Source organism: Paraburkholderia sp. EG304 (assembly GCF_046543485.1).
GTDB classification, from domain to species: Bacteria; Pseudomonadota; Gammaproteobacteria; order Burkholderiales; family Burkholderiaceae; genus Paraburkholderia; species Paraburkholderia youngii.
The window spans coordinates 57,202-114,872 of record NZ_JBKGUA010000018.1 but is presented as its reverse complement, the minus strand read 5'-3'; the positions used below and the strand labels follow the sequence as shown (position 1 = coordinate 114,872).

At 62.0% G+C, this 57,671-nt stretch carries 50 protein-coding genes and 1 pseudogene (1 of these 51 running past the window's edge); 37 read left to right on the top strand and 14 right to left on the bottom strand.

Going from position 1 to position 57,671, the window contains the following annotated elements; all coding sequences use genetic code 11:
- The 13 genes and pseudogenes from ACLFKU_RS21995 to ACLFKU_RS21935 all read left to right on the top strand — a co-directional run.
- A protein-coding gene (locus tag ACLFKU_RS21995; RefSeq protein WP_410850467.1) for a TonB-dependent receptor plug domain-containing protein crosses the window boundary here: on the top strand, nt 1–2,104 show its 3' portion. Its footprint begins 650 nt before the window's first position; only the last 2,104 of its 2,754 coding nucleotides appear in the window; the start codon falls outside the window, past its left edge; its stop codon occupies nt 2,102–2,104.
- A gap of 161 nt (nt 2,105–2,265) precedes the next feature.
- A complete protein-coding gene (locus ACLFKU_RS21990) occupies nt 2,266–2,985 on the top strand; it encodes an energy transducer TonB (RefSeq protein ID WP_410850466.1) in 720 nt (239 codons plus the stop codon).
- Nucleotides 2,986–3,094: 109 nt separating this feature from the next.
- On the top strand, nt 3,095–4,003 hold the full coding sequence (locus ACLFKU_RS21985) for a MotA/TolQ/ExbB proton channel family protein (protein WP_368582118.1): 909 nt from the start codon (nt 3,095–3,097) through the stop codon (nt 4,001–4,003).
- Between the two features lie 31 nt (nt 4,004–4,034).
- Nucleotides 4,035–4,460 (top strand): ExbD/TolR family protein, encoded by a 426-nt coding sequence (locus ACLFKU_RS21980; protein WP_410850465.1) that lies wholly within the window; start codon nt 4,035–4,037, stop codon nt 4,458–4,460.
- A 9-nt stretch (nt 4,461–4,469) separates the two neighbouring features.
- Nucleotides 4,470–4,901 carry an ExbD/TolR family protein gene (locus tag ACLFKU_RS21975; RefSeq protein WP_368582116.1) on the top strand — a complete coding sequence of 144 codons (432 nt, stop codon included), beginning with the start codon at nt 4,470–4,472 and terminating at the stop codon, nt 4,899–4,901.
- A gap of 10 nt (nt 4,902–4,911) precedes the next feature.
- Nucleotides 4,912–6,108 (top strand): tetratricopeptide repeat protein, encoded by a 1,197-nt coding sequence (locus tag ACLFKU_RS21970; RefSeq protein WP_410850464.1) that lies wholly within the window; start codon nt 4,912–4,914, stop codon nt 6,106–6,108.
- A 142-nt stretch (nt 6,109–6,250) separates the two neighbouring features.
- Entirely contained in the window at nt 6,251–8,089 is a 1,839-nt protein-coding gene (locus ACLFKU_RS21965; RefSeq protein WP_410850502.1) for an extracellular solute-binding protein, read from the top strand.
- 8 nt (nt 8,090–8,097) lie between these two features.
- Nucleotides 8,098–9,150, top strand: coding sequence for a microcin C ABC transporter permease YejB (locus ACLFKU_RS21960; RefSeq protein WP_368582111.1), 1,053 nt, complete (start codon nt 8,098–8,100; stop codon nt 9,148–9,150).
- Nucleotides 9,104–10,213 carry an ABC transporter permease gene (locus ACLFKU_RS21955; RefSeq protein WP_410850463.1) on the top strand — a complete coding sequence of 370 codons (1,110 nt, stop codon included), beginning with the start codon at nt 9,104–9,106 and terminating at the stop codon, nt 10,211–10,213. Before ACLFKU_RS21960 ends, ACLFKU_RS21955 begins: the two co-directional genes overlap by 47 nt.
- Entirely contained in the window at nt 10,210–11,850 is a 1,641-nt protein-coding gene (locus ACLFKU_RS21950; protein WP_410850462.1) for an ABC transporter ATP-binding protein, read from the top strand. Before ACLFKU_RS21955 ends, ACLFKU_RS21950 begins: the two co-directional genes overlap by 4 nt.
- Nucleotides 11,847–13,283, top strand: a complete 1,437-nt coding sequence (locus ACLFKU_RS21945; protein ID WP_410850461.1) for a TldD/PmbA family protein — start codon at nt 11,847–11,849, stop codon at nt 13,281–13,283. The genes ACLFKU_RS21950 and ACLFKU_RS21945 overlap by 4 nt, the downstream gene beginning before the upstream one ends.
- Nucleotides 13,283–14,389, top strand: a pseudogene (locus tag ACLFKU_RS21940) (metallopeptidase TldD-related protein); the annotation flags it as partial. The gene ACLFKU_RS21945 and the pseudogene ACLFKU_RS21940, both read left to right, overlap by 1 nt.
- Nucleotides 14,377–14,652 (top strand): efflux RND transporter permease subunit, encoded by a 276-nt coding sequence (locus ACLFKU_RS21935; protein WP_410850460.1) that lies wholly within the window; start codon nt 14,377–14,379, stop codon nt 14,650–14,652. The pseudogene ACLFKU_RS21940 and the gene ACLFKU_RS21935, both read left to right, overlap by 13 nt.
- A gap of 175 nt (nt 14,653–14,827) precedes the next feature.
- On the opposite strand, the gene ACLFKU_RS21930 is transcribed toward ACLFKU_RS21935, so the two are convergent.
- The gene (locus ACLFKU_RS21930; protein ID WP_410850459.1) at nt 14,828–15,520 is read right to left on the bottom strand and encodes an alpha/beta family hydrolase; all 693 of its coding nucleotides are present in this window, start codon (nt 15,518–15,520) and stop codon (nt 14,828–14,830) included.
- 181 nt (nt 15,521–15,701) lie between these two features.
- Between ACLFKU_RS21930 and ACLFKU_RS21925 the strand changes: the two genes are divergently transcribed.
- A complete protein-coding gene (locus ACLFKU_RS21925; protein WP_368582099.1) occupies nt 15,702–16,427 on the top strand; it encodes a hypothetical protein in 726 nt (241 codons plus the stop codon).
- Nucleotides 16,428–16,565: 138 nt separating this feature from the next.
- Nucleotides 16,566–16,958: a hypothetical protein gene (locus tag ACLFKU_RS21920; RefSeq protein WP_368582097.1), complete on the top strand. Its 393-nt coding sequence runs from the start codon at nt 16,566–16,568 to the stop codon at nt 16,956–16,958.
- 204 nt (nt 16,959–17,162) lie between these two features.
- On the opposite strand, the gene ACLFKU_RS21915 is transcribed toward ACLFKU_RS21920, so the two are convergent.
- On the bottom strand, nt 17,163–18,182 hold the full coding sequence (locus ACLFKU_RS21915) for a zinc-dependent alcohol dehydrogenase family protein (protein WP_410850458.1): 1,020 nt from the start codon (nt 18,180–18,182) through the stop codon (nt 17,163–17,165).
- 123 nt (nt 18,183–18,305) lie between these two features.
- On the opposite strand from ACLFKU_RS21915, the gene ACLFKU_RS21910 reads away from it, so the two are divergent.
- The 4 genes from ACLFKU_RS21910 (at nt 18,306) to ACLFKU_RS21895 (ending at nt 24,095) form a co-directional block, all read left to right on the top strand.
- Nucleotides 18,306–19,214 carry a LysR substrate-binding domain-containing protein gene (locus ACLFKU_RS21910; RefSeq protein ID WP_410850457.1) on the top strand — a complete coding sequence of 303 codons (909 nt, stop codon included), beginning with the start codon at nt 18,306–18,308 and terminating at the stop codon, nt 19,212–19,214.
- A gap of 1,206 nt (nt 19,215–20,420) precedes the next feature.
- Nucleotides 20,421–21,704, top strand: coding sequence for an LssY C-terminal domain-containing protein (locus ACLFKU_RS21905; RefSeq protein ID WP_410850456.1), 1,284 nt, complete (start codon nt 20,421–20,423; stop codon nt 21,702–21,704).
- Nucleotides 21,701–22,954, top strand: a complete 1,254-nt coding sequence (locus tag ACLFKU_RS21900; protein ID WP_410850501.1) for an LssY C-terminal domain-containing protein — start codon at nt 21,701–21,703, stop codon at nt 22,952–22,954. Before ACLFKU_RS21905 ends, ACLFKU_RS21900 begins: the two co-directional genes overlap by 4 nt.
- Nucleotides 22,955–23,030: 76 nt before the next feature.
- Nucleotides 23,031–24,095 carry a hypothetical protein gene (locus ACLFKU_RS21895; protein WP_410850455.1) on the top strand — a complete coding sequence of 355 codons (1,065 nt, stop codon included), beginning with the start codon at nt 23,031–23,033 and terminating at the stop codon, nt 24,093–24,095.
- A 641-nt stretch (nt 24,096–24,736) separates the two neighbouring features.
- On the opposite strand, the gene ACLFKU_RS21890 is transcribed toward ACLFKU_RS21895, so the two are convergent.
- Entirely contained in the window at nt 24,737–25,831 is a 1,095-nt protein-coding gene (locus tag ACLFKU_RS21890; RefSeq protein WP_410850454.1) for a LacI family DNA-binding transcriptional regulator, read from the bottom strand.
- A gap of 207 nt (nt 25,832–26,038) precedes the next feature.
- Here ACLFKU_RS21890 and ACLFKU_RS21885 point away from each other — a divergent pair, with 207 nt between their 5' ends.
- From ACLFKU_RS21885 to ACLFKU_RS21830, 12 genes are all read left to right on the top strand, one after another.
- A complete protein-coding gene (locus ACLFKU_RS21885; protein WP_410850453.1) occupies nt 26,039–27,631 on the top strand; it encodes an acyl CoA:acetate/3-ketoacid CoA transferase in 1,593 nt (530 codons plus the stop codon).
- Nucleotides 27,624–28,406 carry an enoyl-CoA hydratase/isomerase family protein gene (locus ACLFKU_RS21880; RefSeq protein ID WP_410850452.1) on the top strand — a complete coding sequence of 261 codons (783 nt, stop codon included), beginning with the start codon at nt 27,624–27,626 and terminating at the stop codon, nt 28,404–28,406. The genes ACLFKU_RS21885 and ACLFKU_RS21880 overlap by 8 nt, the downstream gene beginning before the upstream one ends.
- Nucleotide 28,407: 1 nt before the next feature.
- A complete protein-coding gene (locus ACLFKU_RS21875; RefSeq protein WP_410850451.1) occupies nt 28,408–29,949 on the top strand; it encodes an aldehyde dehydrogenase family protein in 1,542 nt (513 codons plus the stop codon).
- Nucleotides 29,950–30,036: 87 nt separating this feature from the next.
- Nucleotides 30,037–31,293: an ABC transporter substrate-binding protein gene (locus tag ACLFKU_RS21870; RefSeq protein ID WP_410850450.1), complete on the top strand. Its 1,257-nt coding sequence runs from the start codon at nt 30,037–30,039 to the stop codon at nt 31,291–31,293.
- Between the two features lie 78 nt (nt 31,294–31,371).
- Nucleotides 31,372–32,346 carry a carbohydrate ABC transporter permease gene (locus ACLFKU_RS21865; protein WP_410850449.1) on the top strand — a complete coding sequence of 325 codons (975 nt, stop codon included), beginning with the start codon at nt 31,372–31,374 and terminating at the stop codon, nt 32,344–32,346.
- 29 nt (nt 32,347–32,375) lie between these two features.
- Nucleotides 32,376–33,269, top strand: a complete 894-nt coding sequence (locus ACLFKU_RS21860; RefSeq protein ID WP_410850448.1) for a carbohydrate ABC transporter permease — start codon at nt 32,376–32,378, stop codon at nt 33,267–33,269.
- 3 nt (nt 33,270–33,272) lie between these two features.
- The gene (locus tag ACLFKU_RS21855) at nt 33,273–34,379 is read left to right on the top strand and encodes an ABC transporter ATP-binding protein (RefSeq protein WP_410850447.1); all 1,107 of its coding nucleotides are present in this window, start codon (nt 33,273–33,275) and stop codon (nt 34,377–34,379) included.
- Nucleotides 34,380–34,409: 30 nt separating this feature from the next.
- Nucleotides 34,410–35,189 (top strand): 3-ketoacyl-ACP reductase, encoded by a 780-nt coding sequence (locus ACLFKU_RS21850; RefSeq protein WP_410850446.1) that lies wholly within the window; start codon nt 34,410–34,412, stop codon nt 35,187–35,189.
- Nucleotides 35,190–35,199: 10 nt separating this feature from the next.
- Nucleotides 35,200–36,924: a GMC family oxidoreductase gene (locus tag ACLFKU_RS21845; RefSeq protein ID WP_410850445.1), complete on the top strand. Its 1,725-nt coding sequence runs from the start codon at nt 35,200–35,202 to the stop codon at nt 36,922–36,924.
- Nucleotides 36,827–37,999, top strand: coding sequence for a dihydrodipicolinate synthase family protein (locus ACLFKU_RS21840; protein ID WP_410850444.1), 1,173 nt, complete (start codon nt 36,827–36,829; stop codon nt 37,997–37,999). Before ACLFKU_RS21845 ends, ACLFKU_RS21840 begins: the two co-directional genes overlap by 98 nt.
- A 29-nt stretch (nt 38,000–38,028) precedes the next feature.
- Nucleotides 38,029–38,589 carry a heme-binding protein gene (locus ACLFKU_RS21835; RefSeq protein ID WP_410850443.1) on the top strand — a complete coding sequence of 187 codons (561 nt, stop codon included), beginning with the start codon at nt 38,029–38,031 and terminating at the stop codon, nt 38,587–38,589.
- 45 nt (nt 38,590–38,634) lie between these two features.
- Nucleotides 38,635–39,966, top strand: coding sequence for an MFS transporter (locus tag ACLFKU_RS21830; protein ID WP_410850442.1), 1,332 nt, complete (start codon nt 38,635–38,637; stop codon nt 39,964–39,966).
- Nucleotides 39,967–39,997: 31 nt separating this feature from the next.
- On the opposite strand, the gene ACLFKU_RS21825 is transcribed toward ACLFKU_RS21830, so the two are convergent.
- Entirely contained in the window at nt 39,998–40,930 is a 933-nt protein-coding gene (locus tag ACLFKU_RS21825) for a helix-turn-helix domain-containing protein (RefSeq protein WP_410850500.1), read from the bottom strand.
- 94 nt (nt 40,931–41,024) lie between these two features.
- On the opposite strand from ACLFKU_RS21825, the gene ACLFKU_RS21820 reads away from it, so the two are divergent.
- From ACLFKU_RS21820 to ACLFKU_RS21810, 3 genes are all read left to right on the top strand, one after another.
- On the top strand, nt 41,025–42,272 hold the full coding sequence (locus ACLFKU_RS21820) for a DUF1479 domain-containing protein (RefSeq protein ID WP_410850441.1): 1,248 nt from the start codon (nt 41,025–41,027) through the stop codon (nt 42,270–42,272).
- Nucleotides 42,273–42,344: 72 nt separating this feature from the next.
- A complete protein-coding gene (locus ACLFKU_RS21815; protein ID WP_410850440.1) occupies nt 42,345–43,883 on the top strand; it encodes an FAD-dependent oxidoreductase in 1,539 nt (512 codons plus the stop codon).
- Nucleotides 43,884–43,896: 13 nt separating this feature from the next.
- Nucleotides 43,897–44,916 (top strand): Gfo/Idh/MocA family protein, encoded by a 1,020-nt coding sequence (locus ACLFKU_RS21810; protein ID WP_410850439.1) that lies wholly within the window; start codon nt 43,897–43,899, stop codon nt 44,914–44,916.
- Nucleotides 44,917–45,493: 577 nt separating this feature from the next.
- Here the strand turns inward: ACLFKU_RS21810 and ACLFKU_RS21805 are convergent.
- Nucleotides 45,494–46,426 carry a LysR family transcriptional regulator gene (locus ACLFKU_RS21805; RefSeq protein WP_410850438.1) on the bottom strand — a complete coding sequence of 311 codons (933 nt, stop codon included), beginning with the start codon at nt 46,424–46,426 and terminating at the stop codon, nt 45,494–45,496.
- Nucleotides 46,427–46,536: 110 nt separating this feature from the next.
- On the opposite strand from ACLFKU_RS21805, the gene ACLFKU_RS21800 reads away from it, so the two are divergent.
- Nucleotides 46,537–47,697 carry an alpha/beta fold hydrolase gene (locus ACLFKU_RS21800; RefSeq protein WP_410850437.1) on the top strand — a complete coding sequence of 387 codons (1,161 nt, stop codon included), beginning with the start codon at nt 46,537–46,539 and terminating at the stop codon, nt 47,695–47,697.
- Nucleotides 47,698–47,890: 193 nt separating this feature from the next.
- On the opposite strand, the gene ACLFKU_RS21795 is transcribed toward ACLFKU_RS21800, so the two are convergent.
- On the bottom strand, nt 47,891–48,796 hold the full coding sequence (locus ACLFKU_RS21795) for an AraC family transcriptional regulator (protein WP_368582079.1): 906 nt from the start codon (nt 48,794–48,796) through the stop codon (nt 47,891–47,893).
- 141 nt (nt 48,797–48,937) lie between these two features.
- On the opposite strand from ACLFKU_RS21795, the gene ACLFKU_RS21790 reads away from it, so the two are divergent.
- Nucleotides 48,938–49,717 (top strand): SDR family NAD(P)-dependent oxidoreductase, encoded by a 780-nt coding sequence (locus ACLFKU_RS21790; protein ID WP_410850436.1) that lies wholly within the window; start codon nt 48,938–48,940, stop codon nt 49,715–49,717.
- A gap of 220 nt (nt 49,718–49,937) precedes the next feature.
- Nucleotides 49,938–50,192 (top strand): hypothetical protein, encoded by a 255-nt coding sequence (locus ACLFKU_RS21785; protein WP_410850435.1) that lies wholly within the window; start codon nt 49,938–49,940, stop codon nt 50,190–50,192.
- 95 nt (nt 50,193–50,287) lie between these two features.
- On the opposite strand, the gene dhaK is transcribed toward ACLFKU_RS21785, so the two are convergent.
- From dhaK to ACLFKU_RS21745, 8 genes are all read right to left on the bottom strand, one after another.
- Nucleotides 50,288–51,277 (bottom strand): dihydroxyacetone kinase subunit DhaK, encoded by a 990-nt coding sequence (dhaK, locus tag ACLFKU_RS21780; RefSeq protein WP_410850434.1) that lies wholly within the window; start codon nt 51,275–51,277, stop codon nt 50,288–50,290.
- A gap of 14 nt (nt 51,278–51,291) precedes the next feature.
- The gene (dhaL, locus tag ACLFKU_RS21775; RefSeq protein WP_410850433.1) at nt 51,292–51,927 is read right to left on the bottom strand and encodes a dihydroxyacetone kinase subunit DhaL; all 636 of its coding nucleotides are present in this window, start codon (nt 51,925–51,927) and stop codon (nt 51,292–51,294) included.
- A complete protein-coding gene (locus ACLFKU_RS21770; protein ID WP_410850432.1) occupies nt 51,924–52,943 on the bottom strand; it encodes an ABC transporter ATP-binding protein in 1,020 nt (339 codons plus the stop codon). Before ACLFKU_RS21770 ends, dhaL begins: the two co-directional genes overlap by 4 nt.
- Nucleotides 52,936–54,051 (bottom strand): ABC transporter ATP-binding protein, encoded by a 1,116-nt coding sequence (locus ACLFKU_RS21765; protein WP_410850431.1) that lies wholly within the window; start codon nt 54,049–54,051, stop codon nt 52,936–52,938. Before ACLFKU_RS21765 ends, ACLFKU_RS21770 begins: the two co-directional genes overlap by 8 nt.
- Before the next feature lie 3 nt (nt 54,052–54,054).
- Nucleotides 54,055–54,249 (bottom strand): hypothetical protein, encoded by a 195-nt coding sequence (locus ACLFKU_RS21760; protein WP_013094038.1) that lies wholly within the window; start codon nt 54,247–54,249, stop codon nt 54,055–54,057.
- Nucleotides 54,246–55,199 (bottom strand): carbohydrate ABC transporter permease, encoded by a 954-nt coding sequence (locus ACLFKU_RS21755; protein WP_152854125.1) that lies wholly within the window; start codon nt 55,197–55,199, stop codon nt 54,246–54,248. The genes ACLFKU_RS21760 and ACLFKU_RS21755 overlap by 4 nt, the downstream gene beginning before the upstream one ends.
- Entirely contained in the window at nt 55,196–56,152 is a 957-nt protein-coding gene (locus ACLFKU_RS21750) for a carbohydrate ABC transporter permease (protein ID WP_410850430.1), read from the bottom strand. The genes ACLFKU_RS21755 and ACLFKU_RS21750 overlap by 4 nt, the downstream gene beginning before the upstream one ends.
- Nucleotides 56,153–56,224: 72 nt before the next feature.
- On the bottom strand, nt 56,225–57,556 hold the full coding sequence (locus tag ACLFKU_RS21745; RefSeq protein WP_152767291.1) for an ABC transporter substrate-binding protein: 1,332 nt from the start codon (nt 57,554–57,556) through the stop codon (nt 56,225–56,227).
- Nucleotides 57,557–57,671 lie beyond the last annotated feature (115 nt).

Below are 57,671 nucleotides of genomic sequence, written 5' to 3'. Positions count from 1 at the left end.
CTTCGAGGGCTTGCAGCTCGACGCCATGCTCGGCAAGGCGCAGCATCCCGGCAATGCCGAGGGCAGCTTCAGCGTTTTAGGCGGTGTCGGCAACCTGACTTCCGACCGCTGGAACATCACGGCGGCCGCCAGCTACTATCGTGACAGCGGTTCGACGCTCGCCGACCGCGACATGACGAAAAACCAGGACTTCACGCAGTTTCCGGGCGGCAACGCGGCGCCGTTGGGTCCGAACCAGCAGTCGTACTGGCAACTCGCGGACGGCACCCATCAGGCGCTCAGCCCCTGTCCGCCGGGCAGCAACGCGACGGCGACGGGTGGCCAGTCGTGTACTTACAACGTTGCGAACACCACGTCGCTCATTCCGGCGACGACGCGGCTGAACGCGAAGGTGCGCGCCACATTCAAGATCGACGACACCACGCAAGCCTATGCAGGTTTCTGGGCGAGCCGCAATGAAACCGTGCAGTTAAACGGTCCGGCGTCGCTCAGCAGCACGACGAACGTGTTCGACCCGTCGACGGGCACGGTCTCGCCTGTTCCGCGCACCGTCTCGGCTTCGAACCCGTTCAACCCGTACGGCGTTCCGACGCTGATCAACCTGACGTTCCCGAACAACACACGAGTCACCGATACAACCTCGACGTTCCTGATGGCGAACACGGGCATCAAAGGTTCGTTCGACACGGCGAAGTTCGGCAACTGGGATTGGTCGGCAGAGTACGGCCATTCGCAAAGTACCGTGGCAAGCACCTTCGGGAACACGCTCAATGTGGCGGGCCTCGAGAACATGCTCGCGAACGGTACCTATAACTTCTCGAACCCGGGCTCGACGCCGAATGGTCTGAACGGCGTGTTCCAGGACGACAACCAGCTGTCGATCACGAAGCTCGACCAGGTGCTGGCGAAGGCCTCGACGACCAACCTCTTCACGCTGCCGGCCGGCGGCGTGGGTCTGGGTGTCGGCAGTGAGTTCCGTCACGAGTCGACCGTCATCAACTCGCAGACCTATGCGACGCAAGGCATTACGGCACCCGCCAACGTCCAGACCGTGGACGGCGAGCGCAATGTCGCGGCCGCCTTCTATCAGATCGACATTCCGATCATCCGCAACCTGACGTTTACGCAGTCGGGCCGTTACGACCACTACAGCGATTTCGGCGGCGCCTTCTCGCCGAGCTTCGCGCTCCGCTTCCAGCCGGTTCGCATGCTGACGGCGTACGCATCGTACGGCCGGGGATTCCGCGCGCCGACGGCGGTCGAGAACTCGCAATCGGTTTATCTGGGCCACCAGAACCTCGTGGACCCGAACGATCCGAGCGGCACACCCACGAAGCATTTCACGACGGAGCAGACGACCGGCAATCCGAACCTGCAGCCTGAGCACACGAAGAACTACAACATCGGCTTTACGCTCTCGCCGGACGCGACGACGGACTTCGGTGCGGCCTTCTACAAGGTGCACATCGACAGCGTCATCGGCACGCCGGATCCGAACGCGATTCTGCAGGCGAACGATCCGAATTTCGTCGTGCGTAACTCCGACGGCACCATTCGCTACATCAAAATGCCGTTCCAGAACCTGGGCTCGCTCGATACGGACGGCTTCGACCTCGATTTCCGCAAGAGCGTGGGCACGAAGTACGGCACGTTCACGCTGTCGGGAGACTGGGCCTACGTCTGGCACTTCAAGCTGAAGGGCGGCGGCGAGACTCAAGACTTCGCGGGCAACAACCTGGCGCTGCTGCAGCCGTTCGGCGCGAGCAATCCGCGCTGGAAGGGCAATACGAGCCTGAGCTGGGATTACCGCCAACTGACCACCACGCTCACGTGGCAGTACACGGGCCCCTACACGAACGCGGTTGCGGCCGAGTTCGGCGATGGCGGCACGCTGTCGGTTGCCTCGTACAGCCAGTTCAACCTGGTGGCCACCTATCGCGGCTTCAAGCACTGGACCATTTATGGCGGTATCCAGAACCTGTTCGACAGGAAGCCGCCGTTCGACGTCGAATGGCAGTCGACTCCTGACATCACGGGTTACGACCAATCGCTGTACACGAACCTTGGCCGCTTCTTCCAGGTGGGTGCGACTTATCGTTTCTGATCGCGACAGGCCGGCGCCCGACCGTGCGAGGCACAGTCATGCGCCGGCCCGCGTGTAATGGCAGTGGCAAGTAATCCCTTGTGAACAGCCTCATCCGCGGTTCGAGTCGCGACAGCGCCTCGAACATGGAACAGGCGAATCACGCTGCGAGGATCGAAGGTATGAAAGTAGAAGCACGTATGACTCCGACATCATCCGTGAACGCGGGAGGGGTCGCGAGGCCCGGGCGCCCGCGCGCATTCGGGCGCAAGCAGCAAAATCCGGCTCGCCGCTTCGGCGGCATTGCTGTCGTCATCGTCCTGCACATCGTGCTGGTCTATGCGCTGCTCAACGGCCTCGCGACGAAGGTCGTACAAGTCATTCAGCATCCCATCGAAACGAAGATCATCGAGCCGGTCAAGCCGCCGCCTCCGCCGCCGCTGCCCGAGGTGAAGCTGCCGCCGCCGAAGTTTGCGCCGCCACCGCCGCCCTTTGTGCCGCCGCCCGAAGTGCCGGTTCAAGCGCCGCCGCAGCCAACGATTGCGCACACCGCCACGCCGGTGCAGTCGGCGCCCGTGACGGCACCACCCGCACCGCCTGCGCCGCCCGTCAAGGCTGCTGCGCCGGTGCGCACCGAAGTCGGTGTCGTCTGCCCGAATTCCGATCAGATCCGCAGCTCGATCGCCTATCCGAAGGAAGCGCAGGAGAACGGCGATACCGGCGATGTGGTGATCGAATTCACCGTCGATCCCGAAGGACATCTTGGCAACGTTCATGTGGCCAAGTCGTCGGATCACGACAGTCTGGACGAGGCGGCATACAAGGCCGTCAAGCGGTTCAACTGCATCGCGCAAGGCCAGGCCGTACGCGTGCAGGTGCCTTTTTCGTTCAACCTGAATTGATTCGAGACATAGCAATCCGCGCCCGCTGCGCCCGCGGTGCAGGCAACGACAGCCTGCACCGACGGTTTAACCCAATTTCTTAGGTTCAACGATTGAACTGGAGCTCAACATGAATAAGCGTTCCGTCGCCACCCTGGCAACCAGCCTCCTGATCGCCGCCGCCGCGGTGAATATTCTCGTGGCACCTGAACTCGCGCATGCTCAAGCAAGTGTGGCCGCCTCCGCCGCGCCCGCCGTAGCAGCACCGCAGATGAACGCGTCCGCCACCGCAGCCGACGAGCCGGCGCCGCCGCCCGCCCCGGCGGCGACGCAGTCCGTCGAGAACCCCTACGGTCTCGGCGCGCTGTGGAAGAACGGCGACTTCGTCGCGCGCTTCGTGCTGCTCCTGCTGGTCATCATGTCGATGGGCAGCTGGTACATCATGGTCACGAAGTTCTTCGAGCAGTTTCGCGCCAATCGCCGCGCGAAGCATGCCGACGAGCAATTGTGGAGCGCGCCGTCGCTCACCGAAGGTACCCAGCAGCTCGATGAGTCATCGCCGTTCCGCTTCATCGCAGAGACGGCGATCGAGGCAGGCCAGCATCACGATGAGGCACTGCTCGAAGCCGTCGACCGCAATACATGGATCGACGTCTCGGTGGAGCGTGCGATCACGAACGTGTCGAACCGTATGCAAGACGGTCTCGCGTTCCTCGCGACAGTCGGCTCGACGGCCCCTTTCATCGGCCTGTTCGGCACCGTCTGGGGTATCTATCACGCGCTGACCGCGATCGGCATCGCGGGTCAGGCCTCAATCGACAAGGTGGCCGGCCCCGTCGGTGAAGCGCTGATCATGACGGCTATCGGTCTTGGCGTCGCGGTGCCGGCCGTGCTCGGCTACAACTTCCTCGTTCGCCGCAACAAGTCGGTGATGGAGCGCGTCCGTGCCTTCGGCGCTCAACTCCATGCCGTGCTGCTCGCCGGCAGCAAGCGTTCGGCCCGTCCTGTCGCGGTGCGTTCCGCCGCGACCGCCCCGTAACCGGCAGTCTGAAGCCTGAGCGAGGTCCATCATGGCCATGAGCGTGGGGCAAAACGAAGATAGCGACGACGTTATCGCCGCCATCAATACGACGCCGCTCGTCGACGTGATGCTGGTGTTGCTGATCATCTTCCTGATCACGATCCCGGTCGTCACGCATACGGTGCCGGTGCAACTGCCGAAAGAGACGATCCAGCCGCTACAGACGACACCGACGAGCATCGAGATCGCGGTCAATCGCGACGGCGACTTCTTCTGGAACGAGAAGCACGTGGATAGTGCGACGTTGCTTTCGCGGCTGAAGGTCGTTTCGGTGATGCAGCCGCAGCCCGAGGTGCACGTGCGCGGCGACCAGAGCACGCGTTACGAGTTCATCGGCCGCGTGATCACGACCTGTGAACGCGCCGGCATCGCGAAGGTGTCATTTATCACGGAGCCGCCTGCGCGCGGCGGCTAGGAGGCGAATATGGGAATGAACGTTCCTTCGGGCGGCGCTGGCGGTGACCCGGAAGTGATGGTGGACATCAACACCACGCCGCTCATCGACGTGATGCTGGTGTTGCTGATCATGCTGATCATCACGATTCCGATCCAGATGCATGCGGTGAAGATGAATCTGCCGGTCGGCAATCCGCCGCCGCCGCTCACGCAGCCTGAAATCGTGCAGATCGACATCGATTTCGACGGCACGACGACCTGGAACGGCACGCTGGTGCCGGACCAGGCGGCGCTCGAGGCGAAGCTTGCGCACGTCGCGGCCGAGCCCGTGCAGGCCGAGATTCATCTGCGTCCGAACAAGCTCGCGCCTTACAAGGATGTGGCGGCCGTCATGGCGTCGGCGCAGCGCGTTGGCGCCACGAAGATTGGGCTCATCGGTAACGAGCAGTACATGCAATAAGGACGGTGTGATGAGAATAGTCAATCGACGGCTCAAACAGGCGTTGTCGGCGGCCGTCGTCGGCGTGGTATTCACCGCGGCGGCGCTGCCGGCCGCGGCCGACACCCTGCGTCCCGACGTCGGCAAGCCGCTCAGCGCGGCCCAGGATCTCTATCGGGCGCACAAGTACAAGGACGCGCTGGCGAGGATCGCGCAAGCCGCGGCCGTGCCGAACAAGACGCCGTACGAGATCTACATGGTCGAGGAAATGCGCGGCGCGACGCTGATGGCGGATGGCGAGGAGGGTGCGGCCGCCCAGGCCTATCAGACGCTGCTCGGCTCCGGGCAACTGAAGGGCGACGGCGAACAACGCGTGAGCGCGACGCTGGCTGGCATTTACTTCCAGCAGCACGACTATGCGCGCGCGATTGCAACGGCACAGCGTTACCAGAAGGCGGGAGGCAGCGATCCGCAGATGAAGGAGTTGCTCGTGCAGTCGTACTACCTGTCAAACGACTGCGCGAGCGTGATCGGTGCGCTGAAGCCGGCGATCGACGCGCAAGTGCGCGGCAACCACGCGCCCGATGAGTCGCAATTGCAGCTATTGAGTACGTGCGCGCAACGCAGCAAGGACGACGCGACCTATCGCACCGCACTTGAAGCGCTGGTCGCCTACCACCCGAGGCAGGCGTACTGGGACAACCTGTTCTCGGCGATTCGCGCGAAGCCGGGCTACTCGCCGAAGCTTGACGTGGACGTGTACCGGTTGCGCCGCGCCAACGGTGCGTTCGGCTCGGTGGACGACTACATGGAGATGACGCAGCTTTCCCTCGTCGCGGGTACGCCGGCCGAAGCGAAACAGGTCATCGATCAGGGCTTCGCCTCGGGCGTGCTCGGCAAAGATGCGCAGGCGGAGCGCGAAAAGCGCCTGCAGGCGCTCACGGCGAAGCGCGCGCAGGCGGGCAGCGATGCCGGGGATCCCGTCGCGCCCGTCGACCAGGGGTTCAACCTCGTGATCGCTGGTCACGCGAAAGACGGACTGGCGATGATGGAGTCGGCGATCGCGAAGGGCGGCCTCGACCATCCCGATCAGGCGCAACTGCATCTGGGCATCGCCTACTACGTGGCGGGACAGAAGCCGCGCGCGATTCAGGCTTTCAGGGCGGTCAAAGGCACGGACGGCTCAGCCGACCTTGGCCGGCTGTGGACGCTCACGGCGTCGAAGTAGGCCGACCGGCCGGGCGCGCGCCCGGCCTTGTGCTCCGATCCGATCAATGTCACGCCGGCTTTCGTCCGGCGTGCGCACACGCACAGTGACAATGAAAATTTTGACGTTCCGCTCGTTGCGCCGGCTCTCGTCGCTTGCGCCGATGGTCACGCCCCTGATCGCCGCGATGGTCGCGACGACCGGCGCGACCATCGCATTGCCGGCCGCCGCCAAACCGGCGATCGCGCAATTCGGCGAACCGAAATACCAAGCGGATTTCACGCATTTCGACTACGCGAATCCCGACGCGCCGACTACCGGCGAATTGACTTTCCAGAACTACAACGACAACCAGAGCTACGATTCGACGAATCCGTTCATCGTGCGCGGCATGCCCGCGCCGGATATCCGTAACCTGATGTTCGATACCCTGATGCAACGCAGCTGGGACGAGCTGGCTTCCGAATATCCGCTGATCGCGGACGATGTGGTGCTCGCGCCCGACCAACGCTCCGCGACGTTCCACATCAATCCGGCGGCGCGTTTCTCGAACGGCGATCCGATCACTGCACAGGACGTCAAATACTCGTTCGATACGCTGAAGAGCGCGCAGGCGTCCCCGTTGATTTCGTCGCAGTTCGTGCAGATCAAGCGCGCGACGGTGATCGACCGTCTGACCGTGCGCTTCGACTTCGTCGACAACTCGAGATCCAATCCGTTGATCGCCGGTGATCTGCCGGTGTTTTCGCCGAAGTGGGGCATGCAACAGGATGGCAAGCGCTTGCCATTCGATCAACTGTCCGTCGATCCGCCGATCGCGAGCGGCGCCTATCTGATCGAGTCGCGTAAGAACGACAAGCAGATCACCTATCGCCGCAACCCGAACTATTGGGCCGCGAACCTGCCGGCGCGGCGTGGGATGTTCCGCTTCGAGCGCGTGACGTTCAAGCTCTATGTCGACCAGTACACGATGCTCGAATCGTTCAAGGCCGGCAACGAGGATGTGCGCGTCGAATACAGTTCGACTCAGTGGGCGCGCAAATATGTCGGCAAGAACTTCAAGTCTGGGTTCCTGCACAGGGGCGAGTTCGAAGACGGCCCCGCGCAAATGCAGGGCTTCATCATCAACACGCGCAAGCCCCAATTCCAGGACCGGCGGGTTCGCCATGCGCTTGCACTCGCATTCGACTACGAGTGGATGAACCGGATGATGTTCTACGGGCAGTATCGCCGAACGAACAGCTTCTGGCAGGACAGCCCGTTCGGTGCGACCGGCATACCTAGCGAGAAGGAGGTGAAGCTGCTCGAGCCGTTCCGCGCATCGTTGCCTCCCGAAGTGTTCGGCCCGATGGTCAAGCTGCCGAACACGCTGCCGCCAGGCTCGCTACGGCAGAACCTGCGGCAGGCGCGCGACCTGCTCGCCGACGCGGGCTGGCACTACCGCGACGGCGCATTGCGTGATGCGAGCGGCAAGCCGATGACGATCGAGATCATCGATAACCAGCCGGGCATGGACCGCATCATCATCCCCTACACGCAGGCGCTGCAGACGCTGGGCATCCACGCTTACTTCCGCGAACTCGACAGTGCGCTTTATCAGAAGCGGCTGGACAACTTCGAGTACGACATGACGACGTATATCTATCCGCCCGTCACGATCCCGGGGCCGGAGCTGATACGCCGGTTCACGAGCCCTGCTGCATCGCAGGTCGGTTCGGAAAACTACATGGGCATTCGTTCGAAGGCCGTGGATACGCTCGTGCACGCGGCTATCGCGGCCGACACGCTCGATGACCTCGAGACGGCCACGCGCGCGCTCGATCGCGTGCTGATCAACGAGTACTACCTCGTGCCGCAGTACTACGAGCCGTACGCGCGGATCGGCTACAAGTCGACCATCGGGTTCCCGAAGGTGACACCGATCACCTATCAGTACGAGGACTGGGTCATCAACTACTGGTATCGCAAACCGCAGGCGCAGACAACCGCCGCAGTGCATTGAGGAGCGTCATGTTCGCCTACATTCTCAGACGTCTGCTGTTGATGGTGCCGACGATCATCGGTGTCGTCACGCTGACTTTCGTCGTGACCCAGTTCGTGCCGGGCGGCCCGGTGGAGCAGATGGTGACCCAGCTTCGTCACGGCGAGTCGCGCCACGGTGCCGACGGTGGCGGCGGCAGCGGCTACCACGGCAACCAGGGCCTCGACCCGCAGCAGATCGAGCAGATCAAGAAGCAATTCGGCTTCGACAAGCCGGCGCACACACGTTACCTGTTGATGTTAAAGAGTTACGCGACGTTCGATCTCGGCCAGTCGTACTTCCAGCACAAGAGCGTGTGGGAGGTGATCCGCAGCAAGTTGCCAGTCTCCATTTCGCTCGGGCTCTGGACCGTGATGCTGACTTACGCGGTGGCCGTTCCGCTCGGCATCGCCAAAGCCGTGCGCAACGGCTCGCGCTTCGATGCGGTGACGAGCGTACTCGTCCTCGTCGGCTACGCGATTCCCGGATTCGTGCTCGGCGTGTTGTTGCTGATGCTGTTCGGCGGCGGCACGTTCTGGCAGCTCTTTCCGATGCGCGGACTCACATCGGACGACTTCGCCGATCTGTCCGCCGTGGGCAAGGTGCTCGACTATGTCTGGCACATGGTGCTGCCCGTGACGGCGTCCGTGGTCGGCAACTTCGCGATCGTGACGATACTGACGAAGAACACGTTCCTCGAAGAGATCGGCCGGCAATACGTACTGACGGCTCGCGCCAAAGGTGCGCCCGAGCGCGACGTGTTGTGGAAGCACGTGCTGCGCAACGCCGCCATTCCGTTGTTGACAGGGCTGCCCGCTGCGTTCGTCGGCGCGTTCCTGAACGGCAACCTGCTGATCGAGACGCTGTTCTCGCTCGACGGCATGGGTCAGCTGTCGTACGACTCGGTGATTCGCCGCGACTACCCGGTGGTGCTCGGCTCGCTGTTTCTCTTCACCCTGATCGGCCTTCTAACCAAACTCATTGCTGATGTCTGCTATGTCATCGTCGACCCCCGCATCCAATTCGACCGCGTGGACCGCTAAGGCGGCCGCGGCGTCCTCCGTGCCGGTCTCGCCGTGGCGACGCACCTGGCTGCGCTTCAAGAGCCAGAAGCTCGGCTACTGGAGTCTGATCGTATTCGTCGCGCTGTTTGTCGTCAGCCTTGCCGGCGAACTGCTCGCCAACGACAAACCGCTCGTCGTGCGCTACGACGGGCACTACTACTTCCCGATTCTGAAGGAGTATCCGGAGACGCAGTTCGGCGGCGATTTCCCCGCGAAGACCAACTATCTGGATCCGTATATCCGCTCCCGCCTGGAGGCAAACGGAAATTTCGCGGTCTATGCGCCGAACCGCAACTACTACGACACGATCGACTATTTCGCCGAGCGGCCGTTTCCGGCGCCGCCGAGCGCCGCGAACTGGCTCGGCACCGATCAGTTCGGGCGCGACGTTCTCGCGCGCCTGCTCTACGGCTTTCGGGTCTCGGTGCTGATGGCGATCGCGCTGACCTTGTCAGGCGTGTTCTTTGGCGTGTTGACGGGTGCGCTGCAAGGCTTCTACGGCGGACGGACCGACCTCATCGGCCAGCGCCTGATCGAGATCTGGTCGTCGATGCCGGACCTCTATCTGCTCATCATCTTCGCCTCGATCTTCGAGCCGACGCTTTGGCTGCTGTTCATCCTGCTGTCGATGTTCGGCTGGCTGCTGTTGTCCGATTACGTGCGCGCGGAATTCCTGCGCAATCGCGCGCTCGACTACGTGAAGGCCGCGCGCACGATGGGACTCTCGAACTGGCAGATCATCTGGCGTCACATATTGCCGAACAGCCTGACACCGGTCATCACGTTCCTGCCGTTTCGCATGAGCGCCGCGATTCTCTCACTGACGAGCCTCGACTTTCTCGGCCTCGGCGTTCCGCCGCCCACCCCGAGCCTCGGCGAACTGTTGCAGGAGGGCAAGAACAATCTGGACGCCTGGTGGATCTCGGTATCGGTGTTCTCCGCGCTCGTCGCCACGCTGCTGCTTCTGACGGTCATGGGCGACGCGCTGCGCAACGCGCTCGATACCCGCAACCGCGGCTCGGCGTTCGGAGGTGGGAAATGAGCGAAAACTGCAAACCGCTGCTCAGCATCGAAGATTTTTGCGTCTCGTTCGGCGACAGGCAATGCGTGTTCGACGTCAACCTCGCGATCGGCCGCGGCGAGCGGGTTGCGCTCGTCGGCGAATCGGGCTCGGGCAAGAGCGTGACCGCGCTGTCGGTGCTGCGCCTCGTGCGCGATGCCACGCACACGGGCCGCATCGTCTTCGATGGAGAAGACGTGCTGACGAAGAGCGAACAGCAGATGCGCGGCGTACGCGGCGCCGATATCGCGATGGTGTTCCAGGAGCCGATGACGGCGCTCAATCCGCTTTATACGGTGGGCCAGCAGATCGCGGAGAGCCTGCGGCTGCACGAGGGGCTGCGCCCGAACGCGGCGCGCGAGCGCGGCATCGAGTTGCTGCGCCGTACGGGCATTCCCGAACCCGAACGCCGCATCGACAGCTACCCGCACCAACTGTCGGGCGGGCAGCGCCAGCGCGCGATGATCGCGATGGCGCTCGCGTGCCGCCCGCGGCTGCTGCTGGCCGACGAGCCGACCACGGCGCTCGATGTGACGGTGCGCCAGCAGATCGTCGACCTGCTGATCGGCTTGCAGGAGCAGGAGGCGCGGGAGCGCGGCATGGCCGTGCTGTTGATCACGCATGACCTGAATCTTGTGCGGCGGTTCGCGCAGCGCGTTGCTGTCATGGAGAAGGGCGTGCTCGTCGAAACGAACACGACCGAAGCGCTGTTCGCGAATCCGCAACATCCTTACACGAAGCGATTGCTCGACAGCGAGCCGCGTCGCGCAATCGAGACCGTGCCTGATGATGCGCAGAACGTGCTGTCAATCGAGGGGCTCGCGGTCGACTATCGAACGAGCGCCAAAGGCTGGCGTTCGTTGTTCGGCAGGACGGCGTTCCGCGCGCTGCACGAAGTCGATCTCACGCTGCGCCGCGGCGAGACGCTCGGCATCGTCGGGGAATCCGGCTCCGGCAAGTCGACGCTCGCCTCGACGGTGCTCGGCTTGCAGCGGGCCACGGTCGGCGACGTCAAGGTGGCCGGCAAGCCGCTGCGCGAATATCGATCGTCCAGCAAGGCCTGGCGTGCGCTGTCTGCGCGCATGCAGATCGTGTTCCAGGATCCGTTCGGCTCGCTTTCGCCGCGCATGACGATCGAGCAGATCGTCGGCGAGGGGTTGCGGATTCATCGTCCCCAGCTCGATGCGCCTGAACGCAGGGCGCGTATCGTCGAGCTGCTCCAGGAGGTCGGTTTGTCCGCCGACGTGCTGCTGCGTTATCCGCACGAATTCTCGGGCGGTCAGAGACAACGGATCGCGATTGCGCGCGCGCTTGCCGTAGAGCCCGAATTGATCGTGCTCGACGAGCCGACGAGTGCGCTCGACGTATCGGTGCAGCAGCAAGTGCTCGGCCTGTTGACGCGCTTGCAGAAAAAGTATGGGCTCAGCTACCTTTTCATCACGCATGATCTGGCCGTGATCCGCGCGATGGCGCACCGCGTGGTCGTCATGAAATCGGGGCGGATCGTGGAGACCGGCGACACGCTCGACGTGTTCGACGCACCTTCGCATCCCTATACCCAGTCGTTGCTCGCGGCGTCGATTCTGCAGAACGCCGCGCTCAAGGAGAACATTGCATGATCGAAGAACTCTGGACATCGGCCGCGCGCGCATTGCGCAGCGATGCCGATTTCTGGTCGGTGCGTTTCGTGGACGAACGCAAGGACGAGCACGTCGTGCGCAACGACGTGGCCTTGCCGCTTTCCACCGCACGCGAGCGCGGCGCGATGGTGACGGTGTGGGCCGGTGCGGGCGCGGGCTACGCGGCGACCGCGGATCTTTCGGCAAGCGGCCTGCAACGCGCGCTCGACATCGCCGCCGCACGTGCGCAGGCGAGCGCGGCACACACGCTCATCGACCATCGCGAGATTGCGCGGCCGACGCAAAGCGGCAGCTATGTGTCACCGAATGCACAGGGCGCTCTGCCGTCGCGGCGCGAATGGCTTGAACGGCTCGCGCACGAATGCGCGGCTGCAAATCTGGGCGAGCGCATCGTCGAGCGCGTGGCCGGCATGCAAGTGACGCACTGCGATCAGCTTTACTTGACGAGCGATGGCGTGCGCATCGATCAACAGTTGCGCTTTCTCATGCCGAGCCTTTCGGCAGTCGCGCACGGCGACGGCGACACCCAGCAGCGAACGCTCGCGGGCCACTATGGGACGCTCGCGCAGGGCGGCATGGAAATCCTCGCGCGCTACGGCTTTGACGGCGCTGGTGCGCGCGTGGCCGACGAGGCGCTGCAACTGCTGGCCGCGCCGAACTGTCCCAGCGGCCGCCGCGACTTGCTGCTGATGCCCGACCAGATGATGCTGCAAATTCACGAATCGATTGGCCATCCACTCGAACTCGACCGCATTCTCGGCGACGAGCGCAATTTCGCGGGCTGGAGCTTCGTGAAGCCGGAGATGTTCGGCCACTACCAGTACGGCTCGGAATTGCTGAACGTGACGTTCGACCCGGATGTGCGCGAAGAGGCTGCCGCCTACGCGTTCGACGACGACGGCAGCGCCGCCAGCCGCCAATATCTGATTCGTGCCGGCGTGCTGGAACGGCCGCTCGGCGGCGCGCTGTCACAGCAGCGGGCGGGACTGCCTGGCGTGGCGAACTCGCGCGCATCCAACTGGAACCGGCCGCCTATCGACCGCATGGCGAACCTCAACATTGAACCCGGTGAATCGTCGCTCGACGTGCTGATCGCGGGCATCGAGCATGGCATCCTTATGAAAACCAACACGTCCTGGTCGATCGACGATCATCGCAACAAGTTCCAGTTCGGCTGCGAATTCGGCCAGCTGATCGAGAACGGAAACCTCACGCAGGTCGTCAAGCGTCCGAACTATCGTGGCGTTTCCGCGAGCTTCTGGCGCAGCCTCGCCGCGGTTGGCAATGCATCCACGCGCGAAATCTACGGCACACCAATGTGCGGCAAGGGTGAACCCGCGCAGGTGATCCGTGTGGGTCATGCGTCGCCCGCTTGCGTATTTACGAACGTCGAAGTATTCGGAGGCGCGTGATGACCGAGATGCTTTTCCCGCGCGGCGTCGAGGCGATCGACTGGCACGCGCGTTTCATGATGCTCGCCAGCGCGATTGAGCGCCTGCGCCGACCCGGCGAGACCGTGCTTAGTTCGTTTGCGGGCGAGCAGTCGGATTTCATCCGCTTCAACGCGGGCAAGGTGCGGCAAAGCGGTCAGGTGGAGCAGGGGCGCTTGACACTGCGGCTCGTGAACGGCGCGCGTCAGGCGTATTTCACGCTCGACCTGAGCGGCGACACCCACGCCGACGTGCGTGACGTGGACAAAGCGCTCGCGGCGCTGCGCGAAAGCCTGCTGGACGCACCCGACGATCCGCATGTGCTGTTCGATAGCACGGCGTGGTCGCGCAGCACGCACCGCAGCGGCAGGCTCCCGGAGCCGCAAGCGCTCGTCGAACTCGTCGCGCAGTGTGCGCAGGGTCTCGATTTCGTGGGCTTCTACGCGGGCGGCACGGTCTTGCGCGGCTTCGCCTCGACCTCGGGTAGCCGCGGCTGGTACGAAGTGAAGAATTTCAATTTCAGCTGGTCCCTCTATCAGCCAAACGGGCGCGCGATCAAGACGACCTACGCGGGCGACGCGTGGGACGACGTCGTGTTCGCGGGCAAGGTGAGCGAGGCGGCGGCGCGCTTGCCCGTGTTGCTGCGTACGCCGCGCGTGCTCACGCCGGGCGGCTATCGCGCCTGGCTCGCACCGGCGGCGCTTTCGGAGCTGGTGGAATCGATGGCCTCGAATGGCTTTTCGGCGCGTGCCCAGGCGAACTCGATGAGTCCACTCTACAAGCTCCACACCGGCGCGTGCGCGTTCGACGCGCGCGTGGCGCTGGCGGAATCGCTTGAACTTGGCATCGCACCCGGTTTCAACGACGACGGCTATCTACGTGAGAGCGTGCCACTGATAGACGCGGGTCGCAGCGTTGGCCAGCTAACGAGCGCGCGTTCTGCGCGCGAGTGCGGGCTCGAACCTAACGGCGCACTGCCGGAGGAACTGCCCACCTCGCTTGCGATGGCCGGCGGCGACCTCGTCGAGGACGACGTGCTCGCACGCCTCGGTACCGGACTTTATGTCGGCAACCTGTGGTACGTGAACCGGCATTTCTAGTCGGTGTCGTGCCGCTCGTGTTCTCAACGGGCGGTGGCGCTGAAAGCCGGCACTCGATTGGCACAGGTGTCTTCGGTGGCATGACTGTCGCAACAATACTTGGGTTGATTTTTACGCCGGTCTCGTTTTATGTCTGCGCACGGGGCTTGCGCAGGCGGCGTCGTGCGGAGGGCAAGACGGCGTGGAACCGGCGTACGCTGGAGGCCGCGCTCGATCGCGTCGTTACGGCGGAGGCGAAGCAGGGCGATTAGGGCAGCTATGCGAGATCGAGTGCAGTGGGCGACCGGACCCTTATACCTTCCCACGAGTAACGCAGGGTGGCATTCGTTCCGAAGCGAAGGGATTGAGCGGGCGAGTGCAGCACGGCGAATTCGCCGGCTCGCCGTCCCGACTCTGCTACACGCATTCCTGCATTCCTGCGCTTGCTCAGGTAACGGGCACGAACTCTCCTTCGGCGAAGAACCACGCCGACATCGTCCGTGCCAGTTCGAGCACCACCTCCGCGTCGGTCCGGCCGGAGGACGCGCGCACGTGTAACGAATGATCTGCGTCGTCCACCACATGCAGCGTGGCGCGTGACCCGAGGGTCTCGACGACCGACTTCAGGAGGTGAAACTCGGCCAGCTTGTCGCGCGTACCCTGCAGGAAAAGCATGGGCACCGTGACGTCCGCCAGGTGCCGTGCCCGCTCCACGCCGGGCGCGCCCGCCGGGTGCAGCGGGAATGCGACGAAAGCGAGGCCACGCACACCGTCGAGCGGGGAGATGGCCTGGGCCTGGGACGTCATGCGGCCGCCGTATGACCTGCCGCCGGCGAAGAGCGGCAGGGCTGGCAGCCGCCGGCGGGCCTCTGCGACGGCTGCCCGCACGGCAGCATGTGCCACGGCCGGCGAGTCCACCCGCCTGGAGCCCCGCTCCATGTACGGAAACTGATAGCGCAATGTGGCGACATTGGACGCCGCAAGCGCGTCGGCCAAAGTCGACATGCCGGCGTGCTGCATGCCCGCCCCGGCACCGTGCGCGAAGACATACAGGGCTCGCGCGTCCTCCGGCACTCGGAGGAGCGCAGAGACCTTAGTGCCGTCGGGCAGTGCTATGGAAAGCGATTCTGGGTCGTCCATCGTATTCAGGTCGTGTCGTTGTGGCCTTAGCGCCGATTCTGCATCAATGAGGCATCGGGGAGCGGTTGTGGCGGCATCCGGCGAGCAAATTGCGGAGGACACTGCGTTAATCCGGCCAGTTTCGGCCGTTCGACAAGCTCGCGTGGATCGTTGACAATCCATGTCACTACGATCCCTGAACATGAAGACGATGAGCATTACTCGCGGAATCGCTGCCACTACGGCGTTACTGTGTTTTGTTCTGATTTCCGGATGCGGGCGCACCGTACGAGAGTCTTTCTATCGGGTAAGCGTCGGTGATCGACCTGATTATCTCCACGAGTACGCATCGTCGCCAAGGCGTCTTAGCTTTAGCCCCGAGCCAGGTGTCCTGCTGGATTTTTTGGTACAGGGAAGCCCCGCAAACATGCCTCTCGTTTATATGTCGATGAGGCTGGAGCGCGGAACGACGTTCAGATGGACGTCACGCAGTTTGGCCTGGCTTGACCAGGACGGAGCCACGATATGGACCGGCGACATCGCGTCGATGAGATTCACAAACTATTGCAAGCCGCCGCCTGAACGGGAGTGCTCAATCTCCAATACATCTCTTTCTGACGGCCCGGTCGTCACGCATGAATATCCGTGGGGAAAGGGCACAATGTCCGTCTATACGATCGCGCCTACGAGCTTACTTCATGGAGCCGAATTGAGGAAAGTGACCAACACGTTGCAACTGGGCTCCGACAAGTGGCTCAACGTAACGTCCGAACTGACCATCGACGCAACCCAGTCCTCCCCAAGGACCCGATATCTTCTGCGGTTGCCGGACGCGCAGATCAACGGGCGGACGGTACCTATGCCAATCATTGATATGCAGTGGGTGTCCGAGGATGTCTTTGAACCGGCTACGCCGATCAACGATTAACCGTCAGAACGCCTACCAATGCAGGGGGGACTGAATGGCCGTCTGCAGGTTTGCCGGACGCCAGTTTTGAGGCGCGTGCTGTCGACCATCGGTTCGCGTTGAGCGTCGATTCGTTTGAGGCTGCTGCGAGGGAGTGAAATGAAAACTAACTGGAAATTGATTCGTGAAGTTCTAAACGCAGCTATCGACAGTTGCGAGCGGTTGGAACAGGCCGGCTATTCTGAAGATCATCGCAGTCGCTCCGTCCAGGTAGGCGGGCGACAAGTGAGCGTGCAGGAATTCTTGATTAGCGCGTGGACGCTGCCCGAGAACGTTCGCTACGAAGTAATCCGTGCGCGTCACGACAAGAATCTCGATCTACCTTACGTCCCGGAAACGGCGCGGACTCTCACCGCAGTGGCCGCCGCGTGTGCAGAACTTATAGGCGCAGGGGATACGCCACCGGCTGAGTCGCATATGCGGGGAATGATTGATTGGTATCGGAACCACTTCGATCCCAACGTGCAGCGTGCAATCTCGGCGGCTCCGTGACCGGTCCCGGGGAACGAGGATAGGGAGATCGAACGTCCGTTTTGTAGCAATTCTAAAGTCCGAAGTGGGGTCGTACTGGGCCTTTCGAAGCGCTCCGCACACCGGTCATTCAGAGTCGATCACTGCCGCCCACACGGTTCGACTATATCCCCAGGCCTTATGCCCGCGTATCCAGACATCGCCGAACCCTCATCAGTGCAGGTTTCAGGCGTCTATCCGGACCACCACTTTACCGAAGTGCTGTCCGGACTCAAGATGCCTATACGCGGCGGGCGCGTCGTCAAAGCCAAAGACGTGATCGACCACCGGCCGGATTTGATGCGCGGACACGAGCCTGACAACCTCGTCGAGCATCGAGCGGCTGCCCACCATGATTCCATGCAACCGCTTGATGCCCCCGATCACCGGCAGGAGGCCAAGCTCCGGTCCACTAAAGCCGCTCACACCACCGATGATCGACACGAGGCCGCCCATTTTCGTCGCGGCCACCGAGCGCGGCAGTGTGTCCCGTCCACCGACCTCCAGCACGATATCCGCGCCTACCCCATCGGTCAGCCGGAGAACCTCGTTCTGCCATTCCGGCTTGGCGCGGTAGTTAATCGTCTCATCGGCGCCGAGTTTCCGCGCGCGTTCCAGTTTTTCATCGCTCGACGACGTGATGATCGTGCGCAGACCCGCCGCGCGCGCCAGCTGCAGCGCGAAGATCGACACCCCGCCTGTGCCGAGCAGCACCACCGTGGAACCGGGTTTCGCGTCGCCGTCCACGAATAGCGCGTTCCATGCGGTGACGCCGACGCACGACAACGTGGAGGCTTCTTCATAACCCAGGTGTGCCGGGATCACCGCAAGAGCCGTTTCGTCGACCACGAACCGCTCGGCCAGCACGCCGTTGACTTTGGCGCCTGGCGAACTGTCGACTTTCCATGGTGCCGGAGCGCCGTCGATCCAACGCGGGAAATACGTGTTGATCACGCGATCGCCCGATTTGAAGCGGCTCACGTCGCGGCCGGTCTCGACGACTTCGCCCGCGCCATCGCACAGCGGGATCAGCGGCGCATCGCCAATGCCGAGATAGTCACCGCGGGCGAACATCAGGTCCCGATAGTTCAGCGACGCCGCGTGAACCTTGACAACGACCTCGGTCGGCCCCGGCGATCGCATGGTCGCGTCGCTGCGCTTCAGGCCGGAGATACCGGCGCCGGGTTTCAGTTTCCATGCGTTCATAGCAACTCCTCATCGGGTAGAAGCACCTATGTTAGTGTTGCGGGAAAGGACGCATTGACGAGATTTTGACGACTTATCGTCGCCTGACAGGAAACATGAACCGCGGTATCGGGAGCTCGCACGATGGACGATCGGCTAAGAGGCATTGCGGAATTTGTGGATGTCGTGGATGCCGGCACCTTCGCCGCAGCGGGCGAACGCCTTGGTGTCACGCGCTCGGCGATCGCGAAGATTGTCGCGAGGCTCGAGCAGCGTCTCGGAGTGAGACTGCTGCAGCGAACCACCCGCCATCTGAGCCTAACCGACGAAGGACATGCGTACTATGAGCAGTGCAGACGCGTGATGGCCGAACTTAGCGCGGTCGAGGCGACGCTGGAGGCGGGCCGCCGCGATCCGTCCGGGCGGCTACGCATCACCGCGCCGGTGCTGTTCGGCAGGCAGTGCGTCGCACCCGTGATGCTGAAGCTGGTCGAGCGTCATCCGTTGCTCGACGTCGAGATGTCGTTCAGCGATCGCGTTTCGGATCTGGTCGAGGACGGCTTCGATATCGCCGTGCGGATTGGACCGCTGCCGGACCATGCAAGCCTTGTCGGGCGCCGGCTCGGCGTTCAGCGGATGGGCATTTGCGCATCTCCGGCCTGGCTCGATCGACACGGGCGGCCGTCGGGCCTCGCCGAGCTCGGCTCGCACGTCGGCATCGCTTATGGCAGCGGCGGACAGAGCACACCCTGGCGAGTGCTCGGCGCAAACGGCGAGGTGCAGGAGTGCCGACTGTCCGCGCGCCTGCGTTATGACGACCTCCAGGCCATCGCCGACGCAGCGGCTGCGGGCGCAGGCCTTGCCTGGTTACCATGCTGGCTCATGGCGCCCTATCTGCGCGACGGCCGGCTGTCGCTCGTGATGGATAGCAACAGCGTGCAGGGCGCCGAGGTTCACGTCATCCGCCCGCAATCGCGACATCTGCCCTCGAAGGTACGCGTCGCAATCGACGCGCTCGTAGACGAGATACCACGAGTGCTTGCCCGGGTCTGAGCCGTAGACCGCATTGAATCTGTCAACGTTGCGACGATAAATGTGTCAATTCGCGTCCTCGCCCATCCGCAGCGCGCAAAGACTTGTGCGGCGTGGAGTTCCCGCATGGGAAATAAATGTGCCAACGATCAAGACTGAGATATCGATTTATCCGGTATGCATCGGGCAGCAGTCGGCCATGACCGGCCGGTCGACGTACCTGCACGAATCGCTGACGATTTGGCTACTTCACATACCGGAAAGCTAGCGATGAAATGTCGGATATGTGGGCGGTCACTCGACCAGCCCGACGACCTTGTCGATGAACTGCGGCGGCGACTGCTGGGGCTGCGTCGGTGAGATTGAGGCCGACCTGGGCAACGTGGAATCGATGGAGCAGGTCCGAAAAGAACACATTCGCGGGCTTCGCCCGGAATGGATAGACCCGGATAAGTGGCCGGCACCAGCCCTCTTTTTCAGGTCAGTGTCGGCCAAGCTTGACGACCCTCCAAACACTACGTTCAACGGACGCGAATTACCTATGCGGATTTGGGCACCGACACGGACATCTCTTGATGGCCGAGGCGCAAGCCAGGCACGACCTGGAAAGTCGAGATTGAACAGCTTAACGACGGAAGCTTTCTGCTGATGCGGTACGAATCCACAGAAGAGGCATTTCCGACCTCCGATCATTGGTATGCCACGCTCGAAGAGGCATACGACGAGTGCGATCGCATTTATGGCATTGGTCGCGGCGATTGGCTTCAACGGTGACTGCGGGCGGGCCGTGATGGTCGGTCGCGGGACACAGATCCGGCCATCAGCGGCCGTTCGAGGCTGTCGTCCAGTTTGGCTAGCAGATGTCTTGCGCGCCTTCCCTCAATGGCCGGTTTCCGGCGAGCGAGTTACGCAGGGCGCTCCCTCAACCCGGCCAGCTTCGGCCATCTGTCGGCGCCTCATCCACGACATTCAAACGACGGTTGCGCGCGCATTGCAGACGCTCATTTAGCGCTGTCACCGCATCGCCCCCCCAACGCGCCCCCGCCCATATCTGCACAAGCGCAGCCGCGTAGTTCATTAGAAGACTTGGCAAATGAGGGCACGATTCGTTTCGTGCATACTACAGGGGCTACTTCGAACGCATATTCGCCTCCGCAAAAGGCGCTAGCTTGCGGTCGTCGCTTTGATACGGATGCACGTCGAAAGCCCCGGTGAAGAGGTGTCTTGATGAACCGCATCGTGCCGCAAGCGCTGGCAGTCATTTTTTTCGTCTGCGGACTGGCCGGCTGCGCTGCCCCCACGTCAACGGCTACCGTACCTGGTTATCAGAACCGCGTCGTGACACGCACCGAGGGCGGTCTGCGCGTGTCCACATCCGTGCTGTCGCCCAAAGAGAGCAACGCCCTCTATGGTGTCCCGCTTGCCGACAAGCAGATTCAGCCAGTGTGGATCGAGGTCCAGAACCGGGAAGATCTCACTTACTTTCTCCTGTCGCCGGGCCTGGATCCGGACTTCTTCCCGGCTTCGGAGGCCGCCGAGGCGTTTGCCGGCAATGCCTCACCTGATCAGCAGGCCGAATTCGACCTGCGCTTTCGCAGTCTCGCCTTCCATAACCCCATCCAGCCTGGCACGACAGTGTCCGGGTTTGTGCTGACGCACCGCACAAGAGGTGCGAAATTCGTGCAGTTGGATCTTGTCGCAAAGGATCACGCCAGAACGTTTTCGATTTTCACGGCCGTACCCGGGTTTGAGGCCGACTACAAAAGAAGTGAGGTATTCAAACGCGCTGCCGATCCGAACGAACCCGTCGTCAACTACACGGATGACGAGAGTTTCGGCGCAGCCCTTGAAGCCCTGCCGTGCTGCACGACCAACGAGGACGGCTCGAAGCATGGCGATCCACTGAATCTGGTGATCGTAGGTGGTCTCGACGACGCTTTTCCTGCGCTTGTCCGACGGGGCTGGAGACCCACGGAGCAGAAGTGGTCGGGCGCCATCGAGGAGATGATCAGCGCGGCCCTGGCTGGCGAACCGTATGTGAATGCACCGGTGAGTGACCTCTACGTCTTTGGACGTCCACAAGATCTGGCACTGCAAAAAGCACGGGACACCATCCATCAGCGCAATCATATGCGGCTATGGCTCAGCAATATGCGTTACTACGGCAAACCTGTCTGGGTGGGCCAGATCAGCCGCGATATCGGCACCCGTCTGACCTTTCACTCCTCCACTTTCACGACGCACAAGATCGACCCGGAGGCGGATGAGGCGCGCACCGCGCTGACCGAGGACATGATGTATTCGCAAAATCTCGTGAAGATCGGGCTCGTGAAAGGCGTGGGTGCCGCGCCGGAAAGCGCGCCGCGCGAAAACCTGACGACCGATCCGTATTACACCGATGGCTATCGCGAGGTGCTTGTCTTCGACCGCAAGCCGACATCGCTGGTGGAAATCGAAGTCTTTCCGTGGGTTACGCCTGCCTTGGACGTTGCGCCCGGAGCGAAGCCATGAGCATGTCGCCGGCAATGCATCGTGCGCTGGTACGTGCGGCGTGCGAACTATGCCTTGTGCTCGTGCTCGCCGGTTGTGCGACATGGCAGGCCCCCGCTCAGACTGACGATGGGCCGCTTCGTGAGCGCGCAGTGAGTGCCACCAGTCACAGCGTGCGCGTGAGTGCAACCGTTCTGGGCGGCGAAGACAGCAAGCGATTGCTCGGCGCCGACGTTACCCGGAAGGGCGTGCAGCCGCTATGGGTCGAGGTGCAGAACGGCACTTCGCAGCCGCTGTGGCTGCCACGCTCCGGCACCGACCCGGACTATTTTTCACCGCACGAAGTCGCGTGGTCCTTGCATACGCTGCTCGGCGGCGCAACGAATAAGCGCGTGGACGACTATTTCAGTCAGGTTGGATTCAGAAACCCGATCCCGCCGGGAGAGACACGCTCGGGCATTCTGTTCACGAACCCCGATCTCGGTATCAAGATTGTCAATATCGACATGGTCGGACACCACACGCTGATCCCTTTCTCACTCTTTCTGCGCGTGCCTGGCAGCAAGATGGATCCGCGCCTCGCGCAGGTCCCTTTCGCGTACCCCGAATCCGCGGTGACCGATTGCCAGGATCTCACCTCACTGCGCACCGCACTTGAGCGGCTGCCATGTTGCGCCACCGATGCCGGTGGGACAGTTCAGGGCGACCCCCTCAATGAGGTTGGCATCGGTCAGTTCACCGACATCGGTGCGGCGCTGGTGCGACGTGACTATCGGCGCGATCGGCGCGCGTCCGACCTCGAGCAGCGGGTTTTCGGGCGGGAACCGGACTTCGTCTTGCGCAAGCAGGCACAGGAGGGTTCGCCGGCCACCTGGATACGAGCATGGCTCGCGCCGATCCGCTACCAGGGGCAACTGGTCTACGTCGCGCAGATCGGACGCCCTGTCGGCGGGCGCTTCGCGCCCCGCGATGAGCCACACCTCATTCTGCAAGGAAACGTCGACGAGGCGCGCAACTACCTGATCCAGGATCTGATGTACTCGGGCGGTCTTGACAAGCTCGGATTTGTGAACGGTGTCGGCGCGGCATCGCCGGCCCATCCAAGGGCAACCGTCGACGGTGCGACGTACTATACGGACGGTTTGCGCGCAGTGCTGTTCTTCACGACGCGGCCGCGCAGCCTGTCCGAGGTGGAATTTCTCGACTGGGTGCCCTATCTGGATAAGCGTGAGACCCTTGAGCCGGGAGGACCCGCCGATGCACGCCAGTGACCCCGAACGGACACCGTCTTCCGTCTTATCGAAACGGCTCGGTGTCGCCACGGATCCGTGGCATCGAATCCGCGCCATGCTGGCAATGACGACGGCGTGCGTACTGTTGGGCGCCTGTGCGACGAAGCCGCTCATCCCGTACTCGACCGATACGCCGCCGCTGATTCTCGCACCCGCGACTCAGGCCGGGATAGCGGATCAGCGGGGACGCTTCCGCGAAATTTATTGCGCCGTCCTCGAAGCGCGTGGATCAGAAGTGCCCGACAACCGCCCCTGTGTGGACGCGCTGACCCGATTGGCCAATGAGCCGCCGCCGACAGGCAAGCCTGTCGATCTGGGTCAGTCGAGGCGGCATCTCATCGCAGTCGTCGTGCCCGGCGTCGGCTACGACTGCTTCCGGGCGTGGCTGGATTCGCCGAACGGCGTGGTCACACACCTGCGCCGGTTCGGTTTTGACGGAACGATGCTCGAGGTCGATGCGCTGCCGAGTTCCACCAACAACGCTCGCCAGATTCGCGACGCTCTCATGGCCATGCCCGCACCTGACGGTCCGCCGCGCATCGTGCTGATTGGCTATTCAAAAGGCGCGCCCGACATTCTGGAAGCGCTGGTCGCCTACCCGGAAATCCGCAGCCGCATCGCGGCTGTGGTGAGCGCCGCCGGGGCGGTGGGCGGATCGCCCCTCGCCGACGACGCTGAGCAGTACCAGGCCGACCTGCTGCGCCATTTTCCCGGCGCGACCTGCACACCTGGCGATCGCGGCGCGGTGCAGAGCCTGAGACCGGCGACCCGCAAGGCGTGGCTCGCGCAAAACCCGCTTCCGACCGGACTGCGCTATTACTCTGTAGTGACATTTCCTCAACCGGAGCACATCTCGTCCATCCTGAAGTCGAGCTACGACAAGCTCTCGCGAGTCGATCCACGAAACGACAGCCAGGTGATCTTCTATGACCAGCTCATACCGGGCAGCACACTTCTCGCCTACGTGAATGCCGACCACTGGGCGCTGGCCGTACCCATTGCCCGAACGCATCCGACAATAGGCGCGCTCTTCGTCACGCAGAACGCGTATCCCCGCGAGGCCCTGACGGAAGCCATCCTGCGCTTCGTGGAGGAGCAACTGACGGACCCCAAGAAGTGACGCCGTGCCACCTTCACGGGAGGACCGTTTGACCCTGGAAGCGGTCGTCAAGGCGGCGCGGGTTCTTGCGGCCGAGTTGGGTCGTCAAGACTCGTTCGCAGTTCCAGGAAGCCGACATTCGAATGCACCGCATCGCGACAGCAAAGCGGCGAGTTGCAGACGCATGGCGGCCGAATGGCGAGCGTCTTCTATGGCCGATCTACTGTCACTGAAACGCCGGCCCGAATGTCCGCACTGCGCTGGTTGCTGCCCTGGAAGGCCGGTCGGGGCGACCGGCGAAAGCGGGTTGTACCCGCTCCCTCGGCAGCCGGGATCAGCCGGGAAACCCCTGCGCGGAGACCGGCGGCCGGTTGCCGCGATAACCGGAATTATCGCGGCTACGGCCCACGACAGGCTACTGATCTGTTCGCGATGATTCTGGTGAACGCAGCAGCGGAGCACACACTGCACTGTGTTGTTCCGTCCGGCTTCTCGTGCAGCACCTTCGACAGCAGTTCTGTTTCCGCTTCAGCAGCGTGCGCGCGGCCGCCCCGGGCGTGCTGCGTGATGCATGCTCGAACCCGCGGGAAACGCGGACCACTTCGCCAGCTGCGCGAGAACGGGATTCCAAAGCGCGATGCGGGTGCCGGAATGGACGGCTCCTACTCTTCATCAGCAATGACCGCATGTTTTCGCGGCGCCTTTGCCGGTGCGTTGACGGGAGATGCTTTCGCGCCGACGCTCGACTCCCTGACGACGAGTTCCGGCACCGCAAAGTATTGCACTGGCGGCTTCTCGTCTTCTGGTGGTTCGCTCAGTCGGGCCAATAGTGTCTCGCTTGCAATGGTGCCGAGCTTGTCCGCACCTGCGAACAGCGTGGTCAAAGGCGGATTGGTGTGCTCAGCCGCGACGATGTTGTCACAACCCACGACCGCCAGAGCCTTCCCCGCGCGCTTGCCCATTCTGTCGAGTTCGTGCAGCACGCCGATTGCGACCTGGTCGTTGTAGCAAACCACCGCCGTCGGCCGCGGCTTCATGTCGAAGATCGCACGGACCGCATCGCGTCCACCCTCCGGTGTCAAAGGGACATCGATGATCCAGTCGTCATTGACGGGCAGGGAGTGCCTGGCCATCGTGGACAGATACCCCTGTCTGCGCTGGTTGGCGACTGCGTAGCCCTTCCGGTTGCCGGCGAAAGCGATGCGCGTATGTCCTTGCCCAACCAGATGCTCGGTAGCCAGCGCGAATCCGTAGCTGTTGTCGACCCCGATCGTATCGACGTCGGGCCCCATGGGACGCATGACGAGCACGAGCGGAATTCCCCACGACTGGATCTCAGCAGGCAACTCATCTGTCGTTCCTAGCGCGGGAGACATGATCAGTCCGGCAACATTCTGCTCACGCATGGATCTCAGAACCCTCGTCTGTGTCTCAAGACTTTCGGCAGTGTGGGCCATCAGCGTCGTATATCCGGCCTGGGCCAGCACGCGCTCGATTGCCACCAGCAGTTCGACAAAGAACGGGTTGGTCAGATCGTTGATCACCATGCCGATCGTCGTGCTGCGTTTTCCCCGCAGGTTGGCCGCCCCCCGGTTGTACACGTAGCCGAGCGCGCGAGCCGCCTCGCGAACCTTTTCGGCCGTCTCGGCCTTGATCAGCGGACTTTCTTGCAAAACCAGCGATACCGTCGATTTCGATACACCGGCGGCGGCGGCTATGTCCTGGATGGTCGGGCCTGATTTCATGTTGCTTTGCACAATTGGATCGTTCCAAAAAGTGTTTGACACCGTGAAATGAGTCTACTACAGTTTATTGGAACGATCCAACGCACCCGAATTGGAACGTTCCAATTGATAAGGCGTTCGATCCACAAGCCGCTGGGCGCTGATCGGCGCCAGCACCGGAGCAGGGGCACGTGACGGTGCCATCCCGTTTCGCCGAATAGAAGTTTGAGGAGACTGACTGTGCGTTCCAGCAAGGTTGTTTCATTGGCCCAAGCGGCGAGCCTGATCGACGATGACGACACTGTCACCGTCAGTTCGTCGAGCGGTCTCGGTTGCCCCGACGCGATGCTCGCCGCCATCGGCGCACGCTTCGAGGCGGAAGGGCATCCGCGCAATCTGACGATGCTGCACCCGATCGCGGCCGGCGACATGTACGGCATCAAAGGCATCGACCATATCGCGAAGAAAGGGTTGATCCAGACGATCATCGCCGGCTCGTTCCCGAGCGGCCCATCGAGCCTGCCGATGCCCGACATCTGGCATCTGATTACCGATAACGACATCCGCGCATACAACCTGCCGAGCGGCGTCCTGTTCGACATGCATCGCGAAGTCGCGGCAAAGCGCCCAGGCGTACTGACCAAGGTCGGACTCGACACGTACGTCGACCCCGACCGCCAGGGCGGCGCGATGAACGCACGGGCCGCCGAACATCCCATCGTCGAGAAAGTGACGTTCGCGGGTGACGAGTGGCTGCACTACAAGAACTTCGTGCCGCGCGTTGCAATCGTGCGCGCGACGACCGCCGATGAACGCGGCAACCTGTCGTTCGAACATGAGGGCGCGCTGCTTGGCGGTCGCGATCAGGCGCTGGCCGTGCGCAACAACGGCGGCATCGTGATCGCGCAGGTGAAGCGCGTCGTGAAGGCCGGTTCGCTGCATACGCAGCAGGTGCACATTCCGTGCAATCTCGTCGACTACGTGGTCATCGATCCTGAGCAGAAACAGACGACACAGATCGAATACGACCCGGAAATCAGCGGTGAAGTGAAGCTGCCCGATAGCGCGTTCGCGTTCGCTGAATGGCACGCGGACAAGATCATCGCGCGCCGCGCAGCGATGGAACTCGCACAAGACGACGCGGTGAATCTGGGCTTCGGCATCTCTGCGAACGTGCCGCGCGTTCTGCTCGAGGAGGGCTACCGCGACGAAGTCACGTGGGTCATCGAACAAGGCGCTGTCGGCGGCGTGCCGTTGCTCGGTTTCGCCTTTGGATGCTCGGGCAATGCCGACGCAATCATGCCTTCTCCTTCCCAGTTCGTGTACTTCCAGGGCGGCGGGTTCGATGTATCGCTGCTGTCGTTCCTGCAAGTGGACCGATTCGGCAACGTGAACGTGTCGAAGCTGCCGAGCAAGCCGTATCTCACTGCCGGATGCGGCGGCTTTATCGACATCACGACGCACGCCAGGCGCATCGTCTTCTCCGGCTATTTCACGGCAGGCGCAAAGATCGAAGTGGGCGATGGTCGCTTGAAAATCGTGACGGAGGGCAGGAAGAAGTTCATCGCCGATGTGGATCACGTGACCTTCAGCGGACGCATGGGACAAAAGCGTGGTCAGGAAGCGCTGTATGTCACGGAACGGTGCGTGATTCGCCTCGGGGATAAGGGCCTCGAAGTGATCGAGATCGCTCCCGGCATCGAACTGCAAAGGGACGTCCTCGATCAGTGCGACATCGAGCTGGCCGTGTCCCCCTCCCTGAAGACCATGGACGAGTCGATTTTCACTGACTCGCCGTTCGGTCTGAAGCTGCAGGAGGCGCGTCATGGCTGACCAGAGATTGATCCGGATTGAGAAGACGAAAACGGTTGCCGTCGTCACGCTCGATCGCCCGGAGAAGCTCAATGCGCTGACGCCGGAGATGCTCGATCAACTCGAAGCCGCGGCGGCACAGCTCGAGTCGGATGCAGATGTGCGCGCTGTCGTGCTGACGGGCGCAGGCGAACGCGCCTTCTGCGTGGGCGCCGACATCAACCAGTGGTCGGCACTCGCCCCACTCGACATGTGGCGAGTATGGGTCTCGCGCGGCCATCGCATCTTCGACCGCTGGGCGGCGTTGCGTCTGCCTGTCGTCGCGGCGATCAATGGTCCGGCGTTCGGAGGCGGTCTCGAGTTGGCCGCAGTGGCCGATGTACGCATCGCGGACCCGATTGCAACGTTCGCGCTTCCCGAAGCGAGCATCGCGACCTGCCCGGGCTGGTCCGGCACGCAACGGCTGGTTTCGCTGCTTGGTCCGAGCCACGTCAAATCGCTCGCGCTGACCGCCAAGCGGATCGACGCGCAACGCGCGTACGCGATCGGTTTGATCGACGAAATCTCCGCGCCGAAAGAGTCGGTCACAACAGCTATCGCACTCGCCGAAAAGATCGCGTCGCTCGCGCCCGTCTCCGTGCAACTGACGAAGCAACTGATCAACGCCGCCTCCGGATTCGGGACCGGCGCAACCCTGGAAGCCATGGCGGGCGCGCTTTCCGCGTCGACGCACGACGCCCGCGAAGGTATGGCCAGTTTCCGCGAACGGCGCCCGGCGCAATACGAGGGTCAATGACATGACTTACGACACCGCAATTCCGGCTGCAACTGCGCTTCTGGCAAGCGATCAAGCGTCCACACATGACGCCTTCCATGGCCGCATGTACATCGACGGAGCGTGGACCGAATCCGCGGACCAGCAGCGCTTCGAGCGCCGCAGCCCTGCCCATGGTCACGTTGTCAGCTCGTTTCCCGAAGCGACGCCGGCTGACGTCGAGCGAGCGATCAGGACCGCTGACGTCGCCTTCCGTCACGGTCCGTGGTCGAAGCTCAAGGGCGCGGAACGTGCGCGGATTCTTCTCGCGGTGGCGGACGGCATCAAGGCGCGGGTCGACGGGATGTCGCTGCTCGAATCGCTTGAAACGGGGAAACCGCTTGCGCAGGCGCGAGGCGAAGTCTCCGGCTGCATCGATCTCTGGCAATACGCGGCAAGCCTTGCGCGTACCACGAGCGGCGACGCATACGACACGCTCGGCGAAGATATGCTCGGCATCGTGCTGCGTCAGCCGATTGGCGTCGTCGGACTCATCACGCCGTGGAATTTTCCACTCTGGATTCTTTCCCAGAAGCTGCCGTTCGCACTCGCGGCAGGCTGTACGTGCGTCGTCAAGCCAAGTGAGCTCACGTCGAGCACGACCGTCATGTTGATGGAGATTCTCGAACAGGCAGGCGTCCCGAATGGTGTTGTCAACGTCGTGACAGGAAAAGGTCCGTCCGTCGGCCAGCCGCTGGCGGAGCACGACGCCATCGACATGCTGTCGTTCACTGGTTCGACGCGGGTGGGTAGCCTGCTCGGCGGACTCGCATCGAAGAAGCTGAAGAAGGTCGCGCTCGAACTCGGCGGCAAGAATCCGCAGATCGTCTTCCCCGATTGCGACTGGGACGCGATGGTCGATGCCGTCGTGTTCGGGGTGTATTTCAACGCGGGTGAATGCTGTAACAGCGGAAGCCGCGTGCTCGTGCATGAATCGATCGCGGAGCGCTTCGCGCAGGCAGTCGTCGAGCGCGCGCGCCAGGTGCCGGTTGGTGACCCATTGCATCCCGAATGCAAGATCGGCGCAATCGTCAGCGAGAACCAGCTGGCCGAGATTCTCGGCAACATCGACAAGGGCGTCGCGGCAGGCGCGCGGCTGCGCCTGGGCGGAAAACGCTATGACGCGAACGGCCTGTATCTGGAGCCGACCGTCATCAGCGATGTCGCGCCCGACATGAGCATCGCCCGCGAAGAAATATTCGGCCCTGTGCTCGCGATCATCCCTTTCTCAGACACGCAGAACGCGATCGATATCGCAAACGACACCGCCTACGGGCTCTCTGCCGCCGTCTGGAGCAACGACATCAACACCTGCCTGACTGTCGCCCGAGGCGTCGACGCGGGAACCGTTTGGGTCAACACCTTCCTCGACGGTTACCCGGAACTGCCATTCGGCGGGTTCAAGTCGAGCGGTGTGGGACGCGAACTCGGCAAGCAGGCCGTCGAGGACTACACCGAGACGAAGACGATCCAGCTTCACATCGGAGAGCGCAAGAACTGGTGGTTGCCGCGCGAGGCGCACTGATCCCGAATCTACCCGGATCGCTCCCGGCATGCCCGCCGTGGAGTTCACAAGAAAGCCCGTTAAGAGAGCCTTATCAAGGAGACGAAAATGTTCAAGAAGCGTATTACTGCAATCGCAGTCGGCCTCGTTGCATGCCACGCGCTGTCCGCTGGCGCAGCCGATACAAAAACGGTGGAAGTGATGCACTGGTGGACTTCCGGCGGCGAAGCCAAGGCACTCACGGTGCTCAAGGACGGCCTGAAGGCAAAGGGCTACGCGTGGAAGGACAGCCCGATCGCGGGCGGCGGCGGAGAGGCCGCGCGCACGGTGCTCAAGGCCCGCGTCGCATCGGGCAACCCGCCCGATGCGATCCAGATGCTTGGCTTCACGATCCCCGAATACGCGCAGGAGGATTACCTGCAGAACCTCGATGCCGTCGCGACCAAGGAAGGCTGGGACAAGCTCGTGCCCGCGCCGATCCAGAAGTTTTCGAAAGTGGATGGTCACTGGGTCGCCGCACCTGTCGATGTGCACCGCACGAACTGGATCTGGGCGAACAAGAAGATCTTCGATGAATTGAAGCTCACGCCGCCGAAGACATTCGATGAACTCGTCGCGGACGCCGACAAGATCCGCAAAGCCGGCTACGTGCCGCTCGCGCACGGCGGCCAGGCGTGGCAGGAAGCGACGATTTTCGATAGCGCGGTGATGTCGGCGGGCGGCCCGAAGTTCTATCAGCAGGCGCTCGTCAAGCTCGACCCCAGCGCACTCGGCTCGAAGACGATGGAGAAGGCCTTCGACCAGATGCGTGCGTTGCGCGGCATGGTCGACCCGAACTTCCCCGGCCGTGACTGGAATCTTGCGACGTCGATGGTGATCACCGGCAAGGCCGCCATGCAGATCATGGGTGACTGGGCCAAGGGCGAGTTTGCATCGGCAGCCAAGCAGTCGAACGTCGACTATCTCTGCTTCAACTACCCCGGAACCGATGGTGCCTTCATTTTCAACACCGATCAGTTTGCGGGCTTCAAGAAGGGCGACGCGAGTCTGCCGGGCGAGTACGCGTTCGCGTCGACCATCATGGACAAGGGCGTCCAGGCGAAATTCAACCAGATCAAGGGTTCGATTCCCGCTCGTCTCGATGTGCCGCAGGACGGCTTCGACGATTGCGGCAAGAAGTCGATGAACGACATGCGCGCGGCGCTCAAGACTGACTCGATGGTCGGCAGCTTTGCGCATGGACATGCGATGCCCGATGGTCCGAAGAATGCCGTTTATGACGTCGTCACGCACTTCTTCAATTCGAATCAGTCGTCTGCGGATGCCGTCAAGTCTCTCGTCGCGGCAGTGAAGAACTCGCAGTAAGCCAACTGGTCCTCATGCGGATGCGGCACGGTACGCCGCGCTCCGCGAGGCCCGTCATCTCCGACGGTAGGTGTTGCCATGCTATTGCCCGATCGCGCCCACGCGGCGACCAGTCTTGAAAATCTGAACAACGGCTCGGGCGACAGTCCGACGCGAAAACGATCGACGTTGCGAAACCGCTTCGAAGCGGTTTTACCCAAGCTCGTGCTGAGCCCGACGCTGATCATCACGTTGATCTTCGTCTACGGCTTTATCGCGTGGACCACGGTGCTCTCGTTCACCCGGTCACGCGCCTTCGCCAACTTCCACTGGGCCGGTCTGCTTCAGTACGGCCGTGTGTGGGAGCACCCGCGCTGGCATGTGGCGATCGGCAACCTCGGCATCTATGCGTCGCTTTATGTCGTGCTGTGCATGGCGATCGGTCTCGGGCTCGCCATCCTGCTCGATCAGCGGATTCGCGCAGAAGGAGGTCTGCGGGCGCTGTTCCTCTACCCGATGGCGCTTTCGTTCATCGTCACCGGTACCGCCTGGAAATGGATTCTCAATCCGGGGCTGGGCCTTACCAAGCTGTTCCATGACTGGGGCTGGTCGAGCTTCCAGTTCGACTGGATCATCAACGACGACATGGCGATCTATACCGTCGTCATCGCCGCCGTCTGGCAGGCGTCGGGCTTCGTGATGGCGATGTTTCTGGCCGGGCTGCGCGGCATCGATCAGGAACAGGTCAAGGCCGCTTCTATCGACGGCGCCCGCATGCCTTCGATCTATCGACGGATCATCATCCCGCAGTTGCGTCCCGTGTTCGTATCGGCGTTCGTGATTCTCGTGCACCTCGCCGTCAAGAGCTATGAGCTCGTGATCGCATTGACGGGCGCCGGCCCTGGCTACTCGACCGAACTGCCGTCCACGTTCATGTATTCGTTCACCTTCACCCGTAACGAACTCGGCATGGGCGCGGCGAGCGCGGTGATGATGCTGTGCACGGTGGCGGCAATCATGGTGCCGTACCTCTACTCCGAAATGAGACCACGCCGGAAGAGCGGCGGCCATTGAACTCGACCCATAGCCCTTAGGAGACAACGATGGCTACCAGAACATGGGATTCACCGCAGATGGTGGTGGGCAAACATAACTACCTCTCGCGAATCGTCATTTACTCGCTGCTGGCAATCGTAGCGGTGGTCTATCTCGTACCACTGCTCGTGATGCTGCTGACGTCGTTCAAGCCGCTGCCCGAAGTCTATTCGGGCAATATCCTCGCGCTGCCTCACCAGTGGACCCTCGATGCATGGCAGAAAGCCTGGGGATCGGCATGCGTGGGACTGGAGTGCGCCGGCGTCAAAGGCTTCTTCTGGAATTCTTTACGGATGGTCTTTTCAGCCGTCGCGATCTCCACGCTGCTCGGCGCATTGAACGGCTACGTGCTGACCAAATGGCGCTTCAAAGGCGACAACCTGCTGTTCGGACTGGTGCTGTTTGGATGCTTCATCCCGTTCCAGATCGTGCTGATTCCAATGGCGTCATTCCTCGGGAAGGTCGGTCTCGCGCAATCGATTACGGGGCTGGTGTTCGTGCACGTCGTCTACGGCCTGTGCTTCACGACGCTGTACTTCCGGAACTACTACATCGCATTTCCCGATGAACTCGTGAAAGCCGCGATGATCGATGGCGCGCGCTTCTTCCGTATCTTCTTTCGCATCCTGCTTCCCAACTCGGTGCCGATCATCACGGTCACGGTGATCTGGCAATTCACGAACATCTGGAATGACTTCCTGTTCGGCGCTTCATTCACGACGGGCAGCACCGCGCCCATCACCGTCGCGCTGAACAACATCGTCAATACGTCGACGGGCGTCAAGGAATACAACGTCAACATGGCCACGGCCATGATTGCCGCGCTGCCGACGCTACTCGTCTATGTGATCGGTGGTCGCTACTTCGTACGCGGTCTGATGGCCGGTTCGGTCAAGGGGTAAATCATGTCTTCTCTGCACGTATCGAATGTTCGCAAAGCCTACGGCTCCACTGAAATTCTCAAGGAGATCAACATCGATGTCGAAGATGGCGATTTTCTCGTTCTGGTTGGGCCATCGGGCTGCGGAAAATCGACGCTCCTTTCTCTGATCGCCGGACTCGACACGCTGTCGGGCGGCGAGATCCGCATCGGTAACGACAAGGTCAACGACCTGCATCCAAGCGAGCGCGATATCGCAATGGTGTTTCAGAGCTATGCGTTGTATCCGAACATGTCCGTCGGCCAGAACATCAGCTTCGGACTGGAGATGCGCAAAGTCTCGAAGCCAGACCGCGAGAAAGCGGTGAAAGATGCCGCCCGTCTACTGCAGATCGAGCATCTGCTCGACCGGCGTCCCGGTCAGCTATCCGGCGGTCAGCGCCAGCGTGTCGCGATGGGCCGCGCGCTGGTGCGTCATCCGAAGATCTTCCTGTTCGATGAACCATTGTCGAACCTCGATGCAAAGCTGCGCGTCGATATGCGCACCGAGATCAAGAAGCTTCATCAGCGCCTGGGTGCGACCATCGTCTACGTCACGCATGACCAGATCGAAGCGATGACACTCGCCACGCGTATTGCCGTGATGAAGGGCGGCGTGCTGCAGCAGCTCGGCACGCCCGCCGAGGTCTACAACACGCCCGCGAACACGTTCGTCGCGACCTTCATGGGTTCACCCTCGATGAACCTGATTCCGGCGCGCATCGAGCGTATGAATGGCGCGCTGCGTCTCAAAGTGGGCGAAGGCCAGAAGGCCATCGATCTTGCGTTGCCGCCGCAACCTGCCGCTGTCGAGCGCTACATCGGCAAGAAGGTGATCGCGGGGTTGCGCCCCGAGGCAATCGGCGTGGAAAACGAGCGTGCAACGTCGGCGCTGCGTACCGTGCCCGTCACGATCAACGTGCTCGAACCGACGGGCCCCGACACGCTGGCGGTGCTCGACCTCGGCGGCATGGAAGTCTCCGCGCGGCTCGGCGCCGACATGCCGCACGCGTCCGGAGAACGATGCGAACTGCGCATCGACCTGTCGAAGCTCGTGCTGTTTGACACCGACACGGAAGTCCGGATTCACTGAGCGCCCAGCGCAACGATAGATGGTGCAACCATGAGCAAGATAGCTGGAAAGTTTCCAACCGCTTTGGTAACGGGCGCGCGACGCGGCATTGGCCGTTCGATCTGCGTCGCGCTCGCGCGGCGCGGCTTCGACGTTGTGCTGACCGATGTCGTGAACGACGAGGACGCGGCGACGACCTGCGCACTCGTGCGCGACGAAGGTCAGGACGCGCTGTTCGTTCAGAGCGATCTCAGTGACATCGCTTCGCATGACAACGTCGTCGAGCAAGCCGTACGTTTCAACGGAAGCATTGAATGCCTCGTCAACAACGCCGGCATTGGTTCGCCGAGCCGCGGCGATCTGCTCGACGTATCGCCGCAAGCATTCGATGCCGTGCTCGGCGTCAATCTGCGCGGCACGTTCTTCATGACGCAGGCAGTCGCTCGCCACATGGTCTCGACGTCCTCCAGCTTTGCGCGGGCAATCGTCACGGTCTCTTCCGTTTCGGCCGAAATGGCATCGACCGAGCGCGCTGAATATTGCCTGTCGAAGTCGGCGCTGCCCATGATTACCAGACTTTTTGCCCTTCGACTCGCGAAAGCGAATATCGGCGTGTTCGAAGTGAGACCCGGCATTATCCGCACCCCGATGACGGCAGGCGTCGCGGAGAAATATGAGGCGCGATTCCGCGAGGGCCTGGTGCCCGCCGGACGCTGGGGTGAGAGCGACGAAGTGGGCCAGGTGGTCGCGACGCTCGCCGGCGGTCTGCTGCCGTTTGGAACAGGCAGCGTGGTCAACGTGGATGGTGGCCTGTCCATCCCAACATTCTGAGCCAGACGCCATGAAAGCGACGACATATGACTACGTTATCGTGGGCGGCGGCTCGGCTGGCTGTGTACTGGCCAATCGCCTGAGCGCCGATCCCTCGATCAAGGTTCTACTACTGGAAGCTGGCGGTTCCGATCGCAACCCGTTCTTCTCAATGCCCGCCGGCTTTGCAAAAATGACGCGCGGCATTGGTTCGTGGGGCTGGTTCACGGTGCCGCAAAAGCATCTGAACAATCGCGTGCTGCGCTTTACACAGGCGAAAGTGATTGGCGGCGGATCGTCGATCAATGCGCAGATCTACACGCGCGGCGTTCCCGCCGACTACGATGATTGGGAGCAGAAAGCGGGCGCGACGGGATGGTCTTATCGCGAGGTGCTGCCTTATTTCAAAAAGTCCGAGAATAACCAGCGCTTCGCGAACGAATATCACAGCTATGGCGGCCCGCTCGGCGTATCGAATCCGATCAGCCCGTTGCCGATCTGCGAGGCGTTCTTTCAGGCCGGTCAGGAACTTGGTATTCCCTTCAATCCGGACTTCAATGGTGCGACCCAGGAAGGTCTCGGCTACTACCAGCTAACGCAACTGGACGCGCGGCGGTCCTCGACGGCGGCAGGTTTCATCCGCCCCGTGCTCGGAAGGCCGAATCTGACGGTCCGCATGCAGACGAGAACGCTGCGCGTGATCGTCGAAGGGACCCGCGCGACAGGCGTCGAGTACGTGACTGGCGAAAGCCGCGATCCGCAGACGGTGCGTGCGTCGCGTGAAGTCATCGTGTCGTCGGGCGCGATCGGCTCACCGAAACTGTTGATGCAGTCGGGCATCGGTCCCGCCGATCATCTCCAGTCGGTCGGTATCAAGCCAATCCACGATCTTCGCGGCGTCGGCGCCAATCTGCAGGATCACCTTGACCTCTTCGTCATCGCGGAGTGCACGGGCGATCACACCTACGACAAGTACAACAAGCTGCACAACGCTGCGTGGGCCGGACTGCAATATCTGTTGCTGAAGAAGGGCCCGGTAGCGTCGAGTCTCTTTGAAACGGGCGGCTTCTGGTATGCGGATCGCGACGCGCGCGACCGCTCTCCCGACATCCAGTTTCATCTCGGCCTTGGGTCCGGAATCGAAGCGGGCATGGCGAAGCTGAACAATGCCGGCGTCACGCTGAACACCGCGTATCTTCGTCCGCGCTCGCGCGGCACGGTCCGCCTTGCCAGCGCGGACCCCGCCGCCGCGCCGCTGCTCGATCCGAACTACTGGTCCGATCCATACGATCGCGACATGGCGATCAAGGGTCTACGAGTGGCGCGCGACATCCTTCGCGCCCCCGCGATGAAGCGCTATGTGCAAGGCGAAGTTCTGCCAGGCGCGCGCGTGAACACCGATCAGGAACTGTTCGAATATGCATGCGCGAACGCGAAGACCGATCACCATCCTGTCGGTACCTGCCGCATCGGACGATCCGGAGACCCCGACAGCGTGGTCACGCCAGACCTGCGTCTGATTGGAATCGACGGCTTGCGGGTCGTCGATGCGTCTGTCATGCCGTATCTGCCCTCGTGCAACACAAATGCACCGACGATCATGGTCGCCGAAAAAGCCGCCGACATGATCATTCAACCCTCAACATCGAGAGGATCGTATGAAGATCAAACTGCCTACATCGGACGGAACAATCCTGGAGTACGCGATGCGGCAGCAGGAAGACCAACTTCCGCCGTCCACCGCGCCGACCTTTAACCGCATCGCTTATGCGGCGGCCCACGTTGTCGTCGACCCCGCTCACGCCTATGAGCCTTGGGGTGATGCGCCACGAGTCGACTGGGACGCCACGCTTGAATTTCGCAGCTACCTGTATGGCCTTGGGTTCAAGGTGGCCGAAGCGATGGATACCGCGCAACGCGGCATGGGCATCGGCTGGCCACCAGCCGCCGAATTAATCCGCCGCAGTATCGCTCACGCGCGCAGCATCCCCGGTGCGGATCTGGCTTGCGGCGCCGGTACCGATCATCTCGATAGCGCGCGTGGCCATACGCTTGCAGACATTGTCGCGGGCTACCAGGAGCAGTTCGACGTGATCGAATCGGCAGGCGGCCGGCCGATCATGATGGCGAGCCGCGCGCTATGCGCGGCGGCGCGTTCCGCCGACGACTACAAGCAGGTCTATGACGCGGTGATCTCCGCCTCACTCAACAAGGTCGTGCTGCATTGGCTCGGCGATGCGTTCGACGCTTCGCTCTGCGGCTACTGGGGCAGCCGCGACGTACAGACGGCGATGGCGACCGTGCTCGACATCATCCGTCTTCATCAGGACAAGATCGAAGGCATCAAGATTTCGCTGCTCAACGCAGAATACGAGCGCCAACTCAGGTCACAGTTACCCGAGAGCGTCGTGATGTTTACCGGCGATGACTACAACTACGGCGAACTCATTGCAGGTGACAGTACCGGCCATTCGCACGCGTTGCTCGGCATCTTCGATCCGATCGCGCCTGTCGCGTCGCGCGCGTTGGCGAAGCTCGCGGCTGGAGACACGAATGCCTATCGCCAGTTGATTGATCCGACGGTTGCGCTCTCGCGCGAGTTGTTTCGTGCGCCCACGCAGTACTACAAGGCGGGCGTCGTGTTTCTCGCATGGCTCAACGGCCATCAGGATCATTTTTCGATGGCGGGCGGCATGGAGTCCGCGCGGTCCGTGCAACATTTTGCGGAGGTGTTTCGCAAGGCAGACGCGGCAGGCGTGTTGATCCGGCCGGAGCTGGCAGCCGAGCGTATGGCGCGCTTCCTGAGCGTGCGCGCAGGTGTGTCGCAGTGATAGTGGTTGTTGAGGCGAGGAGACGGGAAATGGCACGACGCAATGGGACTACGCGAAACGAAACATTCGATGAGCAGGCGCGGCGCACGAAGCTGCCGGTCTTCAATGCGGAGGTCGCGCGCAGGCTGGGAGAGATAGTCGTCAACATCGCGGGACGCCGCAGCCTGCCGATCGCGGTGGGTGTCGCGCTGCCGGATCGACCGCTGTATTTCTGCGCACTCGAAGGTAGCAATGCGGAGAACGTCGACTGGATCCGGCGCAAGGAGAACACCGTCTTCCGCTTCGAGCGCAGTTCGCTCGAAGTGGGTGTGATGCTGGAAGGGGATGGACAGCGGGTAGCGTCGCTCGGTCTGCCGGAGCAGCGCTACTCGGCCTTTGGCGGCGGCGTGCCGTTGCGCGTGGCGAACCGGGGCGTGGTCGGAGCGATGTGCGTGTCGGGGCTCGATCACGTGGCCGATCACGAACTCGTAGTCGAGGCGCTGTGCTGGCATCTTGGGGTACCGCACTTCAACGCCGTCCTGCCGTATGTCGCGGCAGCGTCGCGACGGCGCACGAGCCCCTCATCCGAACGGCGCGCGGCCGGTGCCTGAATCAAACGCGACGACGAACGATATAACGACACAGGAGAACTATTCGTGGAAGCGAATGCAATGCGCAGTGTGGCACCGCACACGCGTGCAGCCGCGACGGCGGGCACCGGCGATCTGGTCCGCGTGATTGCAGCGAGCACGGCCGGCAGCGCGATGGAGTGGTACGACTTCAGCATCTACGGCACCGCGTCCGCGCTGATTTTCGCCGATCTGTTCTTTCCTGGGCTCAGCAAGGCTGCGGGTTTACTCGCGATTTTCGGCGCCTACGCGGCGGGATTCTTTGCGCGGCCTGTCGGCGGGCTGTTCTTCGGCTGGCTCGGCGACCGGCTCGGACGCAAGGTCGTGCTGGTCGCGACCGTGCTGCTGATGGGCGGCTCGACGTTCTTCATCGGCCTGCTGCCAACCTATGCGAGTGCGGGCGTGTGGTCGACGGTCGGTCTCGTGGCGTTGCGGCTGCTGCAGGGCTTTGGCGCAGGTGCGGAGCAGGCGGGCGCTTCGCTGATCGTCTCCGAGTTCGCGCCGGCCGAGCGACGCGGCTTCTATGCCGCGCTGCCGTTCGCGGGCTGCATCATCGGCATCCTGCTGGCTGGTGCGATGTTTACGTGGGTGCAGCATCTGCGGAAGGACGTTTTCTACGCGTACGGCTGGCGCATTCCGTTTCTCTTCAGCGCGCTGGTCGTGATCGCGGGCATCGTGATCCGGATGCGCGTGAAGGAAAGCCCGGTGTTCGAGGAAATTCAACGACAAGGGCATACCAGCAAGCAGCCCGTGCGCGATCTGCTGACCGATTCGCGCCGCACGCTGCTCGTGGCCTTCGGGTTGCGCGTGGGCGAGAACGGTTCGTCGTACCTGTATCAGGTGTTTGCGCTCAGCTATCTGACGAAGGTGCTGCTCGTCGACAAGTCGGTCGGCACACTGGGTATCACCGTTGCGGCAGGTCTGGCCGTCGTGACGATCCCGCTGATGGGCTGGTTGTCCGATCGTTTTGGCCGCCGGATCATGTATCGGCTGGCAGCGCTCTTTACCTGCGCATGGGCGTTTCCGGCCTTCTGGCTGTTCAACACGAAAGATCCCGTGTGGATCATCGTCGGCATGAGCGTGGCGATCGGCGTTGGCGTGTTCGGCATGTACGGCATTCAGGGTGCGTATTTCCCTGAATTGTTCAGTGCGCGCTATCGCTATACCGGTGTCGCGGTCAGCAAGGAGTTCGCGGCGGTGGCCTCGGGGGGCGTCGCGCCTTTCGTTGCGGCGGCGTTGATTGGCTGGTCGGGTGGCGCGTATTGGCCGATCGCAACGTATATCGTCGTGTTGGCGGGTGTGACTTTCCTGTCGACGTTCTTTGCGCCAGAGACGCGAGGTTGCGATCTCGCCGGATGAGCGGTCAATTGCCGTGGCGCCTGAACGACGCCTAGTGCTTTTCCAGCGAAGGCGACCTGGTTTCGAGGGACAACGAATCCTCCGGGGCCGGGTTCGTTCCCGCAAACGCTTCGCGATAAGCGGCTGGCGTCGTCTGCTTCACGGCGCGGAATTGCCGGTTGAAGTTGGCGACGTTCGGAAACCCCGATCGCGAAGCAATGAGGGAGACCGGCCACGACGTCGTGGCGAGCATCCTGCACGCGTGGCCGATGCGCACCCGATTCAGGTATTTGCCGACGCTCTCGCCCAGATGCTGAACGAAGTACCGGTTGAGCGTGCGCTCGGACAGCGTCGCCGCTTCGGCCAGTTCCTGCAGCGTCAGGCGCTCGGCAAACCGTGCGTCGATGACGCTCAACGCGCGATTCAGGCGTTCGGGTTCGTGGCCCGACGGCCGGCCCACCTGCCCCTGGTTGAAGGCGGCCGGGGAAGCGAGTGGCGTCGCGTCCCTGTCGGCCAGTTCGCACAACAGATCGAGCGCGGCGCTCAAGCGCTGCCTCGGCGATCTGGATAGCAGCGCTTCAAGTTGCTGACTCACTGCCAATCCGGCTTCCGATGAAAAGGCGAGGCCGGATGCGCCCCGGCGCAAAAGCGTGCGTAGCGGTTCGTATTCCGGGCAGCAGTCCGCCATTCGTCTGGCCCAGTCGCCGCTAAACCAGATCACGATCGCGACCTGCGGTGCCGCAGCATCGATCGACTTGTTCGAGGCCCATGTATGGGGCAGATCCGGCGGAACGAGCACCAGGTCGTTGCCTTCATAGTCGGCGACCGAATCACCGATGTATCGCTTGCCACGGCTATTCATCGTGAGCGTAAGTTCGTACTCCGGATGGTGATGCCATTCGAACGGGATGCGGGTGAGCTTACGGTGGTAAACCCGGATGGAACATCCGGCATCCATCGTGACGTGTTCGTATGCTGGTTTCATGGCCGGATACGCGAAGAGATTGTCCAAATTGTATCTCTTCTCGAGCACGACGGCGGCTAAGATTTGGACACTACAGCACACACGGAGACGCATCATGGAATCCCTGCACATTGAAGATCTGCCGGCGGCGATCCGGTCGGTGAAGAAGCAGCTGCGCCAGAGTCTTCCCAACTACAGGGAAGTGTTCGAGCAGGTCGACGCCGAAATCAGGCGCAAGGTCGAGGTGATTGCGCAGGAGCGCCAGCACGGCGACCCGGTGATCCCCGAAATCCAGTATGCGGACATTGCTGAAGGACGCGTGAGCGAACAGGCAATCGCGACGCTCAAGGACCGCGGCGCGTGCGTCGTGCGCGGTGTGTTCAGCCCGGAACGCGCCAGCGCATGGGACGACGAAATCGCGCGATACGTCGAGCGTAATCGCCTTGACGCCAAACTCGCCCATCGGGCCGAGGACAAGTTTTTCGGCACACTCGCATCGAGCAAGCCGCAAATTTACGGCATTTATTGGTCCGGACCTCAAGTGGAGGCGCGACAGTCTTCCGAACTCACTGAGACACGCATCTTTTTGAACAGGCTCTGGAAGTGGGAGAGTGAAGGTCGGATTCACTTTGATCCGGACAAGGTTCCGGTCTACGCGGACCGCCTGCGCCGGCGTCCTCCGGGTTCCGAATCGTTGGGACTCTCCGCGCATTGCGATGGCGGCTCGGTGGAGCGCTGGCTCGATGACAACTTCCGTCGTGTCTATCGTCACGTCTTCAGCGGGGACTGGCGCCAGTATGATGCCTTCGATGCGGCATGGCGGCCACAAGCCCGAGAGATCCGTTCCCCAACTGTGTGTTCGATGTTCCGCACGTTCCAGGGGTGGACCGCTCTCACTCCCCAGGGGCCTGGCGACGGCACCTTGCAACTGGTGCCGATCGCGAACGCAATGGTGTACGTGTTGTTGCGGGCGCTTCAGGACGACGTCGCAGACGACGATCTATGTGGCGCAACGCCGGGCCGCGCCCTGTCGATCGATGCAAAGTGGCATGCACCATTGCACGAAGCGCTTTCATCGATTCCATTGATGCAGGCCGGCGACACCGTGTTCTGGCACAGCGATGTAATTCATGCGGTCGAGGACGCCCATCGTGGAACCGGATACAGCAACGTGATGTACATCGCGGCGGCACCCGGCTGCGCGAAAAATGACGAATACCTGAAACGGCAACTGCCGACCTTCCTGAGAGGCGAAAGCCCGCCCGATTTTCCGGCCGACAACTTCGAGACCGATTTCGTCGGCCGGGCAACCGAAGCCAGCCTGACGGATCTGGGCAAAACACAGCTCGGATTCGATCTCTGATCCGGCAACCCGGTCCGTAGCATCCCACGCGCGGCGAGCCGCGCGAGGTCAATAGAAGATAGGGAGACTGCAATGCACGCCGACGTCATCATCATCGGTTCGGGTGTAGGAGGGAGCGCCGTTGCGTGGCAACTGGCGCAGACGGACGCGCGCGTGCTGGTCATCGAACGCGGCGAAAATCTGCCGCGGGAGTTGGAGAACTGGGATGCCGAGGCCGTATTTGGGCAGCTTCGTTACCGGACGCGCGAAACCTGGCTGGACCGCGTAGGCCGACGGTATCGCCCAGGTCAATACTATTTCGTCGGCGGGCACACGAAATTCTTCGGGACGGCAATGTTTCGATTCAGAGAGGCGGATTTCGGGGAGGTGCGGCACGAAGAGGGCATTTCCCCCGCGTGGCCGATCTCGTACGCCGATCTGGAACCCTACTACGACCTTGCCGAATCGCTCTTTGGAATCAGGGGAGACGTAAGCGGGGATCCGACCGAGCCACCCCATTGCAGCCCGTATCCGCATCCTCCGGTACCGGACGAACCGGCGATTGCGAGGCTTCGTCACGACTTCGAACGCCAGGGGCTGCATCCCTTCCATATGCCGACCTCGATCGATCTGGGCTCAGGAGGAGGCTGCATTCGTTGCGGGACCTGCGATGCCTTTCCTTGCCGCATCGATGCAAAGGGCGACGCGGAAAAATGCCTGTTGCGTCCGGCTCTGAGGCGCGGTTCAGTCACACTCATGACGGGCGCACGCGTCACCCGCCTGGTCACGGACGCGACGGGGAAAAGGATCGTATCGGGGGAAGTCGAATCGCGCGAAGGGCACAAGACTGTGACCGGCGACACCTTCATTCTCTCTGCCGGCGCGATCAACAGCGCCGCCTTGCTGCTCGCGTCGGCCAATTCACGCATGCCGCGGGGACTCGCGAACTCGTCGGGTGCTGTGGGGCGGTATTACATGAACCACAACTGCACGGCAATACTCGCGATCGACCCACGCCATGTGAACGACACCCGGTTTCCGAAAACGCTGTCCGTCAACGACTTCTATTTTGCTGGAGAACACGACGAGTGGCCGCTTGGCAATATCCAGATGCTCGGGAAGATTCGCGAAGCGATGCTGCGTGGCGCGATGCCATACATGCCGAAGCGGGCGCTTCGATATCTGAGTGAGCACAGTGTCGATCTGTATGCAATGTCCGAGGATCTGCCGGATCACGATAGCCGGATCGAACTGACGGAGCAGGGCGAGATCAGGCTCCTGTGGAAACGCACGAATCTGAAGCCACATGCGCGACTTGTCAGCAAGACAAAGGAAATACTGCGTCGCTCAGGATTTCCTTTGGTCGTGAGCCGCCGATTTGGTGAAGACACGCCGTCGCATCAATGCGGCACAGTGCGCTTTGGCGACGATCCGCCGTCGTCGCCGCTGGATCCGCTGTGCAAGGCATATGACCACGATAACCTTTACGTAGTCGATGCCGGTTTCTTTCCATCGTCCGCCGCCTTGAATCCGGCGTTGACGATCGCTGCCCAGGCGTTGCGCGTGGGGGAATCACTGTGCCGCAGTCTTGGGCCACCGGCCATTGCAAACCGGATTGTTGAACCGACCTGAAAGGAGACGGAAGATGGGAACTGCTGTTCAATGGGCGCTAGTGGGCGCCAGCACGATTGCAGAGGAATGGATGATCAACGCCATACGCGCTCAACCCGACGGAGCGATAAGGGCCATTGTCAGTGGCGACCTTGCGCGCGCCCGGCAGTTCGCGGACAAACATTCCATCCCGCAAGCGAGCGCAGCGCTGAACGAAGTGCTCGCAGACCCGAATATTGACGCGATTTATATCAGCAGCACCAACGAGAAACATTTGCCGCAGGTTCTCGCAGCGGCTGCTGCGGGCAAGCATGTTCTCTGTGAGAAGCCTCTCGCGCTCACTACCGACGACGCACGGCAGATGATCGAAGCGTGTGCCAGCCATCAGGTCATACTCGCAACCAATCACCATCTGCGCTGCGCGGCCACGCATCGACGCATGCGCGATCTGATCAGGGCAGGCGCGATTGGCTCGCTTCTGTTTGCGCGCGTCTTTCACGCGGTTTCGTTGCCGCCGCACTTGCGCGGCTGGCGTATCGACCGGCCAGAGGCAGGCGGTGGCGTCGTGCTCGACATATCGGTACACGATGTCGATACGTTGCGTTTCCTGCTCGACGCCGAGCCTGTCGAGGTGAGTGCCATGACCACGTCCGGCGGCTTGGGAAAAGCGGGGCTTGCAGACGGCGTGATGGGTATCATCCGCTTTGACAATGGGGTGCTTGCGCAGATACATGATGCGTTTACCGTTCCCTTCGCGCCGACGGGACTTGAGGTGCATGGTTCCGAAGGCTCACTCATCGGGCGTGATGTGATGACCCAGCGACCCATCGGGGAACTCACGCTGCGGACCGCACGAGGCGAAGAGCGGATCGAGGTCTCGCATGGTGACCTGTATGTGACGGGGGTCGCCCAGTTTCATCGCGCCGTTACTGCAAACGAGAGTCCGGCTGCGAGCGGCCGCGATGGATACCTGTCTCTCGCTACTGCGCGTGCCCTCGAAGCGTCCGCAGGAACCCGCAGTCATGTGCGCGTGGACTCTTCGGAACTGCGATAACTGATCTGATTTGATCATACGGACGGCGCAAGGCCGCCCGTAAAGTGCGAACCGGCCCGGGGCGGGCAAACCGGCCGAACCCGGCCGGCAGAGCCGGGCGGCGCGACGCACCCAGCACGGCGAAGCGATGTTCGCGACCTCTGAATGCCGGCGATGTGCCTGCAGTGATAACACCCGTTATCGCGGCAATCCGCTCGCCTGCGACTACTCTGTAATCCCCCTCGCCACGAGGCCGAGCGGGGCGCCACTTACCTCCAGCCGCCGGTCGAGCCGTCAAGGGCACATAACGGGCCGATGACAGTAGTTCGGCCAAAGCGGACGCTCGCCAGTCACACGCTGTGTGGCTGCTGCATGACCCTTTGCTGTCATTGACAATAAGGTGCAGGTGCTTGTCGGCATCGGCGAAATGCGAATGGGTCTTCACGACCCGTTACAGCCGGTCGACGCTCGCTGGTCGACGGGCAGATGGCAGGACCGAAGCGGCCGCGGGGGTGTCGACTTTCCGGAAAGCGCGGACAGCAGCTCTTGGCCGGACTCAAAAGGTCAAATCTGGTTCGAGAAACGCCAAACCTCAAATTCAGTTTCTGGCGGTTTTTCCCACGCTCCAATCATCCCAGGGCGGATCATTGCCGAACGCTTCGGCAAGGTAATCGACGAACCGCCGCACTTTGAACGGTATCCGGTGAGCGCTCGGATAGACCGTCTGCACTACCAGCTCGGTGGCGCGGTATGCCGGCAGCAGCGCGACGAGTTCCCCATTCCGCAGATGCTCCCCAAAGACGAATGTCGGGCCGTACGCAATACCGGCGCCGGCGAGCGCGGCCGACAGCAGCATCTGCATGTTGTTGGCCGACACCCGCACGGGTCCTTCGATAATATGTGCACGCCCCTTCGCATCGAACAACGTCCAGTCCCCGGCGGATACCGCTTCGCTGAACGCGAGTCTGGGCGCCTGAAGCAGATCGCGCGGCTTGCGCGGTGTTCCATGCCGATCGACGTACGCGCGCGATGCGCATATAACCATCCGGCAAGGGGCGACCCGGCGTGTTACCAGCGCCGGATTCTCCAGTCGCCCGATCCGGATAGCGACGTCGATGCCCGCATCGAGCAGATCGACATAACGATCCCCGAGCACGACCTCGACATTCGCCTGCGGATGGTCCTCGACGTAGCGCGCAACGACTTGTCCGAGATGCATCGCACCGAACGTGACGGGCGCGGCGACGCGCAGAACGCCCCGTGCCGTGCCGTGTGAATCGCTAGCCTCCCGATTGGCTTCGGCGTACGTCTCGAGAATTTGCTTGCAACGCTCGTAGTAAGCCTGGCCCGGGTCCGTCAGGCTCAGCCGCCGCGTCGTGCGTTGAAGCAGTCGCACATTCAGCCGTGCCTCGATCTCACTTACATGCTTGCCCGCCATCGCGGGCGAAAGCCCGAAACGCCGCGCGGCGGCCGCGAAGCTGCCTTCTTCCACGGCCGCAACGAACACGCCAAGACTGGTCAGTCGATCCATATCGTCACCTGATTCGATAGCTGCATTATCGACTGTCGCCAATATTCGAGCAATTATCAAACCACATGCGCGGCTCTACGATGGTCCTTCCAACCAGCGAGGAACACGAAATGGACATCGAAACGAACGGTACGCGCATTCACGTCTCGCAGCGAGGCAGCGGAGAGCTTGCGCTGGTCTTCCTGCACTACTATGGCGGATCGTCGCGCACATGGGACAAGGTAGCGCAGGCGCTGCCGGACCGATACCGCATCGTGGCCACGGACCATCGCGGCTGGGGCGACTCCGATGCACCCGCGCATGGCTACCGTATCGAGGATCTGGCGAACGATGCCGAGGGCGTGATCGAGGCGCTGGGTCTGAAGCGCTTCGTGCTTGTCGGCCATTCGATGGGCGGCAAGGTCGCGCAACTCATTGCGTCGCGTCGGCCTGAGGGACTCGAAGGTCTGGTGCTGGTCGCGCCGTCGCCGCCCTCGCCCATGCTTCTCTCCGAGGAGGAACGCGCGACATTGTCGGGCGCTTACCAGTCACGCGAATCGGTCGAGTTCGTGATCGACAACGTCCTCACCGCGAGACCGCTCGATGCCGCGTGCCGCGAACAGGTCATCGAAGACAGCCTGAAGGCCGCACCGCAAGCGAAGGCTGCGTGGCCCGAGATCGCGATGCGCGAAGATATCTCAGCAGCGGTGACGTCCATCGTCGTGCCGACCATCGTCATCTCGGGAGAGCGGGATCAGGTGGATCGGGTCGCCACGTTACAGGCTGAACTGTTGCCTCGCGTTCCGCATGCGGCGATGCACATCCTTCCCGGCATCGGGCACCTGTCGCCACTCGAATCACCAGCGGAGGTTGCGCAACACATCGCAAATTTTGTCGCTGCGATTGAAGACAAGTCTGTAGTGTGCAACGCGCCTGCGGACGTCCCGGCCGCCTTCGATACGGCGATGAACGCCAACGATCTCGATGCAGTGCTCCGCCTATTCAGAAATAACGCCGCTATGCGAATGACGAACGGTGACCTCGCGGAAAGCCCAGGCGACCTACGTCGGTCGCTTGCGGAGTTGCTAGCGATGCGACCGCATGTTCGAAATACCGTGCGCCTCGTACTGTCGAGCGGCGAGATTGCGCTCGTTCTGCTGGACTGGACCCTCAGCATCCCGCGACCCGACGGCCAGAAGCATGTCGAACACGGGACTGCGACCCAAGTCATGGAGAAGGGCCCCGATGGTGGCTGGCGGCTCAGAATCTCGAATCCACATGGGGTGAATTGATGGCGTGTTTCGGGCACTGCTTGTAGGCGGTGACCTGCGTCCGCAAACCACTGTAGGGCGCGGCGGTCCACGCGGTATTGCTGGAGATCCTGCCGGGACTGTAACTGCCGTTCATGTCGTAGAGCCGATGTGACCACGGCTACGTTGCGATGCGCGGGCCCATGAAGTGCGAACCTCGAACTCCCGGGGTAACTCAAGCAGCATCGCGCATTGTCTTCACATTGGTCGAGTCCTCTTTGTCTCGTTTGGGTGGTGCGCCAAACATCCGCGCGTATTCCCGACTGAATTGCGAGGGGCTCTCATATCCCACCTCAAATGAGGCGGCCTGGACGCTCATCGACTGTGAGAGCAGCAGCCTGCGAGCCTCCAGTAGGCGCAATTGCTTCTGATATTGGAGAGGGGGAAGTCCGGTCAACGCCTTGAATTGCCGATGGAATGCCGACGGACTTAGTTGGGCAATTTCAGCCAGATCTTCCACTCGCACTGGCTGCGAAAATTGAGCTCTTATATTTTCCATCGCGCGCAGAACGCCGTGCGAGGCATTCCCGGTCGACGCCAGCTTTGCTATTTCGGCGCCTTTCGGACCTCTTAGCAACCAATAACAAATCTCCCGCATGAGCAGCGGGTACAGAATTCTGACTGCGTCCGGGGTATCCAGCAAGCGGACGACCCGCACCGCGCAATCGGCCAGCGGGCCATCGAAGTCCGCAACGAACACGCCGCGGCTTGCGTCTCCTGCCGCCACAGGGGGCGACGACATCTCCCTTGCAACGGCGCGCATGATCATCAGGTCGAGTTCCAGAACCAGAACCAGGCAAGGATTGTCCGGACTTGCTTCGAACACTCGGCCCTGCGACGGAGTCTCAACGCCGACCACTAGCGCCTGTCCGGCCCGGTACTCCAGTTTCGCGCCACCAAAGCTGGCCCATTTGGCACCCTGTGCAACGATACACAGTGCTGGGCGGGCTGTGCGAAATGTCGGCGGTTTGGGGTGATCGGAGCGCAGAATCAGAAGCCCGTCCACGGCCGTGCGGTATGGGCTTGTTCCTGTTTGCGTTTCGATATAACGAAGCAGTGCAACGGCCAGTTCGTTCGACATAGCTGCCCTGTATGGAGAATGCGCGTCGATCAAGCTTAGTGAGCGGAGCAGGATCAGGCAAGATTTTGGTAGGTTCGGGTATTAACTGCTCGCGGCTCCCCCCGGAGAATTGAGGTTTTCCAACTTACCGGCAGGTGCCAAATGGAAACAGACAGGGATCGTCACCCGACTTCAAAAATCGCGGTCGTCACAGGAGGCAGTCGCGGGATCGGCCGCGACACAGTTCTGCGCCTCGCGAGTCGTGTAGTCCGCTCGGTGTTCACTTATCACTCAAATCGCGTCGAGGCAGAGAGGGTCTGTGCGACGGTTGCCGAAGCGGGCGGACAGGCGTTTGCCCTCCAGTTGAACGTGGGTGATGGAAGCGCATTTGATGATTTCGTCACACATCTGCGAGAAGCACTCGGGAAGTTGGGCGCGCAACGCTTCGATTATCTGGTGAACAATGCAGGGACGTCTTCAGCGGCTACGTTCGCAGCGGGCACCGAAGCGGAGCTTGACGCTCAGTTCGCGGTGCATTTCAAGGGACCATTCCTGTTGACCCAAAAGCTGTTGCCGCTTATTAACGACGGCGGACGGATTGTGAACATCTCCTCGGGGCTGGCACGTTTCGCGTTCCCTGGGCGGGCGATCTACGGGCCGATGAAGGCAGCCGTTGAAGCGCTGACGCGCTATATGGCCCTTGAACTCGCGCCGCGCCGGATCGCGGTCAACGTCGTAGCGCCAGGCGCGATCGCGACGGACTTCAGTGGTGGCGTCGTACGGGACAATCCGCAGGTCAACAAGGCCGTCGCCGACCATACCGCTCTGGGCCGAGCGGGACTGCCGTCGGATGTAGGGCCAGTGATTGCCGGTCTTTTATCGGATGACTTTGGTTGGGTAAACGCGCAGCGCATAGAAGTGGCGGGTGGCATTCACATCTGACTCGTCTTCACTAGTCGCCGCAGCTCGAGGCCCGGCGCGAAGTCGCTGCTCAGGACACTGATGCACGGCGGGATCGCTCTCGCCCCTCGGCCGCACACGATCACCGAACCGCCGTTGCAGCTAGCTGTTCGTCGCGAAGCGTGCCACCAACCATCAACGCCGCGTCGCGGGACGGCACGGTGTTCGTCGCGCCTGCAGTTCTGAACTGGCTGCACGGCCGGTGAGATTCGAAAACCGGCCGCTCGAACTGCTGCGATTGGTAGACCGTTTCGGGACCCTCATCGGCCTTTGGGTGCGGCGCCAGTACGACGGCGGATTTCACGGGGGCTTGAGGGTCCCCGAACTCATCGAGCTTTTCTCAAACCGGGAATTGCGGGCACTGGCTCTGCATTTCCTCCAAAGCCCGCAGCAGTTTGCCTGGCTCATCGATTTTCAACGCAACCTGCAGCCGGCTCGGTCCGCCTTGTTGCGCTAGCGTGACAGAAATTTCAAACCGATGTCCCTGCTCGCGGCCCGCGCGCGGTTCCGCTGCCGCCGCGTGCGCAAATCTGACGGCCACGTGGCGACAGGCTACATTCCCCATCTGAGCGATGGCGTATGCACCGGGCTATCCCAATGCCGCTTCATTTCGTCGTCCAGCACGCACAGGGTGATCGACGCGCCGGCCATTTCCAGCGACGTCGTAAGCGATCCGACCTGCACGCGCGCGACCGCGAGACCGCGGTGGTGCAGCCACGAGCGTGTGGAATTGAACAACAGATACAGTTCCCCGAGCGGCGTTCCGCCCAGTCCATTGATCAAGACCAGCAACTCGGAGCCGTTCCCCGGCTTCAAATCGGCGATGATCGCCGTCAGCAGCTCTGCCGCGATCGCATCGGCTGTGGCAAAGCGCGCGCGGCGCCGCCCTGGCTCGCCATGAATGCCAACGCCGACCTCGATTTCATCGTCGCCGATCTTGAACGTCAGCGTGCCCGCCGCGGGCACCGTGCAACTGGAAAACGCGACGCCCATCGACGCCGTACGCTTGTTGATCCGGTCGCCGAACGCCTTGCATTGTTCGAGATTGGCGCCGCTCTCGGCGAGACTGCCCACCAGTTTCTCGACGATCACGGCACCCGCGACGCCGCGCCGCCCCGTTGTATAACTGGAGTTTTCGACGGCGACATCGTCGTTGATCAACACCATCGCATTCGGCAACTCCGACATCTCGGACGCCATTTCGAAGTTCATCAGATCGCCGGAATAGTTCTTCACGATGAAGAGCGTTCCCGCGCCCGTATCGACGGCCTTGGCGGCTGCCATCATCTGATCGGGCGTCGGCGAAGTGAATACCTGGCCGGGGCACGCGGCATCCAGCATCCCGTACCCGACGAAGCCGATATGCAAAGGCTCGTGTCCCGAGCCGCCGCCCGAGACGAGCGCAACCTTGCCTGGCTTCAGCGTATTGCGCCGCACGAACACAGGATCGTTGTCGAGCACGACGAGATCACCATGCGCGGCGGCGAATCCAGTAAGACTCTCAGTTAGAAAGTCGTCGACATGGTTGATAAATTTTTTCATGGTCTGCGCTCCTTTCACTCTCTGTCCTGCGCGAGCCGCGCGCATATCGCACTGATCATCAACTGGCTCGACCGTGCGCCGGGATCGATGTGCCCGCGCGCACGCTCGCCGAGAAACGACGCGCGCCCCTTGGTCGCGAGCATGTCGCGCGTCGCGCGCATGCCCTCTTCGGCCGTCAGCGGCAGCGCGTCGAGCACGGCTTCGGGCGCCGCACTATCTTCGGCTAGTTCCACGAAGCGTGACGAGACGGGGATGAGCACGTCCATCATCGTCTTGCTGCCGATGCCGGCTTTGCCGCGTTGGGCTACGGCGTCGACACCCGCGGCGAAGATCCGCGCCGCGTCCTCCACGCTGATTGTGTCCAAGTTCTGCGCGGCCTTTGCCATGCCATGCAGCAACGAAAAAAACAGCGGTCCCGACGAACCGCCCACGGTCGACAGCAATTTGGAAGCGGCCTGTTCCAGCGCGGGCGCAAACGCCTCGGCCTCGATATCGGCGCGCATCGCAAACAGCGCATCGACGCCCCGCAACAGGTTGAAGATATGATCGCCATCGCCAATCTGCTGATCGAGCGCGGCGATCTCATCCGTGTGTTTCTTTAGCGTCGCGTGCGCGGCCTCGATGCACGCCATGACCGTTTTCCCGTTCATGCCGGAATCCTCCTGCCGTCGGAGCGGAAATAGAGAAGGCTGCGCGGAGGCAGCGACACGCCGACTGTTTGCCCAGGCGTGAAATTGCGCTCGGTCATGGTCGTCGCGACGATGGCGGTGCCGTCGCGCTCCATGATCAGCAGATGTCGCAGCGGGGAATATTCAAGCACGCGAAGATTGATCACGTCGCGCGTATCAGGCGCGTGCAGCACGATGTCTTCAGGCCGGATCGCGACCGTCGACGTGCCGGCCGGCATCGTGGAAAGATCGAACAACATGGGTGGCAGCAGATTGATGGGCGGCGAGCCGAGACGTTGCGCAGCGCCAAGTGAAGCGGGATTGCCATACACATCGCGCGGCGCACCAATCTGCACGATGCGTCCGTGCTCGAGTATGCCGATGCGATCCGCAAGCGTGGTCGCTTCGACCTGATCGTGCGTCACGTAGATGATCGTCGCGCCGATCGTGCGATGCAGACGCTTCAGTTCGATTCGCATCTCCTCGCGCAACTTCGCATCGAGCGACGACAGCGGCTCATCCATCAGAAACACCTTGGGCTGACGCACTAGCGCGCGTCCGATGGCGACCCGCTGCATCTCGCCGCCCGATAGATGCGTCGCCAGATTGCCAAGTTTCGACTCGATGTGCAGCATCTGCGCGACCATCTGCACGCGCGCGGTGACTTCCGCCTCGCTCACGCGCCGCCGCGGGGAGCGCAGTGGAAACGCCAGGTTGCCAAACACCGTCAGATGCGGGTACAGCGAATACTGCTGAAAGACGAAGGCGACGTCTCGGTCCGCCGGATGCATGTCCTTCGCGGCGGCACCGTCGATGAATATCTCGCCTTCGTCGGGGCGTTCGAGACCAGCGATGAGCCGCAACGTGGTGGTCTTGCCCGCGCCGCTCGGCCCGAGCAACACGACGAACTCGCCCTCTTTCACGTCGAACGACACATCATCCACCGCGACGATATCGCCAAATCGCTTCGTCACCCCATGCAGGCGAATCTCAGACATAAGCGCCTCCGTTGCTGCGTCCGTTGACGGCCATCTGCCGCGCAGCGCCGGGCAGCAGCACGCCGCTGGATGCGTCGTACATCAGCGTGCGCTCCTTGTGAAACGACAACCCGACCTGCGCTCCCGTCGCTCTTCCTTCGTTCTTGCCGACCTGCACGCGCACCACGCCGAGCGCCGTTTCGACGACCAGAATCTGATGCGAGCCGAGATACTCGTCGGCAATCACGCGTCCACGCAACGCACTGTGCTCGTCGATCACGACGTGCTCGGGCCGCACGCCAAGCAGCGCTTTCGCGGCGGATGCAACAGTGCGCGGCACCGACACGGCCACACCACGGAGCGAGACCGATTCCACGCCCGCTTCGACGCCGCCGTCCACGGCCAGAAAATTCATCGGGGGGCTGCCGATAAAGCTCCCAACGAACACGGTCGCTGGGAAGTGATAGACCTCATGCGGCGACGCGGATTGCAGCACCTCGCCGCCGCTCATCACAACGATGTCGTCGGCCATCGCCATCGCTTCCCGTTGGTCGTGCGTCACGTAGACCGTCGTTGCGTGGAGCGCATTGTGCAGCTTGCGCAACTCAAGGCACATCAGTTCGCGGAAATCCGCGTCGAGCGTGCCCAGCGGTTCGTCCATCAGAAAAGCCTTCGGGTGCCGGACAATCGCGCGGCCCAACGCGACGCGTTGACGATCGCCGCCCGACAGCCCACCCGTCTTTCGGTCCAGCAGACTTTCGATGCGCAGCATATGCGCGGCCGCATCGACACGCGCCGCAATCTCGCGGCGCGAAATGCCTTCGTTCTTCAGCGGAAAGGCGATGTTGTTCCGCACAGTCATATGGGGATAGAGCGCGAACATCTGGAACACAAACGCAATGTCGCGTTGACGCGCCCGCAATCCCGTCACATCTTCGCCGTCGATCAAAATCTGGCCTGAGGTCGGCAGTTCGAGCCCGGCAATCATGCGCAACGTCGTCGTTTTGCCACAGCCGGACGGTCCCAGCAGCACGACGAAGCGGCCGTTGCTCACGGTGAGATTCGTATCGTGCACCGCAGTGAAGGCGCCGAAGCGTTTATGAAGGTTGGAGAGAACGATCGTCGACATGGCTCACTCCGGGAAGTGACTGGTGACGACGAAAGCCAGCGCGCCCACCAGAATCACGGGAAACGACCAGGTGTAGAGATCGACCGTGAATGGCTGGACGAGCATCGCAATGCCGAGGCCGATAAGCACGGTCGATGCGCCCTCACAGTAACGCCGTCGGAACAGGCGGCGGCGCGGCATGGCAGGTTGGGCTTTCATTTGCGCACTGCTCCAAAGGTGATCCCGCGCAACAGATGCTTGCGCAGTACAACAGTAAAGATCAGGATGGGCAGAACGAACAGCGTCGTGGCGGCCGCGACGGCCGGCCAGTCCTGTCCGCCTTCGCCGATGATGAACGGAATGAACGGCGGCATCGTCTGTGCATCGCCGCTCGTCAGCAGCAATGCGAACGCGTACTCGTTCCATGCAAAGATCAGACAGAAAATGGCCGTCGCGGCAATGCCCGTGATCGCCTGGGGCAGCACGACCTTGACGAAAGCCTGCAACCGCGTATATCCGTCGACGAGGGCTGCTTCCTCATATTCGCGCGGGATTTCGTCCATGAATCCTTTGAGCAGCCACACCGCGAGCGACACGTTCACAGCCGTATAGAGCACGATCATGCCGAGGTAGCTATCGGAGAGGCCGAGAGCGCGATACATCAGAAAGATGGGAATCGCGACGGCGATGGGCGGCATCATCCGCGTCGACAGAATGAAGAACAGCAAGTCGTCGGCAAGCGGGATCCTGAAACGCGAGAACGCATAGGCTGCGAGCGTGCCGAGAAAAACCGCAAGGAAGGTCGAGCCGAAGCCAATCACGAGCGAATTGACGAAGCGCGGCAAGACCTTCGACGGCCCCGCAATCACCATATTGCGCTTGCGCACATCGCGGTCATACCAGGTTTGAGCGGGTGGCAAGCTCGCGATGAACTCGGGCGTCTGCCGCGAGCGGATGGTGAACAGATTCACATAGCCCTCCATCGACGGGTGGAAAACCACGACGGGCGGATAGGCAACCGCGTCTTCCTGCGTCTTGAAGCTCGTCAGGATGATCCATACGATCGGCAGGGCCGCAATCAGTGCGTAGGCGATAACGATGAAGGCGGCGAACGTCTTGCTGCGCGGCGATGCCGCCACCACCGACTGTTGAAGCGCAAGGTCTGTCATCGCTGTTTCACCCGGTTGAGTGCCTTCACATAGATATTCGCCGCGCCGAAGACCACCACGAACAGGATGATCGCCAGTGCGGACGAGTACCCCGTCTGCCACTTCTCGAACGCAGCGCGCTTGAGCGTGATCGACACAGTTTCCGTTACGGAGCCCGGGCCGCCTGATGTCAGCAGGTTCACCATGTCGAACATCTTGAAGTTCTCGATACCGCGAAAGAGGATCGCAAGCATCAGGAACGGCAGGGTCATCGGCAAGGTGATCGACCAGAATTGCCGCCACGGCGAAGCACGGTCCACTTCGGCCGCTTCGTAGATGTAGTCCGGAATCGAACGCAATCCCGCGAGACAGATCAGCATCACGTACGGCGTCCACATCCACGTATCGACCATCACGATGGTCCACGGCGCGAGCGGCACGTCGCCGATCATCTGAAACGAGTTTGGTGGAATGCCCGTGAAAAAGCTGACGATGTCGTTGAAAAGTCCCGTTTGCGGTTGCAGCAGGAAGGTCCAGAAGTTGCCGACCACAGCGGGCGAAAGCATCATCGGCAGCAGAATCAGCGTGGTCCAGAAGCTATGGCCGCGGAACTGCCGGTTGATCAGCAGCGCGAGCCCGAAACCGAGGAGCACTTCGAGCCCGACCGACCAGAACACGAAGCGCGCCGTCACCTGCATGGCGTACCAGATGTCTTCGTCGGTGAGTATGTCCGTGTAATTGTCGATGCCGACATTGCGCGCAGGCACGCTCGGCATGTTCGACTTGAAGTTCGTGAACGACAACCGCAATGCCCAGATCAACGGAAAGATGTTGATGGCGAGCAGCAGCACGATAGTCGGAAGAATGAACAGCCACGCGATAGTCCGGTCCGACAGCCCGCGCAGGCGCGCGGCAGCGCGCGTCTGCGCTTTCGTCTGCAACCCTTCCGGAGGAAAAGGCTTGTTTGCCAACATGCCTGACTCCTTGTTGTCGCTGACCGACAAGATTGATCGGCTTGCCGGTCCGCGTGTTCATGTGCAATAACGCTAGTTCTTCCCTTCAGCCTTGAAGACCTTGTTCCAGTCCTTGACGAGCAGATCGAGCGCTTCCTTCGAGGTGCCTTTATCGGCAACCACATAGTCGTGCACGCGCTTTTGCATGTCGAGCAGCAGCTCGGCATACGCGGGCTCGGCCCAGAAGTCTTTGACGATCGCCATCGACTTCAGGAATGCAGGCGCAAATGGCGCGCTCTTCGGAAAGTCCGGCGCATCTACCACTGACTTCGCCGCCGAGTAGCCGCCGAGTTGCCACCACTTCTTCTGCACATCGGGCTGCGCAAACCACTTGATGTATTCGAGCGCGTCAGCCTTGTGGTCTGAGTACGACACGACTGAAATGCCTTGCCCGCCGAGCTGTGTGAACTGTTTCGTTTCTTTTGGATTGACGAAGAAGCCGATCTTGTCGCCGCCGACATTCGGGTCCTTGTACAGTCCGGGGAAGAAGGCAAACCAGTTCATCTGCATCGCGACCTGGCCAGACTTGAACGCATCGAGCCCTTCCTGCATGTAGGCGTTCGTCATGCCCGGGGCCGTGCAACACTTGTAAAGCGCCTTGTAGAATTCGAGCCCCTTGATGGCGCCTGGCGAATTCACGAAGCCGTCCAGGCGATAAGGCTTCTTCGGGTCCTCGTATTCAAAGCCAAAGTTATAGAGCATGTTGGTCGCGCCCATCGTGATCCCTTCCGAACCGCGCTCTGTGAAGATATACACGCCATACACGGTTTTGCCGTCGATCTTTCGGCCCTGAAAGAACTCGGCTGTCTGCTTGAGCTCATCCATCGTAGTGGGCGGTTCGAGTTCGCGCTTGTACTTCTGTTTGAACTCCGCGCGCAGTTCGGGCCTTGCAAACCAGTCCTTGCGATACGTCCAGCCGACGGCGTCCGCCATTGCGGGCAGCGCCCAATAATTCGGCGTGTTCTTTGGCCATTCCGAGTAGCCGACGACGGTCGCCGGCACGAAATCGTTCATCGAAATCTTGTTCTTGTCGAAGAAGTCATTAAGCTTCACGTAGTGCCCATTGACCGCGGCACCGCCAATCCACTGACTATCTCCGATGATGAGGTCGCAAAGTTTTCCGTGCGAATTGAGTTCATTGATAAAGCGGTCCGCGTAGCTCGTCCACGGCACGAACTCGAATTTCATCGCAATGCCGGTTTTCGCCGTAAAGTCTTTCGACAATTCGACGAGTGCATTGGCGGGGTCCCATGCGGCCCAACATAACGTCAACTGCTTGCCCTGCGCGTGCGCCGCCGATCCGAAGCTCAGCCCCAGTGACGCCAGCAGCGCCGCGATTACCCTTGCTGTCGTAAGACGTAACATGTCTCTTCTCCTTGTCTCCGTCGGGTCTCCAACCTGATGACAGACAGCGCCCATGCGCCGGACGCTGTATTTAGAGCACTGGCAGACTCAGCGAGCCGTCCGCGTGTCGCGAGCT

Coding starts and splice junctions, on each gene's coding strand:
- ACLFKU_RS21990 (WP_410850466.1), top strand. CDS start 2,266: ATGAAAGTAGAAGCACGTATGACTCCGACATCATCCGTGAACGCGGGA.
- ACLFKU_RS21985 (WP_368582118.1), top strand. CDS start 3,095: ATGAATAAGCGTTCCGTCGCCACCCTGGCAACCAGCCTCCTGATCGCC.
- ACLFKU_RS21980 (WP_410850465.1), top strand. CDS start 4,035: ATGGCCATGAGCGTGGGGCAAAACGAAGATAGCGACGACGTTATCGCC.
- ACLFKU_RS21975 (WP_368582116.1), top strand. CDS start 4,470: ATGGGAATGAACGTTCCTTCGGGCGGCGCTGGCGGTGACCCGGAAGTG.
- ACLFKU_RS21970 (WP_410850464.1), top strand. CDS start 4,912: ATGAGAATAGTCAATCGACGGCTCAAACAGGCGTTGTCGGCGGCCGTC.
- ACLFKU_RS21965 (WP_410850502.1), top strand. CDS start 6,251: ATGGTCACGCCCCTGATCGCCGCGATGGTCGCGACGACCGGCGCGACC.
- ACLFKU_RS21960 (WP_368582111.1), top strand. CDS start 8,098: ATGTTCGCCTACATTCTCAGACGTCTGCTGTTGATGGTGCCGACGATC.
- ACLFKU_RS21955 (WP_410850463.1), top strand. CDS start 9,104: ATGTCATCGTCGACCCCCGCATCCAATTCGACCGCGTGGACCGCTAAG.
- ACLFKU_RS21950 (WP_410850462.1), top strand. CDS start 10,210: ATGAGCGAAAACTGCAAACCGCTGCTCAGCATCGAAGATTTTTGCGTC.
- ACLFKU_RS21945 (WP_410850461.1), top strand. CDS start 11,847: ATGATCGAAGAACTCTGGACATCGGCCGCGCGCGCATTGCGCAGCGAT.
- ACLFKU_RS21930 (WP_410850459.1), bottom strand. CDS start 15,520: ATGGACGACCCAGAATCGCTTTCCATAGCACTGCCCGACGGCACTAAG.
- ACLFKU_RS21925 (WP_368582099.1), top strand. CDS start 15,702: ATGAAGACGATGAGCATTACTCGCGGAATCGCTGCCACTACGGCGTTA.
- ACLFKU_RS21920 (WP_368582097.1), top strand. CDS start 16,566: ATGAAAACTAACTGGAAATTGATTCGTGAAGTTCTAAACGCAGCTATC.
- ACLFKU_RS21915 (WP_410850458.1), bottom strand. CDS start 18,182: ATGAACGCATGGAAACTGAAACCCGGCGCCGGTATCTCCGGCCTGAAG.
- ACLFKU_RS21910 (WP_410850457.1), top strand. CDS start 18,306: ATGGACGATCGGCTAAGAGGCATTGCGGAATTTGTGGATGTCGTGGAT.
- ACLFKU_RS21905 (WP_410850456.1), top strand. CDS start 20,421: ATGAACCGCATCGTGCCGCAAGCGCTGGCAGTCATTTTTTTCGTCTGC.
- ACLFKU_RS21900 (WP_410850501.1), top strand. CDS start 21,701: ATGAGCATGTCGCCGGCAATGCATCGTGCGCTGGTACGTGCGGCGTGC.
- ACLFKU_RS21895 (WP_410850455.1), top strand. CDS start 23,031: ATGCTGGCAATGACGACGGCGTGCGTACTGTTGGGCGCCTGTGCGACG.
- ACLFKU_RS21880 (WP_410850452.1), top strand. CDS start 27,624: ATGGCTGACCAGAGATTGATCCGGATTGAGAAGACGAAAACGGTTGCC.
- ACLFKU_RS21875 (WP_410850451.1), top strand. CDS start 28,408: ATGACTTACGACACCGCAATTCCGGCTGCAACTGCGCTTCTGGCAAGC.
- ACLFKU_RS21870 (WP_410850450.1), top strand. CDS start 30,037: ATGTTCAAGAAGCGTATTACTGCAATCGCAGTCGGCCTCGTTGCATGC.
- ACLFKU_RS21865 (WP_410850449.1), top strand. CDS start 31,372: ATGCTATTGCCCGATCGCGCCCACGCGGCGACCAGTCTTGAAAATCTG.
- ACLFKU_RS21860 (WP_410850448.1), top strand. CDS start 32,376: ATGGCTACCAGAACATGGGATTCACCGCAGATGGTGGTGGGCAAACAT.
- ACLFKU_RS21855 (WP_410850447.1), top strand. CDS start 33,273: ATGTCTTCTCTGCACGTATCGAATGTTCGCAAAGCCTACGGCTCCACT.
- ACLFKU_RS21850 (WP_410850446.1), top strand. CDS start 34,410: ATGAGCAAGATAGCTGGAAAGTTTCCAACCGCTTTGGTAACGGGCGCG.
- ACLFKU_RS21845 (WP_410850445.1), top strand. CDS start 35,200: ATGAAAGCGACGACATATGACTACGTTATCGTGGGCGGCGGCTCGGCT.
- ACLFKU_RS21840 (WP_410850444.1), top strand. CDS start 36,827: ATGAAGATCAAACTGCCTACATCGGACGGAACAATCCTGGAGTACGCG.
- ACLFKU_RS21835 (WP_410850443.1), top strand. CDS start 38,029: ATGGCACGACGCAATGGGACTACGCGAAACGAAACATTCGATGAGCAG.
- ACLFKU_RS21825 (WP_410850500.1), bottom strand. CDS start 40,930: ATGAAACCAGCATACGAACACGTCACGATGGATGCCGGATGTTCCATC.
- ACLFKU_RS21820 (WP_410850441.1), top strand. CDS start 41,025: ATGGAATCCCTGCACATTGAAGATCTGCCGGCGGCGATCCGGTCGGTG.
- ACLFKU_RS21815 (WP_410850440.1), top strand. CDS start 42,345: ATGCACGCCGACGTCATCATCATCGGTTCGGGTGTAGGAGGGAGCGCC.
- ACLFKU_RS21810 (WP_410850439.1), top strand. CDS start 43,897: ATGGGAACTGCTGTTCAATGGGCGCTAGTGGGCGCCAGCACGATTGCA.
- ACLFKU_RS21805 (WP_410850438.1), bottom strand. CDS start 46,426: ATGGATCGACTGACCAGTCTTGGCGTGTTCGTTGCGGCCGTGGAAGAA.
- ACLFKU_RS21800 (WP_410850437.1), top strand. CDS start 46,537: ATGGACATCGAAACGAACGGTACGCGCATTCACGTCTCGCAGCGAGGC.
- ACLFKU_RS21795 (WP_368582079.1), bottom strand. CDS start 48,796: ATGTCGAACGAACTGGCCGTTGCACTGCTTCGTTATATCGAAACGCAA.
- ACLFKU_RS21790 (WP_410850436.1), top strand. CDS start 48,938: ATGGAAACAGACAGGGATCGTCACCCGACTTCAAAAATCGCGGTCGTC.
- dhaK (WP_410850434.1), bottom strand. CDS start 51,277: ATGAAAAAATTTATCAACCATGTCGACGACTTTCTAACTGAGAGTCTT.
- dhaL (WP_410850433.1), bottom strand. CDS start 51,927: ATGAACGGGAAAACGGTCATGGCGTGCATCGAGGCCGCGCACGCGACG.
- ACLFKU_RS21770 (WP_410850432.1), bottom strand. CDS start 52,943: ATGTCTGAGATTCGCCTGCATGGGGTGACGAAGCGATTTGGCGATATC.
- ACLFKU_RS21765 (WP_410850431.1), bottom strand. CDS start 54,051: ATGTCGACGATCGTTCTCTCCAACCTTCATAAACGCTTCGGCGCCTTC.
- ACLFKU_RS21760 (WP_013094038.1), bottom strand. CDS start 54,249: ATGAAAGCCCAACCTGCCATGCCGCGCCGCCGCCTGTTCCGACGGCGT.
- ACLFKU_RS21755 (WP_152854125.1), bottom strand. CDS start 55,199: ATGACAGACCTTGCGCTTCAACAGTCGGTGGTGGCGGCATCGCCGCGC.
- ACLFKU_RS21750 (WP_410850430.1), bottom strand. CDS start 56,152: ATGTTGGCAAACAAGCCTTTTCCTCCGGAAGGGTTGCAGACGAAAGCG.
- ACLFKU_RS21745 (WP_152767291.1), bottom strand. CDS start 57,556: ATGTTACGTCTTACGACAGCAAGGGTAATCGCGGCGCTGCTGGCGTCA.